The 43,570-nt window shown below is 39.2% G+C and carries 39 protein-coding genes and 1 tRNA gene; 16 read left to right on the plus strand and 24 right to left on the minus strand.

Annotation, left to right across the window (positions count from 1 at the left end; translation table 11 throughout):
- Positions 1-31: 31 nt before the first annotated feature.
- The 10 genes from ACYVFA_RS14600 to ACYVFA_RS14645 all read right to left on the minus strand — a co-directional run bounded on the left by ACYVFA_RS14600 (position 32) and on the right by ACYVFA_RS14645 (position 7,832).
- The gene (locus ACYVFA_RS14600) at positions 32-307 is read right to left on the minus strand and encodes a hypothetical protein (protein ID WP_460472576.1); all 276 of its coding nucleotides are present in this window, start codon (positions 305-307) and stop codon (positions 32-34) included.
- Positions 308-319: 12 nt separating this feature from the next.
- Complete coding sequence (locus ACYVFA_RS14605; RefSeq protein WP_460472577.1) at positions 320-1,066, minus strand: hypothetical protein; 747 nt, start codon at positions 1,064-1,066, stop codon at positions 320-322.
- Between the two features lie 44 nt (positions 1,067-1,110).
- Entirely contained in the window at positions 1,111-2,478 is a 1,368-nt protein-coding gene (locus tag ACYVFA_RS14610; protein ID WP_460472578.1) for a glycine-rich domain-containing protein, read from the minus strand.
- A gap of 74 nt (positions 2,479-2,552) precedes the next feature.
- Complete coding sequence (locus ACYVFA_RS14615; protein ID WP_460472579.1) at positions 2,553-2,963, minus strand: GNAT family N-acetyltransferase; 411 nt, start codon at positions 2,961-2,963, stop codon at positions 2,553-2,555.
- 5 nt (positions 2,964-2,968) lie between these two features.
- Positions 2,969-3,718 carry a 3-keto-disaccharide hydrolase gene (locus ACYVFA_RS14620; RefSeq protein ID WP_460472580.1) on the minus strand — a complete coding sequence of 250 codons (750 nt, stop codon included), beginning with the start codon at positions 3,716-3,718 and terminating at the stop codon, positions 2,969-2,971.
- A 31-nt stretch (positions 3,719-3,749) separates the two neighbouring features.
- Positions 3,750-4,559 carry a sugar isomerase domain-containing protein gene (locus ACYVFA_RS14625; RefSeq protein ID WP_460472581.1) on the minus strand — a complete coding sequence of 270 codons (810 nt, stop codon included), beginning with the start codon at positions 4,557-4,559 and terminating at the stop codon, positions 3,750-3,752.
- A gap of 18 nt (positions 4,560-4,577) precedes the next feature.
- A complete protein-coding gene (locus tag ACYVFA_RS14630; protein WP_460472582.1) occupies positions 4,578-5,468 on the minus strand; it encodes an ROK family protein in 891 nt (296 codons plus the stop codon).
- Between the two features lie 162 nt (positions 5,469-5,630).
- The gene (locus ACYVFA_RS14635) at positions 5,631-6,410 is read right to left on the minus strand and encodes an SDR family NAD(P)-dependent oxidoreductase (protein WP_460472583.1); all 780 of its coding nucleotides are present in this window, start codon (positions 6,408-6,410) and stop codon (positions 5,631-5,633) included.
- 39 nt (positions 6,411-6,449) lie between these two features.
- Positions 6,450-6,713 carry a DUF3592 domain-containing protein gene (locus ACYVFA_RS14640; RefSeq protein ID WP_460472584.1) on the minus strand — a complete coding sequence of 88 codons (264 nt, stop codon included), beginning with the start codon at positions 6,711-6,713 and terminating at the stop codon, positions 6,450-6,452.
- Between the two features lie 282 nt (positions 6,714-6,995).
- A complete protein-coding gene (locus ACYVFA_RS14645; protein WP_460472585.1) occupies positions 6,996-7,832 on the minus strand; it encodes a M48 family metallopeptidase in 837 nt (278 codons plus the stop codon).
- A 231-nt stretch (positions 7,833-8,063) separates the two neighbouring features.
- On the opposite strand from ACYVFA_RS14645, the gene ACYVFA_RS14650 reads away from it, so the two are divergent.
- From ACYVFA_RS14650 to ctlX, 11 genes are all read left to right on the plus strand, one after another.
- The gene (locus ACYVFA_RS14650; RefSeq protein WP_460472586.1) at positions 8,064-8,690 is read left to right on the plus strand and encodes a fumarylacetoacetate hydrolase family protein; all 627 of its coding nucleotides are present in this window, start codon (positions 8,064-8,066) and stop codon (positions 8,688-8,690) included.
- 346 nt (positions 8,691-9,036) lie between these two features.
- Positions 9,037-11,079, plus strand: coding sequence for a M23 family metallopeptidase (locus ACYVFA_RS14655; protein ID WP_460472587.1), 2,043 nt, complete (start codon positions 9,037-9,039; stop codon positions 11,077-11,079).
- Positions 11,018-11,467 (plus strand): peroxiredoxin, encoded by a 450-nt coding sequence (bcp, locus tag ACYVFA_RS14660; RefSeq protein WP_460472588.1) that lies wholly within the window; start codon positions 11,018-11,020, stop codon positions 11,465-11,467. Before ACYVFA_RS14655 ends, bcp begins: the two co-directional genes overlap by 62 nt.
- A 121-nt stretch (positions 11,468-11,588) precedes the next feature.
- Positions 11,589-12,410: a DUF1295 domain-containing protein gene (locus tag ACYVFA_RS14665; protein WP_460472589.1), complete on the plus strand. Its 822-nt coding sequence runs from the start codon at positions 11,589-11,591 to the stop codon at positions 12,408-12,410.
- Positions 12,411-12,728: 318 nt separating this feature from the next.
- Positions 12,729-13,601 (plus strand): transketolase, encoded by an 873-nt coding sequence (locus ACYVFA_RS14670; RefSeq protein WP_460472590.1) that lies wholly within the window; start codon positions 12,729-12,731, stop codon positions 13,599-13,601.
- Between the two features lie 47 nt (positions 13,602-13,648).
- On the plus strand, positions 13,649-14,605 hold the full coding sequence (locus tag ACYVFA_RS14675) for a transketolase family protein (protein ID WP_460472591.1): 957 nt from the start codon (positions 13,649-13,651) through the stop codon (positions 14,603-14,605).
- 129 nt (positions 14,606-14,734) lie between these two features.
- Positions 14,735-15,301, plus strand: a complete 567-nt coding sequence (locus ACYVFA_RS14680; RefSeq protein ID WP_460472592.1) for an RNA polymerase sigma factor — start codon at positions 14,735-14,737, stop codon at positions 15,299-15,301.
- A gap of 105 nt (positions 15,302-15,406) precedes the next feature.
- Positions 15,407-16,147 carry a hypothetical protein gene (locus tag ACYVFA_RS14685; protein WP_460472593.1) on the plus strand — a complete coding sequence of 247 codons (741 nt, stop codon included), beginning with the start codon at positions 15,407-15,409 and terminating at the stop codon, positions 16,145-16,147.
- A 39-nt stretch (positions 16,148-16,186) separates the two neighbouring features.
- Positions 16,187-16,615 (plus strand): hypothetical protein, encoded by a 429-nt coding sequence (locus ACYVFA_RS14690; protein WP_460472594.1) that lies wholly within the window; start codon positions 16,187-16,189, stop codon positions 16,613-16,615.
- Positions 16,616-16,752: 137 nt separating this feature from the next.
- The gene (locus tag ACYVFA_RS14695) at positions 16,753-17,994 is read left to right on the plus strand and encodes a pyridoxal phosphate-dependent aminotransferase (protein WP_460472595.1); all 1,242 of its coding nucleotides are present in this window, start codon (positions 16,753-16,755) and stop codon (positions 17,992-17,994) included.
- A gap of 179 nt (positions 17,995-18,173) precedes the next feature.
- A complete protein-coding gene (gene ctlX / locus ACYVFA_RS14700; protein ID WP_460472596.1) occupies positions 18,174-19,106 on the plus strand; it encodes a citrulline utilization hydrolase CtlX in 933 nt (310 codons plus the stop codon).
- Positions 19,107-19,110: 4 nt separating this feature from the next.
- Here ctlX and deoC read toward each other — a convergent pair whose 3' ends face one another.
- The 11 genes from deoC to cobA form a co-directional block, all read right to left on the minus strand.
- Positions 19,111-19,782 carry a 2-deoxyribose-5-phosphate aldolase gene (gene deoC, locus ACYVFA_RS14705; protein WP_460472597.1) on the minus strand — a complete coding sequence of 224 codons (672 nt, stop codon included), beginning with the start codon at positions 19,780-19,782 and terminating at the stop codon, positions 19,111-19,113.
- Between the two features lie 67 nt (positions 19,783-19,849).
- A complete protein-coding gene (locus ACYVFA_RS14710; RefSeq protein ID WP_460472598.1) occupies positions 19,850-20,752 on the minus strand; it encodes a histone deacetylase family protein in 903 nt (300 codons plus the stop codon).
- Between the two features lie 5 nt (positions 20,753-20,757).
- A complete protein-coding gene (locus ACYVFA_RS14715; protein ID WP_460472599.1) occupies positions 20,758-21,168 on the minus strand; it encodes a DoxX family protein in 411 nt (136 codons plus the stop codon).
- A gap of 7 nt (positions 21,169-21,175) precedes the next feature.
- On the minus strand, positions 21,176-21,412 hold the full coding sequence (locus tag ACYVFA_RS14720) for a DUF4834 domain-containing protein (protein ID WP_460472600.1): 237 nt from the start codon (positions 21,410-21,412) through the stop codon (positions 21,176-21,178).
- 114 nt (positions 21,413-21,526) lie between these two features.
- Positions 21,527-22,804 (minus strand): TlpA family protein disulfide reductase, encoded by a 1,278-nt coding sequence (locus ACYVFA_RS14725; protein ID WP_460472601.1) that lies wholly within the window; start codon positions 22,802-22,804, stop codon positions 21,527-21,529.
- A 101-nt stretch (positions 22,805-22,905) separates the two neighbouring features.
- Positions 22,906-24,372, minus strand: a complete 1,467-nt coding sequence (locus tag ACYVFA_RS14730; RefSeq protein WP_460472602.1) for a rubredoxin — start codon at positions 24,370-24,372, stop codon at positions 22,906-22,908.
- A gap of 19 nt (positions 24,373-24,391) precedes the next feature.
- Entirely contained in the window at positions 24,392-26,218 is a 1,827-nt protein-coding gene (locus ACYVFA_RS14735) for a PKD domain-containing protein (protein ID WP_460472603.1), read from the minus strand.
- 93 nt (positions 26,219-26,311) lie between these two features.
- Positions 26,312-29,836: a molybdopterin-dependent oxidoreductase gene (locus ACYVFA_RS14740; RefSeq protein WP_460472604.1), complete on the minus strand. Its 3,525-nt coding sequence runs from the start codon at positions 29,834-29,836 to the stop codon at positions 26,312-26,314.
- Positions 29,837-30,021: 185 nt separating this feature from the next.
- Positions 30,022-31,323, minus strand: coding sequence for a NarK family nitrate/nitrite MFS transporter (locus ACYVFA_RS14745; RefSeq protein ID WP_460472605.1), 1,302 nt, complete (start codon positions 31,321-31,323; stop codon positions 30,022-30,024).
- Between the two features lie 47 nt (positions 31,324-31,370).
- The gene (locus tag ACYVFA_RS14750; RefSeq protein ID WP_460472606.1) at positions 31,371-32,906 is read right to left on the minus strand and encodes an alginate export family protein; all 1,536 of its coding nucleotides are present in this window, start codon (positions 32,904-32,906) and stop codon (positions 31,371-31,373) included.
- A gap of 743 nt (positions 32,907-33,649) precedes the next feature.
- On the minus strand, positions 33,650-34,423 hold the full coding sequence (cobA, locus tag ACYVFA_RS14755; RefSeq protein WP_460472607.1) for a uroporphyrinogen-III C-methyltransferase: 774 nt from the start codon (positions 34,421-34,423) through the stop codon (positions 33,650-33,652).
- A 290-nt stretch (positions 34,424-34,713) separates the two neighbouring features.
- Here cobA and ACYVFA_RS14760 point away from each other — a divergent pair, with 290 nt between their 5' ends.
- Positions 34,714-36,156 (plus strand): ATP-binding protein, encoded by a 1,443-nt coding sequence (locus ACYVFA_RS14760; RefSeq protein ID WP_460472608.1) that lies wholly within the window; start codon positions 34,714-34,716, stop codon positions 36,154-36,156.
- Between the two features lies 1 nt (position 36,157).
- On the plus strand, positions 36,158-36,814 hold the full coding sequence (locus ACYVFA_RS14765; protein WP_460472609.1) for a response regulator: 657 nt from the start codon (positions 36,158-36,160) through the stop codon (positions 36,812-36,814).
- Between the two features lie 3 nt (positions 36,815-36,817).
- Here the strand turns inward: ACYVFA_RS14765 and ACYVFA_RS14770 are convergent, their stop codons facing one another.
- The 3 genes from ACYVFA_RS14770 to ACYVFA_RS14780 are packed head-to-tail and all read right to left on the minus strand — an operon-like array spanning position 36,818 to position 39,821.
- Positions 36,818-38,206, minus strand: a complete 1,389-nt coding sequence (locus ACYVFA_RS14770) for a hypothetical protein (protein ID WP_460472610.1) — start codon at positions 38,204-38,206, stop codon at positions 36,818-36,820.
- 6 nt (positions 38,207-38,212) lie between these two features.
- Positions 38,213-38,794: an RNA polymerase sigma factor gene (locus ACYVFA_RS14775; protein ID WP_460472611.1), complete on the minus strand. Its 582-nt coding sequence runs from the start codon at positions 38,792-38,794 to the stop codon at positions 38,213-38,215.
- 40 nt (positions 38,795-38,834) lie between these two features.
- Positions 38,835-39,821, minus strand: a complete 987-nt coding sequence (locus ACYVFA_RS14780) for an Ig-like domain-containing protein (protein ID WP_460472612.1) — start codon at positions 39,819-39,821, stop codon at positions 38,835-38,837.
- A gap of 346 nt (positions 39,822-40,167) precedes the next feature.
- Here ACYVFA_RS14780 and nirB point away from each other — a divergent pair, with 346 nt between their 5' ends.
- From nirB to ACYVFA_RS14795, 3 genes are all read left to right on the plus strand, one after another.
- On the plus strand, positions 40,168-42,708 hold the full coding sequence (gene nirB, locus ACYVFA_RS14785; protein ID WP_460472613.1) for a nitrite reductase large subunit: 2,541 nt from the start codon (positions 40,168-40,170) through the stop codon (positions 42,706-42,708).
- A gap of 30 nt (positions 42,709-42,738) precedes the next feature.
- Positions 42,739-43,089 (plus strand): nitrite reductase (NAD(P)H) small subunit family protein, encoded by a 351-nt coding sequence (gene nirD, locus ACYVFA_RS14790; protein ID WP_460472614.1) that lies wholly within the window; start codon positions 42,739-42,741, stop codon positions 43,087-43,089.
- Positions 43,090-43,267: 178 nt separating this feature from the next.
- A tRNA-Asn gene (locus ACYVFA_RS14795) sits at positions 43,268-43,341 on the plus strand.
- Positions 43,342-43,570: the final 229 nt, after the last annotated feature.

Consider the following 43,570-nt stretch of genomic DNA (forward strand, 5'->3'; position numbering starts at 1 on the left):
GGTTGGAATGACCAATATCTCTATGGTATCATTAACAATATTTAAATGCGTTTAACCTGATTAAAGTAGCTCTCGATACATTTTTATCTGAAAACTCTAAAGGACGATTACGTACATAGCCCGTATTGCCCAATTGCGCGCCAAAATAATGGTTCAGATTACCCATCAGGTGCAGGCATAAGTTTCCTGCCGAATTACTGATTTCACCTCTTATCTGCCATATCAGGTCTTCATTGGGATAGGCTTCTATTTCCGTTTTGAGTTTCAGTAAATCTCTGTCAAATAGTTTGATTAGTGATTGTAGCATTTCCTAATAGTATTAAAATTTTTCCAGTATTTCCATTTCCTTTAATAAGCGTTTATATTTTTTATATTGCATAAAACCCAATCCTAAAAAAACTATAACGCAGGTTATTAATAAATAAAAAGTCCCCTCAGATAATATATTGAGCTGTGCCTCTTCTTCATCTCCTTCAAGATACACATTTGTTATATGAAACAGGATCTGTATCGGTGAAAAGCTACAGACAACTCCCAATGCTATCAATACTGTTGAAGATTGCAAAGTATTGGTTATTACCCTATTGTTTTCAGCTATTCTCTTATTTTTATGTTTTATTAAATCTTTAGTTAAAACATCTTTTATCTCCTTATAATCCGTATAAAATAGTGACCTAATCCTGACCATTCCTCTTTCTGTATATAACACTAATTCATCCCAATCTTTACCTCTTCTTGCTTTAAAATGCTCTTCGTCAAACGATACAATTCTATTTCTTTCTAAAGTAAAACTTTTACCTATTGTTCCTTTCAGATGTATATGCGAAGTAGTAATAGTTAAAACTTTAAGACTAAGAATATACACAAAAAGTGCTATAAATACTATCAGTCCTATACATCCTACCCCAATAGCAGAATAATTAATAGAATCCCTCTCTGCAAAGCCAATAATCGGTGCAATTATGACAAGAATAAACAGAAAAATTAAAAAGAGAAGCATTGGCAAAAACTCTTCACTGCCAAACGGGCTACTTACCAGAATAGGTTTTTCTTTAATTTCTGTCACTTTTTTATTGAGTTATTTGAATATCTTAAGCGTATTAATTGTCATCAATCTCCCCCTCCACAGCCACCACAACCACCGCCACAGCCGTCTCCTCCTCCACCGCCATCACCACCGCTGCATGAACTAGCACCTCCTGAATTGCCCGTATATCTTCCGGTTTCTACATAATGCGGATCAAAGGTTGTATTAATACCATTCTCATCATTCAACAGATAAAAATTCGTAAAAAGATAAGCCCCGGCTAAGGGTGCGAAATTAAAACTATCCGAATTTTCTTCGACTGTCGATTTTATATTGTCTTTACTACTTATTGAAAACTCGTTTAGAAAATACGCAATCGGAATATATAAAATGACCATAACAACCAAAAAACCGACAGGCTTTTTATTACCGAAACCCTGAATAATTCGTATCACTCCCATTAGCACGATGATGAAATGAAAGACTAGGAAATAATGCCCTTTTGATTTAATAGCTTCCTTTAATGGCTGGGTTAACTTGACAAAATAATCAGCATGATTTAGCAAGATAAGTCTTACTGATTTTATACCGATTTTTTCATTCTCATGGGCCTGAATACTATAGAATAGCGGCTCGTTTTTATCGAACCTATGTTCAAATTCCTCACCATTATAGCTTAAGTAACCCTTTTCTACAAAATTGACTGTCAGCATTCTCATGGTAGTTTCCAAGCCTTTAAAAACAGCCGAAATATGCAATGGGTGTAATTGACTGACTATATTAATCGTACTCATTTCTTTGAATAGCTTATTGCTATAAGCTATTACAAACCCGATAAGCATCAGTATGGCGTAAAATCCTAAAAACGCAAAACCGCTGAGTTGAAATGGGTTTTTAGTAAAAAATAAGAGTATCGCGAAACAAAGTCCGCACCCTAGCAATATTCGATTCACAAAAGGCAAATCGAAAGGAGTACCGATTGCTTCATAAACAGGTGTTCTGAAAGGTGAGTTTTGCGGAAGATGTTTTTCCAGATCAAAACTTTTTGGAAGCGGCCAGATGCTTGCCGGAGGAATTTCTCCAAACTCTTTTATATAAGCAACAATCGTTTCATCATACCATTTTATATGTCTGGTATTTTCACTCTTCCCTCCCTTACTCGGATAATGATGCAGTTCTACTCCCAGCGTTTTTTTACAGAACTCGTTCCAGTAATTATCCGTGTATGTCAGGTGTAAATGCCATACTTTGTCAATTTCTTCTGACGGAGAAGCCCCATTAGGTTGTGTGATGCATAAGTACACAAATTTCTTATATTCACTTATCACCAATGTAGCTAGGGTTTTCGACCAACTTTCTTCTTTACACAATTTGTCCGAAAACTTTATTTCTGCATCGGGGTCATCTAATTTAAATTCGCAGATTTTCTTCCATAACTCGGTGTTTTTCATAAAAACAATTTTTAATGTGTTTCTATCATCCAGTCAAAATTGCTCGGTTTCTTCGGAGGTCTCAGTTTACCTGATTAGTCAATCCTTAAGTTCATCCGCACATAATCTTTTCCGCTTTTCTGAAAAACCTCAGAGTCTATTTTCATTCCGAATTTCTCGTAAAATCCTGTGGCTGTTACTCTTGCATCGCACATAAGCTCTCTAATACCTAAGTCTTTTGCACTATCAATCAGAAATACTAATAGTTTCGAACCATAGCCTTTACCCTGATGAGTAATATCAGTAGCAAATTTTCTGAACTGCGCCTGCTCTCCTTTCACAAATAGAGATATGACTGATACCAATTGCTGATTTTCAAATAGCCCATAGTGCAATCCCTCTGAATCGTTGGGCAGAATCACAAAGTCAAACGGTTTATCAGGCCACATGACCTTGTGACGCAATGCCCATGTTTCATTCGCTTGTATTTGTTTCAGGTCAATCAAAATGCTTATAGTTCTCTTATCCAGATATTACGGAACGATACCTCAGAGCCATGTTCCTGCAAGGCAATCGGGCCTTTACCAGAATAATATTCGTACGATGGAATACCGATATATTGAATCGTTCCCTGAATTTCAAAGTGGTTTAATACTAGAATCCCATTCATCAATACAGTTACGTAGGCTGGTGTTTCTACCGAACCATTGTATCTGAATTTAGGTGCGGTGAAGAATATATCATAGACATTCCATTCACCGGGTTTCAACATAGAATTCGCTAGCGGAATCACTTGTTTATACACGCTTCCTGCCTGTCCGTTGGCATAAATAGGGACTTCATTGTTGTAAGAATCAAAAATCTGGATCTCGTATTTGCCGTGCAGAAATACACCGCTATTACCCCCATTCGGATAGCCTGTTTTCTTCGAATCTAAAGGCATATTGAATTCTACATGCAACTGAAAACTGCCGAATTCCTGTTTGGTCATGATTTCTCCTGTACCGCTTTTGGCTAGCATCGTTCCGTCTTTCAATGTCCATTTGGCCGGAGACTTATCTTTGGTGTGTTGCCAGGCATTCAGGCTACTGCCATCAAATAATATCACGGCATCTGAGGGTGCGCCGCCTGGCGTTTTAGCAGGTACCACCAGTTTGGGTTTAGGCTCCCATACTTCGGTAGTTTTAGGTGATTTAAAATCCTGTGCAAATCCACTTAAACTGATAGCAGCGAAGGCAATCTGGCAAATAATCTTTTTCATAGGTTAAGATAGATATGGTTGAATAAATCAATTAAAGGGTTTTGCTGTCTGATACATAGCTTGGCACACCTACTTTAGCATACATATGGGCGATACGATGTGCGTGTTCGTCGTAAGCAGCTTCGAATAATTCTGTTGCTTTTTGTGCTCCTACCAATCCACTTGCCGTCAATACTTTCGGTGGATGTCCGGCTTGGGTCAAGTAATCAGCTACCTGTGCTTTAATACTATTGATAATCATGGCACCACCAACAGTTGAGCCGGGAGAAACTGGTGTATCCAGATTGGGTACATACACCATTGAGTCGCCTAAGGGAGCGCCAGTATCTAGCACCAAATCGGCAAAATCATTGAGTTTTTTACCATCAGGGCGTTTGGTGGTACTACCTTCCAGGTGTTCTTTAGTTACTAATGCTACAACCTTAATACCTTTTTGCTGAAATATCTCTGCCATTTCCACCGGCACTACATTTGTGCCTGATGAGGAGATAACCAGAGCCGTATCAACAGAAGATAAATCAAAATTTCGTAAGATGCGGTCGGCTAATCCGCTTACATTTTCCAGAAACATGGCCTGACGTTGCCCGTTGGCTCCTACTACCAGATTATGGAATGTCAGAGAGAGTTCTACGATTGGATTAAACCCGGGAAATGAACCATAGCGCGGCCACATCTCTTCCACCATAATACGGCTATGTCCTGAGCCGAATACATGCACCATTCGCCCTGCCAATATCGAATCGGCAAACCATCTGGCCGCTGTTTGAATCTGGGCTTCCTGTTGCTTTACTGTTTCTACAATTGCCGCACATTTATTCAAATAATCCTGTATAACACTCATCTTGATTGTTTTTTCTGTTTAATTGGTTTTAGCTAATACAAAACTGGCGGCGCCGATTGCGCCTGCCATGTCGCCAAAATAGGCTTGTGCAATTTCTGTTTTTTTATCTCCCGGCCTCCATTCATATAATTCCATAAAGGATTGTAGCGGTTCGAAAAGTGAGTTTTCGGCTAGGGTAATTCCACCTGCCAAAACAATCATTTCAGGCGATAATAAGTTGGCAATAGAACTGATGGCGATGGCTAGTTTCCTGACTGATGAAAGCCATAGATAAGTAGCAAAATAATCTCCTTTGCGAAAAGCCTCTACCAGTTCCCAGGTAGAAGTAAATTTCCCATGACTTCTTTTTTCTATTGAATAATTACCAATGGCATATTCCAGACTGCCTACCATGCCCACAATACTCTGGGTTTCTTCATGGGTATTTAATGAAATATGCCCTAAATGCCCTGCCATTTGCGAAAGCCCCTGATAGAGTTGTCCGTTAATTAAAATTCCGCCACCTACACCTGTGCCGAGTGTTAGTAACACTACATTGCGTTTGTCTCTGGCCACCCCAAATTTTGCCTCTGCCATCAGCGCCGCGTGGGCATCGTTCAACACGTAGGTAGCATCGCCCAGATACTCGCCCCACATAAAATTTTCTAATCCTTTCAGGCGGTTAGGCAGGTAAGCAATGCATTGGTTTTGCTCATTAGGCAAACCAGGCGCTGACATCCCGATTCCAAGAATAGGTTGTTGGAGGTAGTTTTTCAGATATTCTACCATTTCCTTTACATTCTCCCGCCATGAACCATCTTCTGTGTCTTTGGTTGGGATATAATGCTGCTTAAGCACATCACCATTCTGGTTGATGATTAAGCCTTTTATGTTTGTACCCCCAAGGTCTATTCCTATAACAAATGACATATTTTAGTGGCGGTTATCTTTAGTTGATTTTTACCACAGAGTTACAATAAGTTTTGCACGGAGTTTCACGGAGTAGTTTCGAGTAATCCTTCGTGAAACTCTGTGTGTTAAGCTCTGTGTCACTCCGTGGTAAGGCATTTAATATTGTTTAAATTATAAATTCTAGTACTGTCCTTCACTCACACTCCATCCTCCATCTACAAACAATGCTTGTCCGGTTGTAAATTTTGAACTGTCAGACATAAAATAGATTGCGGCTCCATCTAAATCACTGGATTGTCCATTGCGCCCACCATCCAGCGGCTGTTTGGTTTTTACAAAATCCATGATTACTTCATCTTTTGAAGCTCTTTGGGACATGGGTGTTTCTACCAAAGCAGGAGCTAACACGTTTATTCTGATATTGTTTGGGGCATAATAAGCCGCAATAGATTTAGAGAAACCAATGATAGCAGATTTAGTAGCGGCATAAGCATGCGTTGAAAAATATTTAGGCGATGGAGAAACGCCTAATACTGAACCCATATTAAGAATCGTACCTCCTGTGCCTAATTCAAGAAATTTACGGATAGCTGCCTGATTGGACAGCATCAGGCTTGTCAGGTTCAACTCAAAGGTTTTATTCCAGCCTTCTAAAGATATTTCGTGTAATGGTCCATCACCGAATTTCCTTCCGCTTCCTCCTGCTATATGATATAATCCATCAAATCCTCCGAAATCGTTAATGGCAAGATTAATTGCTTTCATAGCAGTATCAGGATTAGCAGCATCACCGCTCATAGCATGGGCATTTTCACCTAATTCTATTTCAGCAGCTACACAACTTTCAGGATTGCGGCCTACTACTACAACTTTTGCGCCGTTTTTCACAAAGGCTTTAGCGGCCGATAAACCTAATCCGGTAGTACCTCCAATGATGACTATTTTTTTGTTTTTCAGCATCTGTTTTACCACGATTTACTCATCATTGGAAATTACCTTTCAAGGCTTTTTGATTATTGTATTAATTGATGGTTTAGGTATATAATATTTTACCTCTACACTATCTCCAACCTTGTACTTTGTGCTTAGGGTATTTCCTTTATATTTTTCGCCATCAACCTCAAACTCATATGAATAATAATATCTTTTATTAACTGAACTGTTGTTAGCGTAATTTAACTCATCAATTACTACTGCCTTTATAATTTTGGTATCTGTATCTGACGATATTTTAAAGTGCCTTATTAATCCATCTACAACCATGACGATAGGGCTAATAAAAATTAAAACTGTTACGATAAGCCAAAAATAAGTGCTTAATGAATAAATGATTCGTTTTTTAGTTTTATGTTTTTTACTTGAAATCATTTAGGATTCAGTACCAACTTGTCTATACAAGCAAAAGTAATGAAAGAAAAAATCTTTACAAATTTTTTTGTATCACGATTTTTCAAATCGTGTTTTTTATCTCATGAGTTTATAACAAAAGAGGCACTGATTATCGAACCAGTGCCTCTTTTGTTGAGATTTCTAATCGTCAGAATGTTATTTTTTACTTGCGTATGCTGTATAATATTTTTGTGCCTGTGGCAACTGTTTCTTCAAATCTGCAATTCTGGTCTCATCCGTAGGGTGAGTTGAAAGAATTTTTGGTGGTTTTGAAGAATTCTTACCTGCTTCTGCCATTCTTTGCCAGAAAGCTACGGCATTTTGTGGATCATAACCTGCCATTGCCATGAAAATCAAACCTAATTCATCCGCCTCTGATTCTTGTTTACGGCTATTAGGTAATACATAACCTAAATTTGCTCCTAGCCCTAATACTTGTCCGGCTATCTCCATGGTTTGTTGGTTTCCTGTATATACACCTACACCGGCTGCACCTAAAGTTGTGATTCCTTGTGCGGCCATTGCCTGGCTCATACGCTCACGTCCGTGGCTTGCAATTGCGTGCGCTACCTCATGACCCATTACTACGGCTACTCCGGCTTCATCTTTACAAATCGGTAAAATTCCGGTATAGAAACAAACCTTACCACCGGGCATACACCAGGCGTTTACTTCTTTGCTTTGTACCAATTTAAACTCCCATTGATAACCGTTGATTATCTGGCTATAATTATTCTGAATCAGATAGTTTTCAACGGCTGTCTTGATTCTGTTTCCAACTCTGGCAATCATGGCTGCATCATTACTATTGGCAGCTATTACCTTTGAGGTATCCATAAAGCCTTTGTATTCGGCAAAACTCATTTGAATCATCTGTTCGTTTGAAACCAGACCTACAAACTGATTACGCCCCGTAAGCGGAACTTTCTGACAAGACCAGATGGTGGCAAATAATAAACAAGCAGCTAAAGAAGATTTTAATAAGGTTTTCATCGTATTTCAAAATTAAGTTCTCGATTTTATTAGACGTAAATAGTTGAGGATTATAACCAATTCACAAATATCTATTTTCAGATAATAGCTAAAAAATCAGACCATTATCTGTGAGTGAACTATGGAAAATACCTATTTTTGTAAAATTTCCCGATTTTTGGGTGCCTCAAAAGTACGCAAAAATTAAATAACTCAAACTAAAATCTAAACCTTAGGGTCTGCCTGAATCATATGAAAATTATCGCAATTGGCCGCAATTATGTAGAACATATCAAGGAATTAAATAATGAACGCCCTGATGAACCAGTTATTTTTACCAAACCAGATACAGCAATTCTGAAAGACGGTGAGCCGTTTTATTATCCTGATTTTTCGCAGGACGTTCATCATGAAGTAGAAATATTGCTTAAAATCAACAAAATGGGTAAAAATATTGAGGAAAAATTTGCACACAAATATTATGATGAAATTGGTATTGGGATAGATTTTACCGCGCGTGACCTGCAATCGAAACTTAAATCGAAGGGTTTACCGTGGGATCTTGCGAAAGGATTTAATGGGTCGGCTCCTATCTCTGATTTTGTATCGAAATCGAAGTTTGCCGATTTACAAAATCTAAATTTTAATTTAGATGTGACTGATGCTAACGGTGAGACACAAACTCGTCAGCAAGGCAATACCTCTCTTATGCTTTTTTCGTTTGATTATATCATCTCTTTTGTATCCAGATATTTTACGTTAAAAACAGGAGATATTATTTTTACAGGTACGCCTTCGGGTGTTGCCCCTGTTAAAATAGGCGATAAACTGACGGCCTTTATTGAAAGTGAGAAAATGCTTGAATTTGAGGTGAAGTAAAGCTTGAGACAAAGCTCATAATATTAACACCTGTATGAAAAAATAAAGTTGCAAAGAATATTAGAATACAAAAATGAACGTTTTTTTATGCCTGATTTGGTAGAGACAGGGCATTGCCCTGTCTCTACGCGCAACTATCTCAAGGCTTCTTATTATATTTAATTCAATAAGCTAAAGAACGTTTATTTGTCTAAACCTAATAATCTCTATTTCTCTCATTTTTTTGATTGGCTCATCTTTTCATTTTTGAGAACAATCTATAATGAATAGTGTTTATGATTCAAAAAGGCATTGATGCCTATATCCACCAAACCCTTACATTTACGTGAAGAATAATAAGAGATCCATGATCATTACAAGAGTATTAAGTGCCATCTTATTGATTGTCTACTTAGTCTCTGATACCTCTCTGAATCTTACTTATGCCCAGAAAGACCCAGGACAAGCGGCTAAGGAACAATACCCGAAAGGCTATTTTATGTTTCCGATACAGCCGGGTAAACAGGCGTCACTTTCAGGAGGTTTCGGCGATTTACGTACCAATCACTTCCATGCAGGGCTTGATATTCGTACAGGCGCTGTGGAGGGCTACAATGTCTATGCAGCAGCAGATGGCTATGTGTCACGTATAAGAGTGATGCGTGGAGGGTATGGAAATGTATTATACATTACTCATCCCAATGGCTATACAACTGTATACGGGCACTTGAAAAACTATAATCCTGTGATAGAAGATTATCTTCGCCGAAGAGAATACAGCCAGAAAGTATGGGAACTGGAACTTACACCCGGGCCGAATGAAATAAAAGTAAGAAAAGGTGAAATTGTGGCTATTTCGGGTAATACAGGTGCATCAGGTGGGCCTCACTTGCATTTTGAGATTCGTGATGCCTTAGAAAATGCAATTAATCCGATGAAATTTGGTTTCCCTGAAATTCAGGATTCGCAGGCTCCGGTCATAGAAAGAGTAATTCTGAAAACATTGAATGCTTATTCACGCGTGAACGGAGAGTTTGGAAGAGTATCAATGGCACCAAAACGCTCGGCATCGGGCGAATATATTTTACCCAATATTGTAAAGGCACAGGGCATTATTGGTTTGGAACTGAATACTTATGACCGAAGCCAGACCTCGCCTTTTCGTATGGGGATTACTGCATTGGAAGTAGAAGTGGATGGCAAAAGCACTTATAAACTGAATCTGGAAAAAATGCCCTTTGATGTTTCGAAAGACATTAATGTGCACATAGATTATGATATTTCGCAGACAGACGGCGTACGTATCCAGAAATGTTATGTGGCTGATGGTAACCGGATTACAGTTTATGAAACTGATAAAAACAAAGGCAAAATATATATTGGCGACAATCAATTGCATAGTGTATATGTAAGAGTAAGAGATACGTATGGGAATACCTCTGTTCTTACTTTCTCTATTCAGGGTGAACCGCCTGTTTTACAGGAAAGCGAGGGAGAGACATCCTTGGCAGAAGAAAGTAAATTTTCAGGCAATATTTCTACTTCAGTTACTGAAAATACGCTTGCCATTAGAGCCAAAAATACAAAAGCACCATTTGCTATTTTGCAGAATAAGGGTGTACCAACCAAAGTCCCCTTATCTTATATAGGCAATAAAGAGGCGGTTTATCTTTATGATTTGAATAAAGGAATTGCAGATTTTGCACAGGTTGATAATAGCTCAGCATTGATTGGAATTAAGAGAGAGATTTTACCACAAATCGGGCAGTTTTATACAGAACCAAATCTACGGATTGACTTTAATAATGCGGTGTATGATACGCTCTATCTGACCACGGGTATGAGTGGGAATCGCCTGAGTATTAATACTGAGCGAGTGCCTTTAAAAGATAATATTACGGTGCAATGGACGCCATCGGGTATTTCAATGTCGCCTAAAACCGGGGTTTATGATATCAGCAGTGGGCGTTCTTATTTAGGTGGAGTCTGGATTGGGAGTGCAATTCAGTTTAAAACCCGTCGTTTGGGTGATTTTATGCTGATTACTGATAATGAAGCACCTTCAATTCGTCCGGCTCGTTTAGACTCTACTTATTTGAGTTTTGTTATTTCAGATAATCTATCTGGCATTAAAGCTTTTAACTGCTATGTGAATGGGGAATGGGTATTGATGGATTATGAGTATAAGAATGGCAGAATCTGGTCTATCAAGCTCGACGAAGACAAGAGGTTTGGTGGAGATTTGAAATTAGAAGTAGTAGATAACGTTGGTAACGTTGGTACTTATCAGGTCAATCTGGATGAGTATTTTAAACAAAAACATACAATACAAAAATCAAAAAAGAAGCATGCACCTGCAAGTAGGAAATCTGGTTCCAGAAGTAAAGGCAAAAAATCAAGACGGCGTTGAAATTGACCTCAAAGATTTTAAAGGGAAAAAAGTAATTCTCTATTTTTACCCTAAAGATAATACACCCACTTGTACCGCAGAAGCCTGTAATTTAAGAGATAATTATCATGCCCTTTTGGCCAAAGGTTATGTAGTGTTAGGCATTAGTGTAGACAGTGAGCAATCGCATCAGAAGTTTATAAAAAAATATAGTTTACCTTTTGATTTATTAAGTGACCCTGACCATATCATTGCTGAGCAGTTTGGCGTGTGGGCAGAAAAGCAAATGTGGGGGCGTAAATATATGGGTGTCCTTCGAACGACTTTTATTATTGACGAAAACGGAATTATTGAGGAGATTATCACGAAGGTTAAATCAAAAACCCATGCCGAGCAAATATTAGAATAAGCGTTGGTATAAATATTTTATTCCAATCATGCCCGTTTGCTCTATTATTTAGATTTTTCATAGAGCATCGAACTCGGGCTTATGGTTAGAGTATCATATTTAAACAATTTCTTAATTCCATATGGCACGTATTATTCTGTTATTGGTGGCTATAGCCATAGCAGTCTTCCTGTTTTTTCAACCTTTTCCGTTCGGGCAAGGCTTGATACTTATTATGTCATGCCTTACCGCACTCTGGCTAATAAGTGTTGTGTTGAAAGACTCAAGCATTATTGATATTTTCTGGGGAACAGGTTTTGTGATTACTGTATGGTTTTATAGATATGCGGGTGGTCTGATTGACACACGCTCAATGATTTTCTGCACCATTGTCACTATCTGGGGATTACGATTAAGTATCCACTTAGCAATTAGAAATATTGGCAAGGGAGAAGATTACCGCTACCAGGAATGGCGCCAAGAAAGTAGTAAAAACTGGTGGTGGATCTCATTTTTCCAGGTTTTCTTATTGCAAGGAATCTTGCTCTGGATTATTTCATCCCTTTATATTCCAGCCATCTCATCCGAATTCAAGGACTTACAAACCCTTGATTATATAGGGATAGGTATCTGGTTAATGGGTTTTCTATTCGAAGCCGTTGGTGACTGGCAATTGACACAATTCAAGAAAAAATCTTCAAATAAAGGTAAAGTTTTACAAACCGGGCTCTGGTCTCTCACACGCCACCCCAATTATTTTGGTGATGCAATGCAATGGTGGGGTTATTTTCTTTTTGCCTGCACCAATCAACAATATCTCTATGCTTTCAGTCCATTATTAATGACATTTCTGCTGATGCGAGTTTCCGGTGTTACTCTGCTAGAGAAAAAACTGACTGAAACCAAACCGCAATACGCTGATTATATCAAACGTGTGCCTGCCTTTTTTCCGAAGGTGTTTTGATATATCGCTCTGGTTTGGTTAATTATTTAGATTTCATTTGGCTAAAGCCGGTTAGTATTTTTTTCATTTTACCTTCCTGACCGCTTAATCATTTAACTACACGTATTTATTTCGTTTAAACAATTACTGCAAGTTTTGATGAAATACAGGCAAAAACAGCTATTTCTACTCATAAACATCAAGTTTAACGCAATTCTTTATTTAAAAACCAAGATGTATTATGTACTTTTGCAAAAATTAATACAACAGCCACAATTTTAGTATTTTCTGAACTACCTTTGTATTAATTGTTTTTTTGACACTTAATAATCTTTTTAAATGCAAAACCAAGAACTACGAGAAATTGCGGTACAAGTACGCCGTGATATTGTTAGAATGGTGCATGCCTGTCAGTCTGGCCACCCGGGCGGATCTTTAGGTTGTACCGATTTATTTGTTGCTCTTTATTTTCAACAAATGAAAATTAACAACAGAAAAGGTAAAGACACCTATCTATCCTTTAATATGGACGGAAAAGGTGAAGATTTGTTCTTTCTTTCAAACGGACATATTTCGCCTGTGTTTTATTCAACCTTAGCTCGTAGAGGATATTTTGATGTAAAAGAACTGGCTACTTTCCGTAAGATTGATTCAAGATTACAAGGGCACCCTACTACACACGAGCACCTTCCAGGTATCCGTGTGGCATCAGGTTCATTAGGCCAGGGGCTTTCGGTAGCTATCGGAGCCGCTTTAGCTAAACGCCTGAACGGTGACAATAATTTAGTTTATTGTTTAATGGGTGACGGTGAGCAACAGGAAGGACAGGTATGGGAAGCCGCTCAGGCAGCGCCACACCACAAAACAGATAATCTGATTGCGATTATAGATTTGAATGGTCAGCAAATTGATGGTCCTACTGAAAAGGTAATGAACAACCGCGATTTGAAAGCCAAATATAAAGCTTTCGGTTGGAATGTAATGGAAATCAAAGACGGTAATGATATGGAGCAAGTAGTTGCCGGATTGCGTAAAGCGAAACGTCTGACAGGAAAAGGTCAACCAATCATGATATTAATGAAAACCGAAATGGGTGCAGGCGTAGATTTCATGATGGGTAGTCACAAATGGCACGGTGTTGCACCTAACGACGAACAATTACAAGTGGCATTGAATCAATTGGTAACAACCGGTACTATCGGGGATTATTAATTAATGCTCCAAGGCAAATTATTTAACATTCAGACTAATCAGCGTTTATGACAAAATACACATTCACCGAGAAAAAAGATACACGTTCAGGCTTTGGTGCGGGTATGACCGAACTGGGCAGAACGAACCCTAATGTAGTGACGCTTTGTGCCGACCTTGTAGGGTCTTTGAAAATAGATACATTCATTAAAGAAAATCCGGAAAGATTTATCCAATGTGGTATTGCTGAAGCCAATATGATTGGTGTAGCAGCCGGATTAACCATTGGTGGTAAAATTCCGTTTGCTACTACTTTTGCCAATTTCGGTTCGGGTAGAGTTTATGACCAGATCCGTCAGTCGGTAGCTTATTCAGATAAAAACGTTAAAATAGCGGTTTCTCACGCTGGTCTTACTTTAGGAGAAGACGGTGCTACCCACCAGATTCTTGAAGATTTGGCCATGATGCGTGCCATGCCAAATATGACGGTTATCAATCCTTGTGATTTTAACCAGACCAAAGCTGCTACCATTGCTGCCGCAAACTGGAAAGGTCCTATTTACTTGCGTTTTGGTCGTCCGGTGGTGCCTGTTTTCACAGCACCAGATCAGGTGTTTGAAATCGGTAAAGCCTGGATGGTAAGCGAAGGTAAAGATGTAACTATCGTAGCCACAGGCCATCTGGTATGGGAAGCGATTCAGGCTGCTGAAATATTGGAAGCACAAGGCATCAGTGCTGAAATCCTGAATATTCATACGATTAAACCTTTAGACGAAAAAGCTATCTTAAAGAGCGTTCGTAAAACCAAATGTGTGGTTTCTTGCGAAGAACATCAGGCCAATGGTGGTTTAGGTGATGCCGTGGCTCAAACGCTGGCACAGAATTTCTTGGCTCCACAAGAGTATGTAGCAGTAAACAATTCGTTTGGTGAATCAGGTACACCTGCACAATTGATGGAAAAATATGGTCTTTCAGCAAAAAATATTGTTGAAAAAGCCCTAAAAGTGATTCAAAGAAAACAATAAAATAGATAGGTTGTTTTATAAGAACTTAACCCCGCCCCAACCCTCTCCCCATTGTTGGAGAGAGGAATTTAGGGCGACCCGCGTAGGGAGTGGGGTTATTTACTTACAAACAACCTATTTTTCTGTAAAATGCAGAGTTCAGACCAAGAGTTAGTTAGTCTAATATTAGACCCTGATAAACGTCGGAATGCTTTTGAGTTGCTGTTAAAAAAATATCAGCAAAAAATCTATTGGCATATCCGCAAAATGGTGATTGACCACGACGACGCCGACGACGTGGTACAGGAAACTTTTATTAAGGTTTGGCAGGGTCTACAGACTTTCAGAGGAGATGCCCAATTATATACATGGGTATACCGCATAGCCACCAACGAATCGTTGAATTTTCTACAAAAGAAACGTCGTCGGAATCATGTGCCAATTGAAGCTGAATCGGAAGACAGCATGGATTTGCTCAATACACTGGAAACTTCCATTTCACAGGACTACATTTCGGGAGATGAAATTCAGATAAAACTCCAGAAAGCGCTACTACAATTGCCAGACAAACAACGTTTAGTATTCAATATGAAGTACTACGAAGACATGAAATATGAAGACATTGCCGAGATAACAGGCACCTCTGTAGGGGCATTAAAGGCTTCGTATCACCTAGCTGTGAAAAAAATTGAAGATTTTTTAAATAAAGAGTCCTGATTCTTTAAACCTTTTAAAAATTCAATTGTCAAAAAAACAATTAATTTAAAATAGTTAAAAGGCTTAAAAAGAGCAGGATAACACTACCCGGCTCTGCAAAAGAGTATGAAAGAGATAATCAAAATAGAAGAACTTCCTAAAATGAACGTATTCAAAGTACCCGAAGGCTACTTCGATACTTTGTCTATATCTATTCAGGAAAGAATCAGATTCTCTGAAGAGCCTGTAGTGAGCTTCGGCAAAAAACAAAACTTTGCTGTTCCTGACAATTATTTCGATACACTTTCGTCGAGAATCATGAATCGGATTGCTAGTTTTGAAAAACAGGAAATCAGATTAGAGACCTTACCAAAAGTGAATGTTTTTAAAGTACCGGAAGGTTATTTTGAAAGTGTGGAAGACATCATCAGAGCTCAGGTAAGAGTAGAAAGCATTGAACGCAAAAATATTTTTGAGGTACCAGCCAATTATTTTGACGAATTACCAGCCCGTATTCTGAGCCAAACACAGGAAGAAGCTAAGGTGATCAAAGTAAACTGGTGGCAGCAGAAAGGCCGGACTATGTGGGCTGCGGCGGCAAGTTTCGTATTGTTGATTGGTTTAGGATTTGCCGTTCCACAATTTAGTAAAGCAAAATCAGAGGCCGCTATGGAAGAGTTGAGCAAAGACGAAATTAACAGTTATCTGGCAACACAGGATTTGGGTTATCTGGAATATGAAGCCATCACAACCAATGCCACAGCCTTGCCAAAAGAAGCAGAAACAAAAATTTTAGAGGATCTGGACATTAATAAAAAAGATATTCTGGACCATCTGGAAAGTCAGGATTTAGAAGAAGATATATAGTGTAGTTTAACTATTACACCAAAGATAAAACCAACAGTTATGAAACAATTAATAATTATCATTTTAGCCATACCGATGTTTTCATTCTCGCAAAACCGACAGGGTTTTAAAGATGAACGATTCGAGAAAATACAAACTGCTAAGATTGGCCTGATTACTGAAAAACTTGACCTTAGTACAGAACAGGCACCGCAGTTCTGGTCGGTATATAATGAATATCAAAGCAAGAAATTTGACCTCAGAAGAAGTATCAAAAGAACTATGGATGAGGCGAATGCTGCAACTGTATCTGACGATAAAATCATATCATCGTATCGCCAGACACTGGCTATCAGAAAGAAAGAGATAGAACTGGATGAAGAATATATGGCGAAGCTTCTGAAAACGATTACGCCAAAACAGTATGCCGAATTGAAACGTACTGAGCAGAGTTTCAACAAGAAATTGCTAGAAAAGCTGCGCGAATAGTATAAAAAATACGTAAAAGCCTTACAATCATTATAAAAAGGTCGAGAATGCTTGCATCTCGGCCTTTTTTATGTTTTTTTGTCAGAATTACGCATAAATTTTAATTAATTTTGCATGAATTTTTATCCGATAAGCGTATGCAACAGCCAATTAACAAAAGCAATCGCCTGAATAACCTGAGTTATGCTATCCGTGGACCTGTCTTCGAAAAAGCACAACAACTGGAAGCAATGGGGCAAAAAATTATCAATCTGAATATTGGTAATCCAGCACCATTTGGTTTTGACGTTCCCGACGAAATTATATATGATATGATTATGAATATCCGTAATGCGCAAGGGTATTCACATCATTTAGGTATTTTTCCCGCCCGCAAGGCTATCATGCACTATACCCAACAAATAGGCATTCATGGCGTAACCATTGAAGATATTTTTATTGGTAATGGCGTAAGTGAGTTGATTGTAATGACCATGCAGGCACTATTGAATGAAGGTGACGAGATTCTCCTCCCCTCGCCTGATTATCCGCTCTGGACAACTTCAGTGGCGCTATCAGGTGGCAAACCTGTGCATTATATCTGTGATGAAGAATCAGACTGGAATCCTGATCTGGATGATATCCGCCGCAAAATCAATCGCAAAACCAAAGGTATTGTATTGATTAATCCGAACAACCCGACAGGAGCTGTATATAGTAAAGAAGTGTTGGAAGGGATTGTAAAAATGGCAGCCGAACATAATCTGATTATATTCTCTGATGAGATTTATGATAAAATCCTTTATGATGGAAACAAACACATTCCAATTGCTACACTGAGCGACGATGTGTTTATCATGACCTATGGAGGTTTATCTAAAAACTATCGTGCGGCTGGTTTCCGCGGAGGTTGGGTGATTCTGAGTGGTGCGGTGCAAAAAGCTAAATCTTTTGTAGAAGGCTTTAATCTATTGGCAAGTATGCGTTTGTGTGCCAATGTGCCTACGCAATATGCTATTCAGACAGCTTTGGGAGGCTATCAGAGTATCAACGATTTGGTAGCATCGGAAGGAAGACTGTGCAAGCAACGTGATCTGATCCATTATAAAATGACTGATATTCCGGGTATAACCTGTGTGAAACCGAAAGGAGCTTTATACTTATTCCCGAAAATTGATTTAAGGAAATTCTCGTTCAAAGATGATGAGCAATTTGTTTTTGACCTCTTGTCAGAACAAAAAGTACTGGTTGTTTCAGGAACAGGCTTTAACTATGTTAAAAACGACCATTTTCGTATTGTATTCCTGCCGTCTGCCGAAGAACTGGAAACGGCCTCTAATCGTATCCGCTTTTTCCTGGAAGGGCATCGGATTAGAGTAGACGAAATGGAAATGGCCTAAAAATCATTGAGTGATTTAGTGAATGAGTGATTAAAATTAATCTACTCTTAAGCATTAATTTTTATTTAATTAATATGAATAAACATCATTTAATATTGAATAGCTAATTAATAAGAGAGCTATCTCTGATTCAATAATCACTCAATCACTAATTCGCTCAATCACTAAATATTGACCCCATGCAAGCTCAAGCTACTTCAAATATCTTAATGATTCGTCCGGTGAACTTTGCTTTTAATTTGCAGACAGCAGAAAGCAATGCTTTTCAGGATTCTGATTCTCAGGCGTTAGACCTTGAAATTACACAGGAAAATGCCTTGAAAGAATTCGACATCATGGTGAGTCAATTGCGCGCCATTGGTGTGAATGTTATGGTTTATGAAGATACGCCTAAGCCTTATACGCCTGACAGCATTTTTCCGAATAACTGGGTCTCCTTCCACCATAGCGGTAAAGTATGCTTATACCCGATGCAGGCCGAAAATCGTCGTCTGGAACGCAGACCTGATATTATTGAGGATTTAAGAAATAATTTTCATGTCGAAACTATCATTGATTTGACGGCTTTTGAAGAGGAGAATAAGTTTTTGGAAGGAACAGGTAGTCTTGTCCTTGACCGCATGCACCGCATTGCTTATGCCTGTATTTCGCCACGTACCAATGAGGAAGTTCTGGAAGCATGGGAAAAGCAGATGAATGGCTATAAAGTCGTGAAGTTTGGGGCGGTTGATAGTAGTGATAAAGAGATTTACCATACTAATGTAATGATGTGCATTGGTGATAATTTTGCCGTAGTTTGTCTGCAATCAATTACTGATCTTGATGAGCGATTGGCGGTGAAAGAAAGTCTGGAAGGCACTGGTAAAAATGTGATTGAGATAAGTCTGGAGCAAATGAATGCCTTTGCCGGAAATATGTTGTTGATCAATAACCAGAAAGGGCATCTGATTTTAGTGATGTCGTCTCGTGCTTATGAATCTCTGACTCAACCACAAAGAAGTCTGCTAGGAGAATATGCCGATATTATGCATTTTGATTTGAATATTATTGAAACTTGTGGTGGTGGCTCTGCCCGTTGCATGATGGCAGAAGTGCATTTACCTGAGAAGTAGAGAATCAATACCCTCCTGTCTCTTCTCCACCTTTCATAATAGCAACACCTGAGGAAGTGCCAAGACGATTTGCACCTGCTTCTATGAAATCTATTGCTTCTTCATATGTCTGTATGCCGCCTGAGGCTTTGATTTTAACGGATTCAGGTAGAATGTTTCTCATCAGTTTTACTTGCGCTAAATCTGCGCCTTTGGGAGCGAAACCTGTGGAAGTTTTTACAAAGTCTGCTCCTGCCTCTTCGCAAATTTCACAGGCGATACTTAAATCAAAATTATCCAGATAAGCCGTTTCGATGATTACCTTAAGCAAGGCATCTTTGCTATGTGCCATTTCAGCCAATTCTTTTATCTCCTGCTTTACAGTCAGATAGGCCATTGATTTAAAAGCGTTGATATTCATGACCATATCCAGTTCATTAGCTCCATCTGTCAGGGCTTTTTCAGCTTCTGCTAATTTTGTACTGGTAATTTGGTAGCCTAAAGGAAACCCGATAACCGTACAGACTTTTGCCTGACTATAAACCAGAATCTCTTTTACAAAACTCACATAATGTGGTGGCACACAGGCTGCATAAAAGTTATGCGTGTAGATTTCTTCACATAATTTCCGAAAATCCATTTCTGTAGCTGTGGGTTTCAGTAAAGTATGATCTATGTATTGGGAAAGGTTTTGCATATCAGATTGAAGTTATAACCACTGAGTAACGCGGAGTTTAGCACAGTGGTAAAATAGTATACTTAAATTAAAAAAACATCTTCTCAGCCAATCGAAAAGTATTGCAATGGGCTTCTACAATATCGGAAATGCGTGGAGAATATCCTCCGCCCATTGAAACTACTAGCGGAATTTGGTTCTTAAGGGCTTGTTCAAACACAAAGGTATCCCGTTGTTTACAAGCTTCCATAGAGACTTTAAGTTTACCCAGTTTGTCGGAAGCCAGAATATCTACACCCGAAATATAGAAAATAAATTGTGGTTTTACTTCTTCTATCAGATGTGGTAATGTTTTATATAAAATACCCAGATATTGTTCGTCTTCACAATAGGTGGGTAGTTCAATATCTAAATCTGATTTTTCTTTTTTTAAGGGGTAATTCTCTTTGCCGTGCATAGAAAAAGTAAAAACCCGTGGTTCATTTTCAAAAATCAATGCCGTTCCGTTACCCTGATGCACGTCTAAATCAACTACCAGAATTTTATCTACCAATTGGTTCGCAAGCACGTAATAAGACGCTACTGCCACATCATTTAACAAGCAAAACCCCTCTCCTTTATCTGCATAGGCATGATGAGTGCCGCCGGCAATATTCATTGATACGCCTGATTCAAAAGCGAACTTGCAGCAATCAATGGTGCCTTGGGTAATGATTAATTCACGATTGACAAGCATTTCTGTGATTGGGAAACCTATACGACGCTCCATTCTGGCGTCGATTTGTAGGTTCAGTAAATCTTCAAAATATTGCTTATCATGTACGCCTAAAACCCACTTTGGATCAACTGGTTTGGGCGCAAAGAAGTTCTCGGCTGTACAAGTGCCTTCGTATAATAATTGCTCGTGAATCAGCTCGTATTTTATCATCGGAAAGCGATGACCTTCAGGAAGCGGATGGGTGTAGATAGAATCGTAAGCTATTTTAAGCATGGAGACTATTTAAAGAGGCGTGCATCCAATGAATATTTCCCCGGACCAGTCAGGAAAACCACAATAAAACTAATGAGGTATAATAAGGCATGCTCTTTATCGCCAAGTGGGTCTGAGCCGTGCACTGCAAAGGCAACTACAGCCATACAGCCTATAAGAATAATGGTAACGATGCGAGTAAATACACCTAAAATCAATAAAAAAGAACAGAAGAGTTCTGCAAAAATGGTTAATCCTTGTGAAACTATCGGTGAGACATTCATGGGATCAGGGAAATCATGGTCGCCAGCTATAAAACTTTCTAGTTTACTATAACCATGTGTAGCCAAAAAGCCTGCAAAGCCAACTCTTAAAAGAAAAACCGCTATACTTACCTGATTTGTTAGAGTGATAGGTTTCAGAAATTTTTTAAGCATAACCAGATTAATTTACCTCCTCATAATCAACATACTGCCCGCCTTCATATCCGCCTTTTTTGCCTGATGCCTGAGTTGGTTTTACTTTTACATCACCTTCCTTTCCTCGCTGCTTTTCCATTATATCGTTATAGCGCTTTTGTTCTTTTGCAATCTGTTTACCTACTAATAAATTGAACAGGAAGGTTCTGAATACCGGAACAAAAACTATTAATAAGATGAATATGAGAATGTATTTAAACATGACCTTCAATTCCCACAGGGAAATTTTAAAATAAAACTAAATTTTGTACAAATGTAATTGGATTTTACAGATGTAATACAATCAAAACTGAAAATTAATTCCCTATGCCTTGGCTTACGAAACCCCTATCAGCTTCAATAAAATGTCTAAAGTATCGGGGCTACTCGGGCGAACGGCATTCGGTTGAACAATTGTTCCGTTTTTATCGATAATCATATAACGAGGAATGCTGTTGATTTGGTATTTCCTGACCATTTCTGATGCCCAGCCACCTTCCGAATATCCGTGTTCGCCATTATTGAGTTGTAGTTTTTCAACGGCGTTTTTCCAGTTATTCGGGTCTTCATCGATAGAGATATACAAAAACACAATATTTTTCCTTTGCTTCTCTGTAAGCGATTCATGAATCTTTTTTGAAAAAGGAAACTCCTGGCGGCACGGGCCACACCAGCTAGCCCAGAAATCGACATAAACTACTTTGCCTTTATATTTAGCAAAGTTGAATTGCTTACCGTTTAAATCAGTCAAGACAGGATAATCGCCTGTATTCAATAACTCTTTAGGAGATTGTGATTTCTCCTCTTTCTTTTTGGCAACTTCTTCTTTCTTGTTTAATGTTTCCTGACAGTGATTGATTAATAATTTACGATAATTGTCTGATGCTACCTGACTAATCCAGTATTTAGCTGCCGATGCAGTGATGCGTCCGCAATAATCATAAATTGTTTTAGATAAGGTATAGTCTAAAACCTTGCCTTTCAGGTATTTCAGGGCATAGTTGTTTTTATCCGAAATAGCTTTTACCTGATCCGCATATTTCACAAATTTTTGTTCCTGTGAATTGAAATAAGTAACGAAAAAAGGCAGGAAATTACGGTAACTCTCCGAAATCAAAAGGCTTTCATCCTGTACTTTTTGTGGGTCAAGGGCTTCAATCATTACTGAGGGTAAGGATACTACACGAGTCAGTTTTGTATCCAGATTGCTTCGGGTGATAGAATAAGCCAGCAATAAATGCCAGTAATTCCAGCGGATATTGTTTTCGACCAGTTTCTGAAAATCGGCAGAAAGTTTGTCTTTTGCAGGATAGTTTTTCAGGAAATCCAGTTGGTTTTTGCGTTCGTCGTACAAACCCATCTCCCAATCATCTACATTGGCTACCAATAATTGCTTATAACGAACTTCTTTCTCGAACGACTCAGGGAATTTCTTTTTAAACTCGGTCATGAATGCCTGACTTTCAGGCGCTTCCATCAATCCTTTCAGTTGATTAATCAATTCTGTTTCACCTGATTGGGCAAAAATATCGGTGCTATCGTTCTTTGAAAACCCAATAACCTGAGCAGAAGACAAGATGGGTATCAGTAATAATAAAAGTATTTTCTTTAGCATAGCGCTGGCATGTTAGATTGTCAAGTCCTTATCACTCAGATTCAATAACAAATAAACGAAAATCTATGCCAAAGATTGATATAAAATAAAAAAATGTCGTTCTACACCAGATTAACGGCTACCTCCAATACCTTAAACCCTTTTTTCTCAGTCTCACAGGTTGGGCAGGTATATGTATCGGGGAGATTTTCGAAAGGCAAGCCAGCCGGAATATTATTTAATAAATCACCGAAATCTTTATCATAAATAGTAAAGCAGCATGGGCATTGATGCACCACTTTGGTAGTGGCTATTAGCGTTTCATTTGTTTTATGGTCGTCTTTCAATCCAGCGGCTTTTACCTGATTTTCGGCTATCATTTTGTTGTATTTTAATACACATCGTCTCAATTGCTCATCCACATTGAAGCGCCATACACCTTGGGCGAAGTACTTCTTTGTACGACCGTTTGGGTTAAAGTCTTCGGTGTAGGATATGTCGTAAACTGAATATAAAGGAATTAAGTTGAAAAGTCTGAATCGTCTTTTCATCAACATAATAGAGGCATAAACTTCTGTTCTTGGGCGGGTTTTGATACCAAAACATAGGCCAAAAGTACGTAAATCAATCGCATCAAAACGATTTACCAGGGCTGATTTTAATTGCAGTGCAACATCTGAATCATCTTCAATTTGCCAGTTCAGTTCGTTGGCTGCGTGCCGTACATTGATATTAAACGCTGATAGTACGCTACTCCATTTCGATCTATCAGTCTCCTGAATCCCCTTAATAATTAATGATTTAAAAGAAGTCAGGCATATTTCCCCTATTTTTGTTTCCTGACATAAAGCGCATATTTTCATCAGAAAATCTACCGAAAAAGTTTCGTTTCGGCGATAAATACCCAACCATGTTTTTTTACCATAACGATTAAAGCCCTCGTAATAAGGTAATGTAAAACGAGCTGGAACCAATTCTGTTTCAAGAGGAGCTGAAATGGCCATTGGCAGGTTTTCAAGCATCACTTCTATCTCTTTACTTTCGTTTTTTTCTTGTGTAAGAATCTGCTCTTCTAAATACTGAGAAATTTTGGCTATTTCATTTGAAAAAACTAACCTTTTAAAACTGACTAAAGAATTGCTTTTAGGTATTCTTACATACAGATACCAGAAATTGGGTGTGGGTGAGGCTATAAAGTTGAGATGGCCGGAGAAAAACGGGCTAAAGCTCTGATCGGCATCAGAAATATTGATTTTCAGCTTTGGACGATGCTCAAAAGTATCCAGAATATCTTTATATATACCCTCTGTGAGCCAGTTACCCTTCTGGAATACTTCTTCGGCCACATAAGAACTCACTATATTAGGGTATTCGTTATTATCAACCTGAAAATCGACTTCCAAGGCTTCCATAGATTTGCCAAACGATTTGCCAAAACTATGTGGCACATTGAGCAGCATTTGCTGACGTAGGCCAAAGCGCACCTCTTCTACCTGCGACCTCGCAGCCACAGCCAGAATATCTTTCATTTCGGCAGGGGAAGCTACTCCTCCTTTGAAATTGATTCGTATGAGATAATAATCACGCATAAATTAAAATTTAGGTTTGTCAGTTGTCACATCCACCAATACCACCAACAAATACGCTACCAGTATCTGCCTTAAAGCCCGGGTTTAATAAGACCTGCTTCTGTGCTTTATAAACTACCTGAGCACCCGAATAAATCAGGTTATTGGCCTGAATAGACAGCGCACCCTGAATAGTTACATTACCACTAATCGGATTGCTGATACTATAAGATGTTTGTACCGATACGTTTACCTGCTTTTGTTGAATGCCTTGCGGATTTCTGGCGGTGAGTGTTACCGTATAATTGCCGGCATTAGCATACTGATGCACAGGATTCTTTTCGATAGAAGTGCTACCATCCCCAAAATTCCAGGTATAAGTCATGGGTTCATTGGCAGACTGATTCTGAAAAGTAAATTTATTTAAACAATTCTCTGATTGGGTAGCCACAAAATTGGTACTTGGTGCTTCTAGTTTCGGTAAGGTAACTTTCCAGAGGTTAGCAGAAAAGTCAACTACGTAAATGACGTTACCAACTTTTTCGGCATCAGTCAATTTAACAAATCCTTTTATCAGTCGGGTTGTTTGTACTTTATAATTACTATTGGCAACATCATAAACCAATTTTAAATGACATAAATCTCCTGCGGGGTCTTCATTTGGCAAATATCCTAAATCATCTCCCTCTGGCGAATAAGCCAACATAAAGCCTGAACCCGTGTATGGCATCTGTAGAGTACTATCTGCATCAAATACCAGCCCTACAGGAGAGCGGTGTCCTGTAAAAGTAGTTACTTCTGAGCCCTGATACATAACACCTGTCGATGGATTTCTGACCCAATTTGCATCCGGTCCCAAATTTTTAATGGGCTCTGTAAATGTTACGCCTGATGGCCTTGCCGGATAAGCCGGGTCGTTATAGAATATATTTCTGGCCAATGCATCGGCAGAGATCAGTTTATCTTCACTAGCATTGTAAGGCGTATATTGCATGGGCGTATCATTCCCTCCTATTCGCCACGGAAATCCATAATGCTTATCTTTTCGCAGCCAGTTCATTTCTTCAGGGTCGTCTCTATCACCTGAATTCTCTAGTCCAAATAAGCGTTTTTCGCCATTAAAAGCCATATCAAATTCATTCCTTACCCCTCTGGCAAATATATAACCGCTCGCATTGAGGGCATTTTCATCATTAGGCAAATGAATATTGCTGGCATTAATCGGAATTCTATAAATTTTGGCCGTGATTGGCACTTCTCTTAAACCTGTATAACTACCTGAATTTTTTACCTCGCCATGGTCAGTGCGAGAGCCGCTGGCTATGTATACAGAATCTTTATCAGGCGATAGACATACCCCTGCAAAAGCATGGTCGTATAAAGTACCCGACGATGGATATAAGGCGGTGGTCAGCATGGTTGTCCACTGGCGATCACCATTAGGCAAAATCGTACATTTCTCAACTACGCCATAGCCGTCTGAGTTTTCGGGGTTATTATGATTCCCTACCAGAATAAAGGTATTGTTATAATACACCATGCCTTGCAAGTAGTTAATTTGATGTTCATTGGGTGGCAAGAAACCACTTACGTCTCCTATCATTCCGTTCACAATCGGAGCCTTAAATACCCAGCCATCGATATTACAGGTAAACAGGGTATTGGTAGCAGGGTCATGTACAATTCTGACAGGCAGGTGATCCAGGTGCTTTATTAGCTCTATGCCAATACCCGATTGCATGACGGTAATAGCCGACGATAAGGCGTGCTCACCTTTTGAGCCTTTTTTGTATTCGTCGTATGATTTTTCTTGTGCAATAGCAGAAAGATTTAAAAATAGCATGAGCCACAACAAAGTATTTTTCATTACAATAGTAGTAAAAAAGTGTAAACACAAATTTAATCAAATACCTATTGGATGAAAAAAATCTCTCTACATTCCTGATAAAATTTATTGGGCTTATGCTAATGAATTCTCTGTTACATTTTTCTTTGTTAATGCACTTTCCAGAATCAGTTTAACTTCTGGTCGGCAAGAGCCGCAGCCCATACCTGCACCTGTTTTCTGACAGAGTTGCGCCAAATCTTGGCAACCTCCTGTAACAGCATTTTCGAGGTTACCTTTGCCGACATTATTACACGAACATACCAGTTTACCAATGACAGGTTCAGCTGGCTTGCCTGAGCGCAAGAGTGCCAGGCGTTTTTCTGATAGTTCAATTCCATTACTTATCAGGTCTTTAAACTCTAAAAACTCTGATTTATCTCCTATTAGAATTGCTCCTACTAATCTGTCGTTTTGTACGATACATTTTTTATAATAATGCTTGGCTTTATCTATGAATACAATTTCTTCGTAACCTTGACCATCAGATGGAATTTCGGCCAATCCTAAAGAACATAGATTTAAACCATGCATTTTGAGGATATTCATTGAAAGGCTCCCTTGGTAATACGATGATAAATCACCTGCCAGAAATTTCGCTACAATACCCGATTGTTGCTCGGCGGCGGCTGTAATACCCCACATTTGTTTCTCCCATTCGGCAATTTCGCCACATGCAAAAATATCTGGGTCAGAGGTTTGCATATAGCTATTTACTATTACACCTCTATTACATGCCAAGCCAGCGCTTCTCGCTAGTTCTATATTTGGGGTTGTGCCTGCCGCTACAATCAAGGCATTGCAGTTGATTTTAACGCCTGTCTTGAGTCTGACACCTGTCAATTTTTCGCTCCCATATACTTGCTCTACTTCATCGTTATAATAAATATCAATGCCTCTGGCAAGAATCTCTTCATTCAGAATATCGCTACCTAAAGTATCCAGTTGTCTGTCCATAAAGCGGCTACTTCTTTGGATAACCGTTACATTTACATTGATTTCTCTTAGCGATGCTGCCATTTCTAAGCCTAATAACCCACCACCAACGATTACTGCATGGTTATTAGGTTGCACATAAGGCATCAGGGCATCGGCATCCAGTCTGCTACGCATATTAAATATGCCACCTATACGCGGGAAATTCTTAGGCATAAAGGCGCGACTACCCATGCCTAAAAACAGCTTATCGTAATGGTGCTCATTACCATTGCTATCAACCACTACTTTGTTTTTGCGGTCAATGTACTCGATGCCTGTTCCTTTATGAACTTTGATGTGAGTTTCTTCAAACTGATCTTCTCTTAGTTTTACCAATTGCTCCCAGGTTTGAGTACCGCCGATATAGTCAGGGAGCATGACACGGTTATAAAACGGATAGATTTCTTTTGAAAAAACTTCAATTTCATCGCGCTGATTTAAGCTACGATATGTTGATATAAATCCTAATCCGGCTGAACCTGCTCCTATTACAATAATTTTTTCTTTAGGTTTCTGATACTTTACTACCTCAATTACTGAGAATTTAAAATCAGGTTCTTTTGACTTTGGGTCGACTAGGTTATTTGTCAGGTTATTTGCTCTGCCAAAATCATTGCCTAATATCCTCCCCCAGTGCATTGGCAAGAAACAATTACCTTCCTTTACCTCGTCGGTTAGTTTGGCTTTTACTTTTACATTTCCTCTCTTACTGAGTATCTCTACAACTGTATCATTTTCAATCCCTCTTCTTTGTGCATCATTCGGATGAATTTCTAAAAATGGTGTAGGTATATGTTGTTTCAGTTTATTGACACGCCCTGTTTTGGTCATTGTATGCCATTGATCTCTGATTCTGCCTGTTAGTAGAATCAAAGGAAAATCCTCATTCGTTTGCTCCGATTCATTTTCATCAGGCACGGCATGAATTTTTGCTCTTTGATTGGGCGTATAAAACTGATGATTTTCAAATAGTCTTGGTGTGCCTTTGGCTTGTCCATTCTTGGCAGGATAAGGCCATTGTACGGTGTTTTGTTTTAGTAAGTCGTAGTTGACACCTGTTACATCAATATTAGTTCCTTGCGTGGTGCGGGTATATTCTTCGTAAATCTCGCCGAAGTTTTTGTAGTTGAATTTGTCCCCCCAACCCATTTTCTTGGCAAAGCGACAGATAATTTCAGCATCAGGCAAAGTCTCACCCGGTGCTTCGCTGATTTTGTGCAGATAAGATATTCTGCGTTCGGCATTAGTCATGGTACCCTCTTTCTCTGTCCATGCAGCAGCGGGTAAAACTACATCGGCAAAGGGAATGGTATCTGCTCTGTTTGAAATGTCTTGTACCACTACAAATCTTGCATTTTTCATGGCCATTTCTGCCATTTTTGCATCTGGCAAACTCACCATCGGGTTCGTGCAGGCTATCCAGATGGCTTTCAATTTGCCGCTCTCCAAACCTTTAAACATCTCGGTAGCGGTTAATCCCATTTTATCTGAGATTTTAGTACCACCCCAGAAGTTTTCCATTTCTGACCGATGCTGTGGGTTCAGAATATCACGGTGAGATGCCAGCATATTAGCCAATCCTCCAACCTCACGCCCACCCATAGCATTGGGTTGACCTGTTAAGGAGAACGGACCGTTGCCGGGTTTGCCAATCTTGCCGGTAATCAGGCTCAGGTTAATTAATGACAGGTTTTTATTGACACCAATCACTGATTGATTTAAACCCATTGTCCACATAGACAGGAAACCCTTGGCTTTGGCAATCCAATACGCAGCTTTTTGTATGTCAGATACCGAAACACCACAAACCAAAGCTGCTTCTTCTAAAGTACGCTCAAAAACTTTCAATTCATACTCGGCAAATCCGTCGGTATGATTTACTATAAAATCGATATCAATCCAGTTATTTTCTATTAAAATACGTGCAATTGCATGATTCAATGTAACATCAGTTCCTGGATTAATCTGTAAATGCAGGTCTGACGAGGTTGCAGTTTGAGTACGACGTGGGTCGACGGTAATAATCTTTAAATCAGGGTTAGCTGCTCTGTGTGCTTCTACCCTACGCCATAATATCGGGTGACACCAGGCAGGGTTTGCTCCCTCAACCAGTAGACAATCTGATGCCTCAATATCATCATAACAAACCGGAACGGCATCTTCTCCTAATGAGAGTTTATAAGCCACTACAGCCGACGACATACACAGGCGCGAATTGGTATCTATATTATTAGACCCAATAAAGCCTTTCATCAATTTATTCCATAAATAATATTCCTCTGTCAGGCATTGCCCCGAAACATAAAACCCCACTGAATCCGGCCCATATTTGGTAATAAAAGTCTTGAAAATAGCTGCGGTACGCTCCAGTGCCTCATCCCAGCTTACTTGTTGCATGGGCATACTCCTATTCATACGCATCTGTGGATATAACAGACGGTCAGACTTATCATTGGCAGTATAATGCAGATTCATGCCTTTCGAACAAAGCATACCTCTGTTGACAGGGTGGTCTTTATCGCCCTCTACATGAATCTTCCCATTGCCGGTATCTGTTACTACAATCCCACAACCAACCCCGCAATAACAGCAAGTGGTTTTGTATTTCTTTAAGGTTTGCATGACTAGAGAGATTAAACCCCTTTCCCTACGCGGCCGCCCTAAATCCCTTTCCGCTTCGGCGGTCCGACCCAACAATGGGGAAAGGGACTTTTCAGTTCCCTCCCCACTGTTGGGGAGGGTTAGGGCGGTCGGCCGCTGCCGTGGAGTTTATTATTTAATTAAAGCCCTTTAAAATAATCTTATTCTCACACCAAATCCTCCACCAAAACAGCCTTCTCTACTTTATCTTTCGCACCGAATTTTGTGACTGCTATTAATATTGCTGCCCCGACGGCTGCAATTCCAATATACTTAAAGGCATCAGCGTAAGTCAGGTTTTCTGATTTGAACAGGAAGCCCATGAGCATACCACCGATATTTCCTCCGGCACCTACGATTCCTGCTACCATCCCTACATTTTTTGCATTAATAAATGGTGTCAGTGCATAAGTAGCACCATTCGCCATCTTCAGGAATAGCGCAAATAATATCATAGATGCAATGGCAATAGGCAATGTAGTTGAACTGGCAAAGAATACCAGACCAATGCCCTCGATGGCAATTAAACAAGCTAGCAAGCGACCTTTTCCGGTTAAGCCATTCTTTTTACCGATTTTATCAGCCCAGATACCCCCTAATGCACGGGCGAAAATATTCATGAAGCCAAACATACCTGCCAGTAAACCTGCCATCTTCTGGTCAACTCCAAAATTGTCAACAAAGTGAAGAGCCGCAACGTTATCGAAAGTAATCTCCATACCGAAACAGATAGAATACGAAATAGCCAAAGCCCATACCCGCCAGTCTTTTACTACTTCCCATGTATTTGGTTTCTCTTTTTGTGCTACTTCACGGCGAATATCTTCATAGTTTCCGGCGGGTGTATCTTGTGTAAATTTGTAGTACAAAAAGGCACAAACTAATAATAAAGTACCCGGTACAATCATCGCCAAACGCCATGCTTCACCTTTGGTATAACCTAAGCCTACAATACCTGCAAAAATCAAAGGCATTAACATATTGGTGATACCTCCGCCTAAGTTACCCCAACCTCCGGCTACTGCATTGGCAGTACCCTTAATGCCTGGCGCAAACATAACGGAGGTATGATATTGGGTAATCACAAACGAAGCACCGATAACTCCGATAGCCAGACGGAACAATAGAAACGTTTCGTAACTATGCGATAAACCTACCAGATAAACCGGAATAGAACAAAGCACTAATAAAGCTGTATAGGTTTTGCGGGGTCCCCAGGTATCGCAAAGGCGACCAATGATTAATCGGGCAATGATAGTGGCCGATACGGCTGCAATGAGTGTATTCCCTACCTGTGCTTTGCTCAATCCTAAATCTTCTCTGATCGTTGGCATCAAAGGTGCCAAACCAAACCAGCCAAAAAAGCACATGAAGAAAGTAAGCCAGGTAACATGGAACGTACGCATTTGTACGCTTGAAAAATCAAAAATATTTAGTTTTTCTAATGGTTTATTTATAATCGATTTCATGATATTCTGTTCGTTTAGATAATGAATGATTGTTGGAAAACCTTTACCTATTTTTTGGCAGACGCAAAGAATTCAGGACGAATATTAAGCATCAGGTAACCCCATTGACCGGTTTTTCGGGTTTTGTCCATCGAATTCTGTTTCACATATTCAAGGCTGTTGTTGCCTTGCATCAGGGCGTAGCCTGCCTCAATAGTTGTAAATTTATTGAGGGTGTAGTTGAGCACTAAATCATATTCTAAACCCAGCATCGGGTTGATTTTCGAACCTGCCGGAGCATCTGATGTTTTGTTTGGTGTAGCAGAAGCCAGCGCAAAATAATGAATATCCAGAGTACTGGTCAGGCGTTTGTTTACATGCTTAAACTTAAAGAAAGCATCCTGTAACCCACCCGCAGGCGAGCCCGTGCCTACATAGAAATAATCCATATAGCCCCAGTGCTTGTGCGGCGTGCCATATAATGGGTCAAAACGGTGCGTTTCTCCTGCTTTCAGGTTGAAGCCATCGTTGCCTGAAAGCACTTCATATCCAGGCCCAAAGCTCAATCCGCCGCGTTGAATCATAAAGTTACCGCCATAATGATACGCGCCTTTTATCGCCAGTCCATCACGGTCTTTGCCTGCTTGCAGGTAGCCAAATAACTGCCATTGTACTTTATGTAGTTTAGTCAGGCTGTTAATTCCTGTAAGCATAGCTCCATAAGTCAGGCGTGAGTTGACACCTGTTACATCATACCGGCGGCCATATACATAGCCATTTGCCGAACTACCGATACTATCTATACGAAACTTCGAAAAATCATCCTTGAAAAACAAAACCGATAGTTTGGTTTGTTGGAACTTGCGTGCCAGATAAGCCATCTGAAAAGACTTAAACATCTGATTCTGCCCGTTGGTACTCACGGCATTAAGTAGCACAGGGCTACCACCTTTTGTAGCAGTTGGCAGAAATCCTGTCGGAATAGTAAGGCTTACATTTTTGGTAGATAATGCCGATGTTGGCACATTTCCGCCTACATAATAAGTACCGTTTGCTCCGAAAGCATCAGAATTCTGGTTAAATCCGCCACCGAAATCCAATGCCCAGCCTTTGTGTTGGGCTTTGAGTAAGGCAGCATCAAACCGACGAGCTTGTTGCAGCCAATCCAGATTTCCTAAAAGGCGGACATCATCATAAACTAATTCCTGACGGCCGATTTTTAGAGAAAGGTTCTGTAAGGCTTTGAATTTAAAACTGGTGTCGGCTGCATTAGCGAGAACAATTTCTGCCCAGGCTTCATGCACGGCTAATCTGGCACCATCGCTGTTAGAGATAGACGAGGCATCCTGCCCCCATACCCGAACGTCTTGTACTGATACGCCCAGATTTACTCTATCCCATTTGTAGCCAAAAGTCAGGCGGGTTCGTTGCGATGTGAAAGCGGCAGGTTTAGAACCAATCAAAGCCAGATTACCTAATCCATCTCTGATTTCAGTACGAGTTCTAAGTTGACCTGTGAGTGAAAATTGTGAATACGAAACTCCTGTAAAGTACGCAATGAAGAAAAGTGCCAATGCAAATTTGCGTAATAGATTTTTTTTCATTTGCTTTGATGTTGAATTGTGAACAAATACCTACGTTTTGCGATTCGTTGCCGATTCTGATACCCCCATATCAGGTCGGCTTTTTTGTTGGTCGAAAATCGAAGCCCCCACCTCGACAATCGACACTATTTGTGCTTTTGTGGTTGTTTTCCTACGTTTGCATAGCGTTTTTAATTGTTAAGTGTTAAAAATGGTTGTGAAATATAATATTTTGATAGCCCCCACTATCCAAATATTATATAAGTAAAAATACTTAATAAGTAAATAATTTTCTTTGCTTAGTCAAATGTAAAAAATAATATTTTATACTCAAAATCATTTTACACTTATTTTTACCATTATTAACACTTTTATTCAATATTCCTTTAAATCTGAAACTTGTTTTTAGAAAAATACAATTTTTATATCCATTAAAAGGTATTTTTTAAACCAAAAAAAATCATTTTTTCACATTTTTACATTCATGTCACACAATGAATATATATAAAAAAAATACAATTTATACCCCAAAGATGCATAAGCATTGTGATGTAAATTCCAGCATAGAATAAACAAGAAGAGAGAGTAATCCAGCAATAAATTAACGAATCACTGTTCAACTAGCTAGGCATTTTCCTGACAAATTCATGCGAAGCTATTTTACTTAAATCAAGCAAGTATTATGAAGATAATTATTACTAAGCACGACTGAGCAATTGTATATTTTTTCAAAGTATAATAATATTTGACAATCACCCAATCGCTCATTCATCAGGCGAAGACCACCCAACCACTAAATTCTCAACATAAGTCTCTACATATTCTGGATGCAGGCTTACTACCTCTCCTATGATAATGACTGCTGGATTAGTTATTCCTGACTTATGTACTTTACTCTGAATATCATTTACTTGCCCGAATAAAGACTTTTGCTTTTGTGTAGTCCCGTTCTGAATGATAGCAATTGGCATATCTTTTTTACCATTTTCGCTAAAAATGGCTACAATTTCTTCTAATTTACTCATACCCATCAATATCACTACCGTAGCGGATGATTGAGCTGCCAGTTTTAAATCATTAGGTAATAAGCCATCGCTGGTGTGGCCTGTTACTACCCAGAAACTACGTGCGATGTCGCGATGCGTAATCGGGATCTGATTGACACCTGCTACGCCTACACTACTTGATATACCTGGTATTACCTCGGTTTCGATACCAAAGGCACGGGCATATTCCAGCTCTTCATAACCTCTGCCAAATACAAAAGGGTCACCACCTTTTAGGCGCACTACATGCCCGAATTTCAAGGCATATTCAACAATCATTTCGTTGATTTCAAACTGGGCGTAGGAATGTTGCCCTTTCCGTTTACCTACGTTTACCACTAGGGCATTGTCAGGCACGTATTCCAGTAAGGAATGATTGGCTAAGGCATCATATAAAACTACGTCGGCCTTTTGTAAGGCTTTGATACCTTTGAGTGTGATGAGTTCGGCATCGCCTGGACCCGCCCCCACGAGTGTCAGTTTTGCTTGCATTTTAGTTATTTATATTCAGTCGTAAAATGAAAATCGCGTTGAGACACGGATTATCTATTTATTAATAATGAATAAATGTAGAAGATAATTTTATCAATACAAATAATATCAGAATAATATTTGTAAAAACTATAATAATTCAAAACTAAAATAAGAAAAATACAAATAAGTAAAAATACTCAATTTAATGAATAGTATTTTTTTGATAAATAATAAAAAACTATCAAGAATCTATGCAATAACGTTGGATGAAGGTTTTTTTTATGTTATATTTCTATGAAATCTAAGCGATGATACTCATAAAAATGCCTACACTCGAGCAACAGGTTACCCAACGTCTGACCAGATTTTACATTCTTGCCCTGACTGCGGTAGCCGTTCTTTCAATAAGTGGGCAGATACTTATACAAGAGTCTTTGGAGGATACGCTAAACGATGCTCATGTAGTAAATATAGCCGGAAGGCAGCGGATGTTGAGCCAACGTTTATCGAAAATGGCAATTCTGCTCACCAATACAGACAGGTTTTCAGAAGAGGCATCCTTCTATAAAAGAGACTTTGCCGAGACATTGGCACTCTGGAATAAATGCCATGAGGGCTTGATAAATGGAAAGCTGGAGGTTGAGAGAGAGGTGGCGGTGAAGAATTCGCAGAAAATTACGGGGATGATGAAAGAGTTAAATCCGGTTTTTCTGAAGATAAAAGGGCAACTGGAATTGATACTGAATAACCAATCCTTTGATAAGAAACTGGTTCTTGATGAAATACTAGCCAATGAGCGGCTTTTTCTGAACAAGATGGACCGCATTGTGTTTCAGTATGATTTAGAGTCGCATGAGCGGGTAAACAGGGTTCGTAATATTGAATTGTTCTTGTTTATACTTACCATTACTATTTTATTATTAGAAGGCTTGCTGATTTTTAAACCGTTGACAGTCTATATTAAAGAGGTAATCAGAAAACTAATCAATTCAGAAGAAGCTCTACAAGAAAAGAACCAGGAATTGAGTATTTCTAATCAGAAATTACTGGAAATGCAGCGAGATTTGGTAAAGATTACTGAAGAGAAATATGAATTGGTACGGAAAGAAGACAATGTGCGGTCAAGTGCGTTGATGGAGGGGCAGGAAGAAGAACGCAGAAGGTTATCAAGAGAATTGCATGATGGGATTGGGCAAATGCTGACGGGATTAAGATTGCACAGCGAAAAACTGAAAGATTTACCTTTTGCCAACGATAAACAGCGAAAGACTTTTGAAGAACACAGCAAGCTGATTGAGGAAACCATAGAGGCTACCCGGCTGGTATCATTTAACCTGATGCCACCGATATTGACAGATTTCGGACTTGGAGCGGCTATCCGTTTATTGGCAGAGCATACTACTCAGACCAGTAATGTACCCGTAACTTATGAAAGCAATTACGGGCAAACAAGGCTTAATAGTAATCTGGAAGTGAATCTGTATAGGATAGCACAGGAAGCGCTGAATAATATTATCAAGCACTCGAAGGCCACAGAGGCAAAGGTGATTTTAAAGAAAAATAAATCAGCCATTGAATTGAGTATCAGCGATAATGGGGTGGGTTTTGACGAAAAAAAAGTAAAGAAAGAAACAATCATCAACAATGGTCTGTCTAATATGCAAACACGTGTACGCTTATTGGGCGGGCAAATGACAATACAAGCAAAATCAACAAAAGGAACCCAGATAACTGTGAAAATCCCGAATTAAAATGGCAAACAAAATTAAACTAATGATTGTAGACGACCACGCTGTCGTACGCAAGGGAATTATTAACCTATTAGAAGATGAGGAAAATATTGACATTGTTGGAGAAGCCTCAGATGGAATTGAGGCGCTTGAGGGCATCAAAGACCTTAAGCCTAATATTATACTATTGGATTTGTCTATGCCCAAAATGACGGGATTTGAAGTAGCTAAAATTATCTCCCAGAAATATTCTGCGGTGAGGTCTATCATTTTTTCAATGCATAATAATCAGGAGTATATGGTACAGGCCGTTGAAAACGGGGCAATGGGTTATCTGCTGAAAGATACCAGCAAAGAGGAAATCCTGAGAGCCTTGGATACGGTTGCCAGTGGAAATAAATACTTCCCTCCTACGGTATCGGCCATGATTATTGATGGATTGATGAATCAGAAGAAAAATAATGGCTCATCAACCAGCAAAGAAGCCTCAGCCATTGTGAATGTATTGTCTAAGCAAGAGAAAGTAATTCTTAACTATATTGTAGAGGGACTCAACAGCCAGGAAATCTCTGAAAAACTCAAATTGAGTGTTCGGACAGTTTCTAACCATCGGGCAAATATTCTGCGCAAAACACAGGTAAAGAATACGGCTGAATTAGTTCGGTTGGCAGTGGAATAAACTCTACCTGAAATTCAAACCAATTCTCAAACTATACTTATCCATATGATAAGAGAATGTATTATTAGTTGACTTCTGGGCATTGATGGCGTAAGCATAAGCCGCTTCTATCCACAAAATCTGGCGGTTGCTGACTTGCCTGCTGAAACGATAGCCTGTATAGGCGTCAAACACTGGCTTTTCGGTAAAGCTGCTGCCTGCCTTAAAACCCAGAATGAAATCTTGCATGGGTCTTACTTTATACATCAGGTCATTCTGAATTTCCAGCACCTGCCATTTTCTGGATTCAGACTGCAAGCTTTCGACATTTACGTATTCGAAGGTATTATTATCCAAGCGAACAGGCATTTGTGTCCTGTTTACCACATTATATCTGAAATTAGATTGTGCCGAGAAATAGCTTAATCCTACTCTGTAATTAAATCTTCTGAGTTTGAGCGGATAAACGGCTCCTGCCTGCACAGCCCAGCCTACCCGACCGCCATTATTAGCACCATTAAACTGATTAATCATGGTATTAGAAAATACCCGATAGTAGTTTAATGAAGGAGTTAATGAAAGATATACCTCTGTTGGAGCTTTGAAAAAGTTCTCTTTTTGTTCTTTTGGCTGATATTCAGCTTCATAAGTTATATGCGTATTCAGAGGGATTTCATGATTGGTTATATCACTACGATTTGCCAGATAGTTAACATCTGAAAGCCGTTCGGTATTTTCAAATGCAGTAACCTGTTGAGTATTATTTTCTCCTTCTGCGGCAATGACAGACTGGTTATCTTTCACTTGGCTGTCAATGCCTGATGTAATAACTATTTGATTATCGGAATCTTGTTCTACGATTGTTCTGTTTTGATTAGTGTTTTTAACGTCTTCTTTTTTAACAATCAACGCGGTTGATTTTGAAGCATAGTTCGGGCTAATTGAAATTTTATTCTTTTGTCTTTTCCCTACCCCACTATTATCTGCGATGTTCTCGTTTGGTGTTAAATTCTTAATTACACTTTCTTTATCGTTTTTAGCCTTGCCAAGCGCTTCTATTTCGTTTTCCTTCTCTTCTTCTGTTAATTTAATTCTATTTGCTTCTAGTGTTGTTTTTGTGCCTTTATTGTTTATCTTCCTTTGTGAATCAGTAGAACTTTTTAGTGAGTTTTCTTTTAAACCAATTAAACCTGATTGAGGCTTATCATTGAATGTTTCATAGGCTACGTAGCCTATCAATGAAAACAACAATAAGGCCGCTGCAAGACCCCATCTCCAGTGTTTGTATACGGGCGTAGCCACAGGCGGAAGATTTGCCTCTATGTCAGCCCATAGGCTGTCGTCAGGCATTTTATCAAAATCATCAAGGTGATTCTGAAAAAGTTCTTCTATTTTATCTTTAGGCTTATTCATTGCTTTTTAAACATGAGTCATTTTTATTGTATCTAGGGCACTATATCCCTTTTTTTTTAGCTTCTCTTGTATGTATTTCTTAGCGAAAAACAATTGTGATTTCGAGGTTCCTTCGGCAATCTGTAATTGATGGGCAATTTCGGGGTGCGTATATCCTTCCATTACATACATATTGAATACGATTCTTGCTCCATTGGGTAGTTCTGATAATACACCGCTCAATACTTCCATCAATTCCTTATTGTTCAGTTGCATCAGTATGTCGTCATTATTGTCAAAGGGTAATAATACATCATCAGTTAAAGTATTAATATCGGCAAATTCTACCTGTTTCCGGTAATGATTGATGGCTGTGTTTACGATGATTCTCCTTACCCATGCCGAAACGTCTTTGGCGTCTCTTACCTCTTTTATATGCTTAAAAACCTTAATTAATGCTTCCTGAAAAATATCTTCGGCGTCTTCCCGGCTATTGGCATAACGCCAGCAAACGCCAAAAAAACGACTTTTATATCGCTGATAAAAAGTCGCCTGCGCTTTGCGGTCGTTTTTCAAACAACCTCTGAAAACCTCCTCGTCAGTAAGCAAGTTTAAATAGTCTTATTGGTTTTAAAAGCTATGCTATATTTTATGGTTTAATCGAAACAGAAACTTTCGCCTGTACAAAATGGGTATCGTCACGATATAGGCCATAGGTAAAAGTATCGTTTCCTGAAAAACTCTTATCTGCCTTATAAAGAATCACAGGTTTATCGAAACTGGTGGTATCGATACTTATTTTTCCGTATTGTGGCTGTGATACAATTTTGAGTGTTGCCTTGCTATATAGTGAACAAATCACATCGTTCTGCAAAATATCAATGGCAATATTAGAACCCAACACGTAATTCGACAGGCTCAATAAATCATCTTTGATACCTTCCTGACAAGCCTTTGGCTCGACAATAGTTAGTTCAACCGGAGCAACCGGGTTTTTGGTATTAGGAATACCTATGCGATACATGAATGCGTCGTCACCTACATAATCTTTCTCGGCTGTATAAACAATCTTTTGTTCCTGAATCGTAGCTGTTCCATGCTTGGGTGGTATTTCCATTTGCAGCGAACTGATTGTTGTACAGGTTTTATCGTTACTGGTTACGTTGAGTATTACAGACGATGATGCTTCTAACTCCACCCTGTCGCCTATGGCTCCTGCAAAACAGGGTAAGTCTTGTGCCGAAGCCATAATATTAAATACCACCTGTTTGTCAACCATGCTACCTGATTGTGTTTTTGCTCTCAGAACCAGGTTATCCCTATTCATATTGGTAGTACTTGTAAACTTATAATATACCAGACCATTATCAGTAAATTTTGCTTCGCCATACAACGGATTTTGTGTAATACTGATTTGTGTGGCGTTTTCAAGTCCATCTAAAGAAGTCGGATTAATAGTGATAGGGTCTTTAGTAGTATAAAAAATATCATTAGGGTTTTCTCCAACTCCCTGGGGTGGGCCGGTACTAAGACTCACTTTATCGCAGGCGCCCATCAGCAAAGCTAACAGACAGAAACTCAACACTATCTGGTTAACCGTTTTTTGCAAGAGGAATATTTTTAGCTTTCGAAACATGAAAGTCAGGTCTTTTTAATGATGACACAAAAATGAAGAATAGGGTTTAAAAACTATCTGAATTAATTCTATTTTTTCAAAGAGTATCAAGTTCTACTTTTTTTTCTATAAACACATTATATTCTTTATTCCTATTTATTCTGCATTAAGTACAATTCACAAAACACAAACAGAAAATTTATGAATTTTACCAAATAAAAATTTGGATATTAAAATTGCATAAGTATATTTGAGAAGAAATAAGTATTTATACTCATTTTCAACAAATTAATTAACACCATTTTTAGTCTGATCTGGGGGAAATTTCAGACTAGAAACGGGCAAACGTAGGTAAACATAATTCAAAATGACAAACGGAACTAAACGCCGTGTCGTTGTGGTGGGCAACGGCATGGTGGGCTATAAGTTTTGCGAAAAACTCATAGCTAAAGGCTCTGATTTCTTTCAAATCACCGTATTTGGTGAAGAGCCTCGACCTGCTTACGACCGTGTACATCTCAGTGAATATTTTGCAGGCAAAACTGCCGAAGACCTCACACTCGCTCCTTTAGACTGGTATTTCGACAACAATATCCAGATTCATCTCTCTGATCCGATTACGCATATTGATCGCGAAAACAAAACGGTTTTATCACATCATGGCCTTTCTGTACCTTATGACTATCTGATATTGGCTACAGGCTCTGCTCCTTTTGTGCCTTCGATTCCGGGTATTGAAAAAGAGGGTGTTTTTGTATATCGCACCATTGAGGACCTGGAAATGATGCAAAGCCATGCAGTAAAAGCCCGAAAAGGTGCTGTAATTGGTGGTGGCTTATTAGGTTTAGAGGCAGGAAAAGCCTTGATAGACCTGGGCTTAGAAGAGATTCATGTGATTGAATTTGCACCCAAACTGATGCCAAGGCAGATTGACCAATTGGGTTCTGATATGCTCAAAACCAAACTGGAATCATTGGGTCTGAAAATACATTTATCAAAAAATACACAAGAAATTACAGGCGACGATGCAATCAGAGGTATGAGTTTTGCCGACGGGTCAAAACTGGACGTTGATATGCTGGTGATTTCAGCAGGTATTAAACCCCGAGATGAAGTAGCTCGGTTGGCAGGCCTGGAAGTTGGTAGCCGGGGAGGAATTGTGGTGAATAATCATTTACAGACCTCTGACCCGAACATTTTTGCCGTTGGTGAATGCGCGTTGCACAATCATATGATATATGGCCTTGTAGCACCTGGTTATGATATGGCAGAGGTAGTGGCTACTAATCTAACTAAAATGGCTGGTTCGGAAGGAAAAACGTTTGTCTCATTCGATATGTCAACCAAATTAAAACTGATTGGAGTTGATGTAGCCAGTTTCGGGAATCCGTTTATTCAGGAACCTGATTGCCAGACGATTGTTTACGAAAACAAATCGAAAGGGGTTTATAAGAGAATTAATATCTCTGTTGATGGCAAAAGTCTGCTTGGCGGTATCCTGATTGGCGATGCAGAGCAATACAATATGCTTTTGCAGACCACCATCAATAACTTGGTGATACCGAAAGATCCGAAAGATTTGATTTTAGGCAGCAGAGGCGGAGAATCTGACGGTGGTGCAGGCGTGATGGCATTGCCTGATGAGGCATTGATTTGTTCATGCGAAGCAGTTTCTAAAGGACGTATCTGCCACGAGATTGTTGAGAACAAAGTTACTACCATTGATGGCATTAAGAAGTGTACAAAAGCAGGCACAGGGTGCGGAGGTTGCGTGCCACTGGTAAAAGACCTTGTGCAGGGCACAATGAAGGCACAGGGTATTTATATCAGAAATATTCTGTGTGAGCATTTTGATTATACGCGCCAGGAATTATTCAATCTGGTGAAAATTAACGATCTCAGAACCTACGATGAGGTATTGAATAAATTTGGGAAAGATGATGGATGTGAGGTTTGTAAACCTGCTATTGCGTCCATACTGGCTAGTTTATGGAATGAAATGATTCTGCAAAAAGATAATGCGACTTCTCAGGACTCAAACGATAGATTTCTGGCTAACATTCAGCGTGGCGGCACTTATTCGGTTGTGCCACGTATTCCGGGTGGCGAAATAACACCAGAAAAACTGATTGTAATTGGGCAGGTTGCCCAGAAATATGGTTTATATACCAAAATCACAGGCGGACAACGAATTGACCTATTCGGTGCACATATAGGCGATTTACCTCAAATATGGGAAGAGCTAATAGCTGCAGGTTTTGAAAGCGGCCATGCCTACGGGAAATCATTACGTACCGTAAAAAGTTGCGTAGGTACAACCTGGTGTCGCTTTGGCGTACAAGACTCAGTGAGCTTTGCCATTGAAGTAGAGAATCGTTATAAGGGACTTCGTTCGCCGCACAAATTGAAATCGGCGGTATCAGGCTGTATCCGTGAGTGTGCCGAAGCGCAGAGCAAAGATTTTGGTATTATTGCTACTGAAAAAGGCTGGAACTTATATGTATGTGGCAATGGTGGATCAAAACCACAACATGCCTTATTATTGGCTACTGACTTGAGTAGCGAAATGTGTCTGAAATTGATTGACCGCTTCCTGATGTTTTATATCAAAACAGCCGAGCCATTGACCCGCACGGCTACTTGGTTGAACAAAATGGATGGAGGAATTGCCTATCTGAAATCTGTAATTATTGATGATAGCTTAGGTATTTGTGATGATTTAGAAAAAGAAATGCAGACGTTGGTAAATAACTACCAATGTGAGTGGAAAGAAGCTGTTGAAACGCCTGAAATCCGCAAGCGCTTCGTGCATTTCGTGAATGCACCGGAGGTAAAAGACCCGAACGTGAAATATGAACCATTAAGAGACCAGGTAATGGCTACTGATTGGAACAAAGTAACAGCATAATCTTTATCAACATCGAAACACAGAACAATTATGGTACTTTCAGATACAGCAATAGCAATTAGTTGGAAACAAGCCTGCAAAATTGAAGATATACCCGAAAACGGAGGCGCTTGTGTATTAATAGATGGCGAACAAATAGCTATCTATAATTTTTCTCGTCGCAACGAATGGTTTGCCACGCAGAACCTTTGTCCCCATAAACAACAAATGGTACTTTCAAGAGGCATGATAGGCACCCAAGGTGGAGAACCAAAGGTGGCTTGTCCATTTCATAAAAAAACTTTTTCGTTGGAAACAGGCAAATGTATGAGTGATGAGGATTACAAAATCATGACTTATCCGGTAAAAGTGGAGGGCAATTTAGTTTTTATAGGTGTTTAGAGAAAAAATTCTAACATTTTCTTAACCGTCTAAAGCCTTGACCATAAGACTTTTCGGGTGTATAGAGGGGTTGAGCCTAAAGAAAAATTAAAATTTTTTTTAAATTTTAGTTGACACATATACCTGAAAAGCCTAATTTTGCACCACGATTTCAGACAAAGGAGTCGCGGCAAAAGATTCCCGAATAGCTCAGTCGGTTAGAGCATCTGACTGTTAATCAGAGGGTCGCTGGTTCGAGCCCAGCTTCGGGAGCAACAAACAATAAAAAAGCCTCTTAATCAATTGATTATGAGGCTTTTTTATTGTATTTTTTTATTTAGTGTGTAAAGTTGGATCAACCCTAAAAGTTGTGGGGAAGTAAAATAATCTTGACCTTTGCATTTTAAGAAGAGACAGATGCAAGAGAGTTACAGAGGATCAACGGGTCAAGCCTAAAACCTGTGGGGCGAATAAAGTTAAGCATAGATTTTGGTAAGTCTAT

Source organism: Emticicia fontis (assembly GCF_054779675.1).

Coding starts and splice junctions, on each gene's coding strand:
- ACYVFA_RS14600 (WP_460472576.1), bottom strand. CDS start 307: ATGCTACAATCACTAATCAAACTATTTGACAGAGATTTACTGAAACTC.
- ACYVFA_RS14610 (WP_460472578.1), bottom strand. CDS start 2,478: ATGAAAAACACCGAGTTATGGAAGAAAATCTGCGAATTTAAATTAGAT.
- ACYVFA_RS14620 (WP_460472580.1), bottom strand. CDS start 3,718: ATGAAAAAGATTATTTGCCAGATTGCCTTCGCTGCTATCAGTTTAAGT.
- ACYVFA_RS14625 (WP_460472581.1), bottom strand. CDS start 4,559: ATGAGTGTTATACAGGATTATTTGAATAAATGTGCGGCAATTGTAGAA.
- ACYVFA_RS14630 (WP_460472582.1), bottom strand. CDS start 5,468: ATGTCATTTGTTATAGGAATAGACCTTGGGGGTACAAACATAAAAGGC.
- ACYVFA_RS14635 (WP_460472583.1), bottom strand. CDS start 6,410: ATGCTGAAAAACAAAAAAATAGTCATCATTGGAGGTACTACCGGATTA.
- ACYVFA_RS14640 (WP_460472584.1), bottom strand. CDS start 6,713: ATGGTTGTAGATGGATTAATAAGGCACTTTAAAATATCGTCAGATACA.
- ACYVFA_RS14645 (WP_460472585.1), bottom strand. CDS start 7,832: ATGAAAACCTTATTAAAATCTTCTTTAGCTGCTTGTTTATTATTTGCC.
- ACYVFA_RS14650 (WP_460472586.1), top strand. CDS start 8,064: ATGAAAATTATCGCAATTGGCCGCAATTATGTAGAACATATCAAGGAA.
- ACYVFA_RS14655 (WP_460472587.1), top strand. CDS start 9,037: ATGATCATTACAAGAGTATTAAGTGCCATCTTATTGATTGTCTACTTA.
- bcp (WP_460472588.1), top strand. CDS start 11,018: ATGCACCTGCAAGTAGGAAATCTGGTTCCAGAAGTAAAGGCAAAAAAT.
- ACYVFA_RS14665 (WP_460472589.1), top strand. CDS start 11,589: ATGGCACGTATTATTCTGTTATTGGTGGCTATAGCCATAGCAGTCTTC.
- ACYVFA_RS14670 (WP_460472590.1), top strand. CDS start 12,729: ATGCAAAACCAAGAACTACGAGAAATTGCGGTACAAGTACGCCGTGAT.
- ACYVFA_RS14675 (WP_460472591.1), top strand. CDS start 13,649: ATGACAAAATACACATTCACCGAGAAAAAAGATACACGTTCAGGCTTT.
- ACYVFA_RS14680 (WP_460472592.1), top strand. CDS start 14,735: ATGCAGAGTTCAGACCAAGAGTTAGTTAGTCTAATATTAGACCCTGAT.
- ACYVFA_RS14685 (WP_460472593.1), top strand. CDS start 15,407: ATGAAAGAGATAATCAAAATAGAAGAACTTCCTAAAATGAACGTATTC.
- ACYVFA_RS14690 (WP_460472594.1), top strand. CDS start 16,187: ATGAAACAATTAATAATTATCATTTTAGCCATACCGATGTTTTCATTC.
- ACYVFA_RS14695 (WP_460472595.1), top strand. CDS start 16,753: ATGCAACAGCCAATTAACAAAAGCAATCGCCTGAATAACCTGAGTTAT.
- ctlX (WP_460472596.1), top strand. CDS start 18,174: ATGCAAGCTCAAGCTACTTCAAATATCTTAATGATTCGTCCGGTGAAC.
- deoC (WP_460472597.1), bottom strand. CDS start 19,782: ATGCAAAACCTTTCCCAATACATAGATCATACTTTACTGAAACCCACA.
- ACYVFA_RS14710 (WP_460472598.1), bottom strand. CDS start 20,752: ATGCTTAAAATAGCTTACGATTCTATCTACACCCATCCGCTTCCTGAA.
- ACYVFA_RS14715 (WP_460472599.1), bottom strand. CDS start 21,168: ATGCTTAAAAAATTTCTGAAACCTATCACTCTAACAAATCAGGTAAGT.
- ACYVFA_RS14720 (WP_460472600.1), bottom strand. CDS start 21,412: ATGTTTAAATACATTCTCATATTCATCTTATTAATAGTTTTTGTTCCG.
- ACYVFA_RS14725 (WP_460472601.1), bottom strand. CDS start 22,804: ATGCTAAAGAAAATACTTTTATTATTACTGATACCCATCTTGTCTTCT.
- ACYVFA_RS14730 (WP_460472602.1), bottom strand. CDS start 24,372: ATGCGTGATTATTATCTCATACGAATCAATTTCAAAGGAGGAGTAGCT.
- ACYVFA_RS14735 (WP_460472603.1), bottom strand. CDS start 26,218: ATGAAAAATACTTTGTTGTGGCTCATGCTATTTTTAAATCTTTCTGCT.
- ACYVFA_RS14740 (WP_460472604.1), bottom strand. CDS start 29,836: ATGCAAACCTTAAAGAAATACAAAACCACTTGCTGTTATTGCGGGGTT.
- ACYVFA_RS14745 (WP_460472605.1), bottom strand. CDS start 31,323: ATGAAATCGATTATAAATAAACCATTAGAAAAACTAAATATTTTTGAT.
- ACYVFA_RS14750 (WP_460472606.1), bottom strand. CDS start 32,906: ATGAAAAAAAATCTATTACGCAAATTTGCATTGGCACTTTTCTTCATT.
- cobA (WP_460472607.1), bottom strand. CDS start 34,423: ATGCAAGCAAAACTGACACTCGTGGGGGCGGGTCCAGGCGATGCCGAA.
- ACYVFA_RS14760 (WP_460472608.1), top strand. CDS start 34,714: ATGATACTCATAAAAATGCCTACACTCGAGCAACAGGTTACCCAACGT.
- ACYVFA_RS14765 (WP_460472609.1), top strand. CDS start 36,158: ATGGCAAACAAAATTAAACTAATGATTGTAGACGACCACGCTGTCGTA.
- ACYVFA_RS14770 (WP_460472610.1), bottom strand. CDS start 38,206: ATGAATAAGCCTAAAGATAAAATAGAAGAACTTTTTCAGAATCACCTT.
- ACYVFA_RS14780 (WP_460472612.1), bottom strand. CDS start 39,821: ATGTTTCGAAAGCTAAAAATATTCCTCTTGCAAAAAACGGTTAACCAG.
- nirB (WP_460472613.1), top strand. CDS start 40,168: ATGACAAACGGAACTAAACGCCGTGTCGTTGTGGTGGGCAACGGCATG.
- nirD (WP_460472614.1), top strand. CDS start 42,739: ATGGTACTTTCAGATACAGCAATAGCAATTAGTTGGAAACAAGCCTGC.